At 64.9% G+C, this 54165-nt stretch carries 62 protein-coding genes and 1 riboswitch (2 of these 63 cut by a window edge); of the genes, 32 read left to right on the forward strand and 30 right to left on the reverse strand.

Annotation, left to right across the window (positions count from 1 at the left end; all coding sequences use genetic code 11):
- Positions 1-4 carry the beginning of a response regulator gene (locus K410_RS0108100; protein ID WP_028134384.1) on the reverse strand. It extends 728 nt beyond the left edge of the window, so only the first 4 of its 732 coding nucleotides appear in the window; its start codon is at positions 2-4; its stop codon lies beyond the left edge, outside the window.
- The gene (locus K410_RS0108105; protein WP_028134385.1) at positions 1-543 is read right to left on the reverse strand and encodes a MarR family winged helix-turn-helix transcriptional regulator; all 543 of its coding nucleotides are present in this window, start codon (positions 541-543) and stop codon (positions 1-3) included. The genes K410_RS0108100 and K410_RS0108105 overlap by 4 nt, the downstream gene beginning before the upstream one ends.
- A 339-nt stretch (positions 544-882) precedes the next feature.
- On the opposite strand from K410_RS0108105, the gene K410_RS0108110 reads away from it, so the two are divergent.
- The 5 genes from K410_RS0108110 (at position 883) to K410_RS0108135 (ending at position 4987) form a co-directional block, all read left to right on the forward strand.
- Positions 883-1965, forward strand: a complete 1083-nt coding sequence (locus K410_RS0108110; protein ID WP_028134386.1) for a branched-chain amino acid aminotransferase — start codon at positions 883-885, stop codon at positions 1963-1965.
- Between the two features lie 112 nt (positions 1966-2077).
- A complete protein-coding gene (locus tag K410_RS0108115) occupies positions 2078-2602 on the forward strand; it encodes a YegJ family protein (RefSeq protein WP_028134387.1) in 525 nt (174 codons plus the stop codon).
- A 40-nt stretch (positions 2603-2642) separates the two neighbouring features.
- Positions 2643-4163 (forward strand): histidine--tRNA ligase, encoded by a 1521-nt coding sequence (gene hisS / locus K410_RS0108120; RefSeq protein WP_028134388.1) that lies wholly within the window; start codon positions 2643-2645, stop codon positions 4161-4163.
- A gap of 119 nt (positions 4164-4282) precedes the next feature.
- A complete protein-coding gene (locus K410_RS0108130; protein WP_028134389.1) occupies positions 4283-4483 on the forward strand; it encodes a tautomerase family protein in 201 nt (66 codons plus the stop codon).
- 111 nt (positions 4484-4594) lie between these two features.
- Complete coding sequence (locus K410_RS0108135) at positions 4595-4987, forward strand: thioesterase family protein (protein WP_028134390.1); 393 nt, start codon at positions 4595-4597, stop codon at positions 4985-4987.
- A gap of 18 nt (positions 4988-5005) precedes the next feature.
- On the opposite strand, the gene K410_RS0108140 is transcribed toward K410_RS0108135, so the two are convergent.
- The 3 genes from K410_RS0108140 to K410_RS0108150 all read right to left on the reverse strand — a co-directional run bounded on the left by K410_RS0108140 (position 5006) and on the right by K410_RS0108150 (position 7959).
- A complete protein-coding gene (locus tag K410_RS0108140; protein WP_028134391.1) occupies positions 5006-6367 on the reverse strand; it encodes an NAD(P)H-dependent oxidoreductase in 1362 nt (453 codons plus the stop codon).
- Positions 6368-6447: 80 nt separating this feature from the next.
- Positions 6448-7272, reverse strand: a complete 825-nt coding sequence (gene proC, locus K410_RS0108145) for a pyrroline-5-carboxylate reductase (protein ID WP_028134392.1) — start codon at positions 7270-7272, stop codon at positions 6448-6450.
- 186 nt (positions 7273-7458) lie between these two features.
- Complete coding sequence (locus K410_RS0108150) at positions 7459-7959, reverse strand: type III secretion system chaperone family protein (protein WP_028134393.1); 501 nt, start codon at positions 7957-7959, stop codon at positions 7459-7461.
- Between the two features lie 462 nt (positions 7960-8421).
- Positions 8422-8581: riboswitch (FMN riboswitch) on the forward strand.
- A 77-nt stretch (positions 8582-8658) separates the two neighbouring features.
- Here K410_RS0108150 and K410_RS0108155 point away from each other — a divergent pair.
- Positions 8659-9219, forward strand: a complete 561-nt coding sequence (locus K410_RS0108155; RefSeq protein WP_028134394.1) for a 6,7-dimethyl-8-ribityllumazine synthase — start codon at positions 8659-8661, stop codon at positions 9217-9219.
- A gap of 118 nt (positions 9220-9337) precedes the next feature.
- Here the strand turns inward: K410_RS0108155 and K410_RS0108160 are convergent, their stop codons facing one another.
- From K410_RS0108160 to lgt, 5 genes are all read right to left on the reverse strand, one after another.
- Positions 9338-10291 carry a ribose-phosphate pyrophosphokinase gene (locus K410_RS0108160; protein WP_028134395.1) on the reverse strand — a complete coding sequence of 318 codons (954 nt, stop codon included), beginning with the start codon at positions 10289-10291 and terminating at the stop codon, positions 9338-9340.
- Between the two features lie 192 nt (positions 10292-10483).
- Positions 10484-11110, reverse strand: coding sequence for a hypothetical protein (locus K410_RS0108165; protein WP_028134396.1), 627 nt, complete (start codon positions 11108-11110; stop codon positions 10484-10486).
- 162 nt (positions 11111-11272) lie between these two features.
- Entirely contained in the window at positions 11273-12040 is a 768-nt protein-coding gene (gene pgeF / locus K410_RS0108170) for a peptidoglycan editing factor PgeF (protein ID WP_028134397.1), read from the reverse strand.
- On the reverse strand, positions 12040-13155 hold the full coding sequence (locus K410_RS0108175) for a class I SAM-dependent methyltransferase (RefSeq protein ID WP_028134398.1): 1116 nt from the start codon (positions 13153-13155) through the stop codon (positions 12040-12042). Before K410_RS0108175 ends, pgeF begins: the two co-directional genes overlap by 1 nt.
- A 21-nt stretch (positions 13156-13176) precedes the next feature.
- On the reverse strand, positions 13177-14022 hold the full coding sequence (gene lgt / locus K410_RS0108180; RefSeq protein WP_028134399.1) for a prolipoprotein diacylglyceryl transferase: 846 nt from the start codon (positions 14020-14022) through the stop codon (positions 13177-13179).
- Positions 14023-14220: 198 nt separating this feature from the next.
- On the opposite strand from lgt, the gene K410_RS0108185 reads away from it, so the two are divergent.
- The 4 genes from K410_RS0108185 (at position 14221) to ychF (ending at position 17398) form a co-directional block, all read left to right on the forward strand.
- Entirely contained in the window at positions 14221-14472 is a 252-nt protein-coding gene (locus K410_RS0108185) for an accessory factor UbiK family protein (protein WP_007596812.1), read from the forward strand.
- Positions 14473-14739: 267 nt separating this feature from the next.
- On the forward strand, positions 14740-15456 hold the full coding sequence (locus K410_RS0108190) for a 50S ribosomal protein L25/general stress protein Ctc (protein WP_028134400.1): 717 nt from the start codon (positions 14740-14742) through the stop codon (positions 15454-15456).
- A 61-nt stretch (positions 15457-15517) separates the two neighbouring features.
- Positions 15518-16129 (forward strand): aminoacyl-tRNA hydrolase, encoded by a 612-nt coding sequence (pth, locus tag K410_RS0108195; protein WP_028134401.1) that lies wholly within the window; start codon positions 15518-15520, stop codon positions 16127-16129.
- A gap of 171 nt (positions 16130-16300) precedes the next feature.
- Complete coding sequence (gene ychF / locus K410_RS0108200; RefSeq protein WP_028134402.1) at positions 16301-17398, forward strand: redox-regulated ATPase YchF; 1098 nt, start codon at positions 16301-16303, stop codon at positions 17396-17398.
- A gap of 167 nt (positions 17399-17565) precedes the next feature.
- On the opposite strand, the gene K410_RS0108205 is transcribed toward ychF, so the two are convergent.
- On the reverse strand, positions 17566-17862 hold the full coding sequence (locus K410_RS0108205; protein WP_028134403.1) for a DUF4282 domain-containing protein: 297 nt from the start codon (positions 17860-17862) through the stop codon (positions 17566-17568).
- Positions 17863-18028: 166 nt separating this feature from the next.
- Between K410_RS0108205 and K410_RS0108210 the strand changes: the two genes are divergently transcribed.
- From K410_RS0108210 to K410_RS40275, 3 genes are all read left to right on the forward strand, one after another.
- Complete coding sequence (locus K410_RS0108210) at positions 18029-18481, forward strand: MaoC family dehydratase (protein ID WP_028134404.1); 453 nt, start codon at positions 18029-18031, stop codon at positions 18479-18481.
- A complete protein-coding gene (locus K410_RS0108215) occupies positions 18481-18960 on the forward strand; it encodes a MaoC family dehydratase (protein WP_028134405.1) in 480 nt (159 codons plus the stop codon). Before K410_RS0108210 ends, K410_RS0108215 begins: the two co-directional genes overlap by 1 nt.
- Positions 18961-19150: 190 nt before the next feature.
- Positions 19151-19297, forward strand: coding sequence for a hypothetical protein (locus K410_RS40275; protein ID WP_028134406.1), 147 nt, complete (start codon positions 19151-19153; stop codon positions 19295-19297).
- Between the two features lie 39 nt (positions 19298-19336).
- On the opposite strand, the gene K410_RS40280 is transcribed toward K410_RS40275, so the two are convergent.
- From K410_RS40280 to K410_RS0108245, 5 genes are all read right to left on the reverse strand, one after another.
- Positions 19337-19474 carry a hypothetical protein gene (locus K410_RS40280; protein WP_007614812.1) on the reverse strand — a complete coding sequence of 46 codons (138 nt, stop codon included), beginning with the start codon at positions 19472-19474 and terminating at the stop codon, positions 19337-19339.
- 289 nt (positions 19475-19763) lie between these two features.
- Positions 19764-20189 (reverse strand): hypothetical protein, encoded by a 426-nt coding sequence (locus K410_RS0108230; RefSeq protein ID WP_028134407.1) that lies wholly within the window; start codon positions 20187-20189, stop codon positions 19764-19766.
- 321 nt (positions 20190-20510) lie between these two features.
- Positions 20511-21434 (reverse strand): hypothetical protein, encoded by a 924-nt coding sequence (locus tag K410_RS0108235; RefSeq protein ID WP_028134408.1) that lies wholly within the window; start codon positions 21432-21434, stop codon positions 20511-20513.
- Positions 21435-21802: 368 nt separating this feature from the next.
- Positions 21803-22243 (reverse strand): nuclear transport factor 2 family protein, encoded by a 441-nt coding sequence (locus tag K410_RS0108240; protein WP_028134409.1) that lies wholly within the window; start codon positions 22241-22243, stop codon positions 21803-21805.
- A gap of 220 nt (positions 22244-22463) precedes the next feature.
- Entirely contained in the window at positions 22464-22910 is a 447-nt protein-coding gene (locus K410_RS0108245; RefSeq protein WP_028134410.1) for a nuclear transport factor 2 family protein, read from the reverse strand.
- 390 nt (positions 22911-23300) lie between these two features.
- On the opposite strand from K410_RS0108245, the gene K410_RS0108250 reads away from it, so the two are divergent.
- Positions 23301-23687: a hypothetical protein gene (locus tag K410_RS0108250; RefSeq protein WP_028134411.1), complete on the forward strand. Its 387-nt coding sequence runs from the start codon at positions 23301-23303 to the stop codon at positions 23685-23687.
- Positions 23688-24682: 995 nt separating this feature from the next.
- Here K410_RS0108250 and K410_RS0108260 read toward each other — a convergent pair.
- Both K410_RS0108260 and K410_RS36610 read right to left on the reverse strand, forming a co-directional pair.
- Positions 24683-25795, reverse strand: coding sequence for a beta family protein (locus K410_RS0108260; protein ID WP_155253289.1), 1113 nt, complete (start codon positions 25793-25795; stop codon positions 24683-24685).
- Positions 25796-25809: 14 nt separating this feature from the next.
- Entirely contained in the window at positions 25810-27084 is a 1275-nt protein-coding gene (locus K410_RS36610; RefSeq protein ID WP_049819962.1) for an XRE family transcriptional regulator, read from the reverse strand.
- Between the two features lie 211 nt (positions 27085-27295).
- On the opposite strand from K410_RS36610, the gene K410_RS39325 reads away from it, so the two are divergent.
- Both K410_RS39325 and dcd read left to right on the forward strand, forming a co-directional pair.
- On the forward strand, positions 27296-27559 hold the full coding sequence (locus K410_RS39325; RefSeq protein ID WP_155253290.1) for a holo-ACP synthase: 264 nt from the start codon (positions 27296-27298) through the stop codon (positions 27557-27559).
- Positions 27556-28110, forward strand: a complete 555-nt coding sequence (gene dcd / locus K410_RS0108270; RefSeq protein WP_028134414.1) for a dCTP deaminase — start codon at positions 27556-27558, stop codon at positions 28108-28110. Before K410_RS39325 ends, dcd begins: the two co-directional genes overlap by 4 nt.
- A gap of 9 nt (positions 28111-28119) precedes the next feature.
- Here dcd and uvrB read toward each other — a convergent pair whose 3' ends face one another.
- The 4 genes from uvrB to K410_RS0108290 form a co-directional block, all read right to left on the reverse strand.
- Complete coding sequence (gene uvrB, locus K410_RS0108275) at positions 28120-31077, reverse strand: excinuclease ABC subunit UvrB (RefSeq protein WP_028134415.1); 2958 nt, start codon at positions 31075-31077, stop codon at positions 28120-28122.
- Between the two features lie 93 nt (positions 31078-31170).
- On the reverse strand, positions 31171-31401 hold the full coding sequence (locus tag K410_RS0108280; protein WP_028134416.1) for a hypothetical protein: 231 nt from the start codon (positions 31399-31401) through the stop codon (positions 31171-31173).
- Between the two features lie 56 nt (positions 31402-31457).
- Positions 31458-31682, reverse strand: a complete 225-nt coding sequence (locus K410_RS0108285; RefSeq protein WP_028134417.1) for a hypothetical protein — start codon at positions 31680-31682, stop codon at positions 31458-31460.
- Between the two features lie 127 nt (positions 31683-31809).
- Entirely contained in the window at positions 31810-32727 is a 918-nt protein-coding gene (locus K410_RS0108290; protein WP_028134418.1) for a LysR substrate-binding domain-containing protein, read from the reverse strand.
- Between the two features lie 207 nt (positions 32728-32934).
- Between K410_RS0108290 and K410_RS0108295 the strand changes: the two genes are divergently transcribed.
- From K410_RS0108295 to K410_RS0108305, 3 genes are all read left to right on the forward strand, one after another.
- Positions 32935-33714: a sulfite exporter TauE/SafE family protein gene (locus K410_RS0108295; RefSeq protein ID WP_028134419.1), complete on the forward strand. Its 780-nt coding sequence runs from the start codon at positions 32935-32937 to the stop codon at positions 33712-33714.
- Positions 33711-33941 carry a hypothetical protein gene (locus K410_RS0108300; RefSeq protein WP_028134420.1) on the forward strand — a complete coding sequence of 77 codons (231 nt, stop codon included), beginning with the start codon at positions 33711-33713 and terminating at the stop codon, positions 33939-33941. Before K410_RS0108295 ends, K410_RS0108300 begins: the two co-directional genes overlap by 4 nt.
- Before the next feature lie 175 nt (positions 33942-34116).
- Positions 34117-34815: a glutathione S-transferase family protein gene (locus tag K410_RS0108305; RefSeq protein ID WP_028134421.1), complete on the forward strand. Its 699-nt coding sequence runs from the start codon at positions 34117-34119 to the stop codon at positions 34813-34815.
- 63 nt (positions 34816-34878) lie between these two features.
- Here K410_RS0108305 and K410_RS40975 read toward each other — a convergent pair whose 3' ends face one another.
- A complete protein-coding gene (locus K410_RS40975) occupies positions 34879-35097 on the reverse strand; it encodes a hypothetical protein (RefSeq protein ID WP_063831411.1) in 219 nt (72 codons plus the stop codon).
- A gap of 114 nt (positions 35098-35211) precedes the next feature.
- Between K410_RS40975 and K410_RS0108310 the strand changes: the two genes are divergently transcribed.
- From K410_RS0108310 to hmuQ, 4 genes are all read left to right on the forward strand, one after another.
- Positions 35212-36624 carry a DUF1800 domain-containing protein gene (locus K410_RS0108310; RefSeq protein ID WP_028134422.1) on the forward strand — a complete coding sequence of 471 codons (1413 nt, stop codon included), beginning with the start codon at positions 35212-35214 and terminating at the stop codon, positions 36622-36624.
- A 2-nt stretch (positions 36625-36626) separates the two neighbouring features.
- Positions 36627-37844, forward strand: coding sequence for a DUF1501 domain-containing protein (locus K410_RS0108315; RefSeq protein ID WP_049820232.1), 1218 nt, complete (start codon positions 36627-36629; stop codon positions 37842-37844).
- Positions 37845-37908: 64 nt separating this feature from the next.
- Positions 37909-38280, forward strand: coding sequence for an endonuclease domain-containing protein (locus tag K410_RS0108320; RefSeq protein WP_028134424.1), 372 nt, complete (start codon positions 37909-37911; stop codon positions 38278-38280).
- A gap of 64 nt (positions 38281-38344) precedes the next feature.
- Positions 38345-38665 (forward strand): heme-degrading protein HmuQ, encoded by a 321-nt coding sequence (hmuQ, locus tag K410_RS0108325; protein ID WP_028134425.1) that lies wholly within the window; start codon positions 38345-38347, stop codon positions 38663-38665.
- 12 nt (positions 38666-38677) lie between these two features.
- Here hmuQ and K410_RS0108330 read toward each other — a convergent pair whose 3' ends face one another.
- The 6 genes from K410_RS0108330 to K410_RS0108355 form a co-directional block, all read right to left on the reverse strand.
- Positions 38678-39619, reverse strand: coding sequence for an aldo/keto reductase (locus tag K410_RS0108330; protein WP_028134426.1), 942 nt, complete (start codon positions 39617-39619; stop codon positions 38678-38680).
- 244 nt (positions 39620-39863) lie between these two features.
- Entirely contained in the window at positions 39864-40319 is a 456-nt protein-coding gene (locus tag K410_RS0108335) for a GNAT family N-acetyltransferase (protein ID WP_028134427.1), read from the reverse strand.
- A 70-nt stretch (positions 40320-40389) separates the two neighbouring features.
- A complete protein-coding gene (locus K410_RS0108340) occupies positions 40390-41199 on the reverse strand; it encodes a PAS-domain containing protein (protein ID WP_028134428.1) in 810 nt (269 codons plus the stop codon).
- Positions 41200-41325: 126 nt separating this feature from the next.
- Positions 41326-41472 (reverse strand): hypothetical protein, encoded by a 147-nt coding sequence (locus K410_RS39330; protein ID WP_196236061.1) that lies wholly within the window; start codon positions 41470-41472, stop codon positions 41326-41328.
- An 85-nt stretch (positions 41473-41557) separates the two neighbouring features.
- Positions 41558-41734 (reverse strand): hypothetical protein, encoded by a 177-nt coding sequence (locus K410_RS40285; protein ID WP_196235999.1) that lies wholly within the window; start codon positions 41732-41734, stop codon positions 41558-41560.
- A gap of 161 nt (positions 41735-41895) precedes the next feature.
- Positions 41896-42546: a glutathione S-transferase family protein gene (locus tag K410_RS0108355; RefSeq protein WP_028134429.1), complete on the reverse strand. Its 651-nt coding sequence runs from the start codon at positions 42544-42546 to the stop codon at positions 41896-41898.
- A gap of 603 nt (positions 42547-43149) precedes the next feature.
- Here K410_RS0108355 and K410_RS0108360 point away from each other — a divergent pair.
- The 7 genes from K410_RS0108360 to K410_RS0108390 all read left to right on the forward strand — a co-directional run bounded on the left by K410_RS0108360 (position 43150) and on the right by K410_RS0108390 (position 51551).
- Positions 43150-44352, forward strand: a complete 1203-nt coding sequence (locus tag K410_RS0108360) for a pyridoxal phosphate-dependent aminotransferase (protein WP_028134430.1) — start codon at positions 43150-43152, stop codon at positions 44350-44352.
- A gap of 311 nt (positions 44353-44663) precedes the next feature.
- Entirely contained in the window at positions 44664-45146 is a 483-nt protein-coding gene (locus K410_RS0108365) for a DUF992 domain-containing protein (protein WP_028134431.1), read from the forward strand.
- A gap of 199 nt (positions 45147-45345) precedes the next feature.
- Positions 45346-47409, forward strand: a complete 2064-nt coding sequence (locus K410_RS0108370; RefSeq protein WP_028134432.1) for an elongation factor G — start codon at positions 45346-45348, stop codon at positions 47407-47409.
- 388 nt (positions 47410-47797) lie between these two features.
- The gene (locus tag K410_RS0108375) at positions 47798-48070 is read left to right on the forward strand and encodes a helix-turn-helix domain-containing protein (protein ID WP_028134433.1); all 273 of its coding nucleotides are present in this window, start codon (positions 47798-47800) and stop codon (positions 48068-48070) included.
- A 108-nt stretch (positions 48071-48178) separates the two neighbouring features.
- Positions 48179-49918 (forward strand): SulP family inorganic anion transporter, encoded by a 1740-nt coding sequence (locus tag K410_RS0108380; protein WP_028134434.1) that lies wholly within the window; start codon positions 48179-48181, stop codon positions 49916-49918.
- Between the two features lie 110 nt (positions 49919-50028).
- Positions 50029-50868 carry a shikimate dehydrogenase gene (locus K410_RS0108385; RefSeq protein ID WP_028134435.1) on the forward strand — a complete coding sequence of 280 codons (840 nt, stop codon included), beginning with the start codon at positions 50029-50031 and terminating at the stop codon, positions 50866-50868.
- Positions 50869-50924: 56 nt separating this feature from the next.
- Positions 50925-51551 (forward strand): hypothetical protein, encoded by a 627-nt coding sequence (locus K410_RS0108390; protein WP_028134436.1) that lies wholly within the window; start codon positions 50925-50927, stop codon positions 51549-51551.
- 114 nt (positions 51552-51665) lie between these two features.
- Here the strand turns inward: K410_RS0108390 and K410_RS0108395 are convergent, their stop codons facing one another.
- On the reverse strand, positions 51666-52802 hold the full coding sequence (locus K410_RS0108395) for an alpha-hydroxy acid oxidase (protein WP_028134437.1): 1137 nt from the start codon (positions 52800-52802) through the stop codon (positions 51666-51668).
- Between the two features lie 108 nt (positions 52803-52910).
- On the opposite strand from K410_RS0108395, the gene K410_RS40290 reads away from it, so the two are divergent.
- Both K410_RS40290 and glmM read left to right on the forward strand, forming a co-directional pair.
- Positions 52911-53078: a hypothetical protein gene (locus tag K410_RS40290; RefSeq protein WP_196236000.1), complete on the forward strand. Its 168-nt coding sequence runs from the start codon at positions 52911-52913 to the stop codon at positions 53076-53078.
- A gap of 221 nt (positions 53079-53299) precedes the next feature.
- Positions 53300-54165: the 5' portion of a phosphoglucosamine mutase gene (gene glmM, locus K410_RS0108405; RefSeq protein ID WP_028134438.1), read on the forward strand. The gene runs 478 nt beyond the window's last position; only the first 866 of its 1344 coding nucleotides appear in the window; the start codon lies at positions 53300-53302; its stop codon lies beyond the right edge, outside the window.

Below are 54165 nucleotides of genomic sequence, written 5' to 3' on the forward strand. Positions count from 1 at the left end.
TCACTCCTTGGTGGTTTGATTGACGGAAGCGAAGATGGTCTCGAGCACCTTGTCCGGATCGTCCCGATCAATCATCGCGCGCAGGAAGCGCTTGACCGTCTCGGCGTCCTGCGGACCGATCTCGGCGAGCGCCTTGGTGATGCGCGTGGTCTGCAGCCCCGCGAGCTTCTGCACCAGCGCCTCGCCCTTCGGCGTCGCATAGAGCAGGCGCTGGCGGCGATCGTTGTCACCGGTCTTCTGCACGATGTAACCCTCGTCCAGGAGTTGCTTGAGCACGCGGCCGAGCGATTGCTTGGTGATGCGCAGGACGTCGAGCAGATCGGCGACCTTGAGGCCGGGATAGCGGTAGACGAAGTGCATGACCCGGTGATGGGCCCGGCCGAAGCCGAAAGCCTCCAGCTCCTGGTCGGGATCGCCGACGAAATCGCGATAAGCGAAGAACAGCAGCTCGATGATATCCCAGCGCAAATTGCCTCCATCGCCTGCCGCCGGCCGAGGCTCGGCGGCGTCTTCAGCGGGACTCGCGAAATTTATGTCAGGCATATTGACGTATCTTGGGTTCAATGTTACAAAACGATCAGCCCGCACGAAATTTTAGGTCGTTTCGCGGCGGACGGCATCGAAGCGGGACGGCGGAAGGAGCCGGACAGGCGACGACGGCCGGATCAGATCTACCGTGCGATTGTCGAGCGGCATTTCGGCAAAACATACTGGACTTCCGCCTCCCGCAAAAGCATGTCCTCAGCGACATGCTGGCCACGGGAAACCGGCCGTAACAAGGCTGGCGACGGGGTCCAGCCAGAAACCAGTCAAGCCGGCCGGCCCCGACGGGGCGGGCGGGCGCGAGAAACAGCGCCGTTACCGGCAGCGGGAGCCAAGGACATGAGCATGACATTCGACATCCAGCCCGCAACCCATCCGACGCCCGAGAAGGACCGCGTCGCCAAGCTGGTCGACCCCGGCTTCGGGCGGGTCTTCACCGATCACATGGCGATCGTCCGCTACAACCAGGCCAAGGGCGGCTGGTACGAGGCGAAGATCGAAGCGCGCGCCAATTTCCAGCTCGATCCGGCCGGCGCCGTCCTGCACTACGCGCAGGAGATCTTCGAAGGCCTGAAGGCTTACAAGCGCGACGATGGCGGCGTGAACCTGTTCCGGCCCGACGCCAATGCGCGGCGCTTCAGGGACTCGGCCGACCGCATGGCGATGGCCCAGCTTCCGGAAGACGTCTTCATCGAGGCGGTCGAGCAGGTCGTGCGCATTGATCGCGCCTGGATGCCGGGCGGCGAGGGCAGCCTTTACCTGCGGCCCTTCATGATCGCGAGCGAGACCTTCCTCGGCGTCAAGCCGTCGTCCGAATACATCTTCTCGGTCATCGCCTCGCCGGTCGGCTCCTATTTCAAGGGCGGCCCTGCGCCGGTCTCGATCTGGGTGTCGGAGAACTACACGCGCGCCGCGGTCGGCGGCACCGGCGCGGTCAAATGCGGCGGCAATTATGCCGCCAGCCTGCGCGCGCAGGCCGAGGCGATGCAGCACGGCTGCGATCAGGTCGTCTTCCTCGATGCGATCGAACGCCGCTACGTCGAGGAGCTCGGCGGCATGAACGTGTTCTTCGTGTTCGACGACGGCTCGCTATCGACGCCGCCGCTCGGCACCATCCTGCCCGGCATCACCCGCGATTCCATCATCACGCTGGCCCGCGATGCCGGCAAGACCGTGCGCGAGGAGCCGTATTCGCTCGAGCAGTGGCGCAAGGATGCCGCCAGCGGCCGCCTGAAGGAAGCCTTTGCCTGCGGCACCGCCGCCGTGATCTCGCCGATCGGCAAGGTGCGCTCGGTCAGCGGCGATTTCGAGATCTCGGGCGGCGCCGCCGGCCCCGTCGCCATGGGCCTGCGCAAGCAGCTCGTCGACATCCAGTACGGCCGCACCAACGATCCGCACAATTGGATCCGCAAGGTGTTCTGAGTGTCTCCCTCTCCCCGCTTGCGGGGAGAGGCGAAGGGCTGACACCATGAACGCCCCGCCATGATCTCGCGACAAAGCCAGGACGCATCAAGGCATCCTGGGTATCGCGATCATGGCAGCAAGACTCTCCCAACCCGTGAAATGGGTCGTTCTCGCCGCAATCACCGGCATCTCGGTTTTCGGCATCCTGACCATCGGTCCGACCCACGAGGTCGTCGCGCAAGACCGTTCGCCGATCGTCGACGTGCGCACCAGCGATCCCGAGATGAATGCGGCGATGGCGCGGGCCCGCGGCACGCTGCCGGCCTTCTGGGCCTCCTACGAGGCGCAGAAGCGGTCGGAGACCGGGCACGCCTTGAAGGTGCGTTTTTCGACCCGCAAGGGCGGCGAGCACATCTGGATCGGCGAGGTGAAGAAAGAGCCCGACGGGACCTTTACCGGTCTGTTTGCCAACCAGCCGCGCGATCTGCCGGGCAAGCATGCCGGCGACAAGGTTTCGTTCACGGAGGCCGACATCTCGGACTGGATGTTCATGCGCAACGGCAAGATCGTCGGTGGCGAAACCATCAAGCCGACGCTGAAATCGCTGCCGAAGGCGGACGCCGATGCGCTGCGGGCGCGGATGGAGCAGCCGTAGAGCAGTTGCCGCCTCGCGCCCCGGCTGGTAAACGCCGCGCATGGCCGAGAAACCCAAAAAACCCCAGAAACTGAAGGCGCGCCTGCCGCGCGGGCTCGAAGATCGCGATCCCTCAGCGATCCGGGCGACCCGCGAGATGGTCGAGACAATCCGTGCCGTCTACGAGCTCTACGGTTTCGAGCCGGTGGAGACGCCGGCGATGGAATATACCGACGCGCTCGGCAAGTTCCTGCCTGACCAGGACCGTCCGAACGAGGGCGTGTTCTCGTTCCAGGACGACGACGAGCAGTGGATCAGCCTGCGCTACGATTTGACCGCGCCGCTGGCGCGCTATGTCGGCGAGCGCTACGGCACCGACGCGCTGGTCCTGCCCTACCGCAGCTATCGCGTCGGCTATGTCTTCCGCAACGAGAAGCCCGGCCCCGGCCGCTTCCGCCAGTTCATGCAGTTCGATGCCGATACGGTCGGTTCGGCGACGCCGGCGGCGGACGCCGAGATCTGCATGATGGCGGCCGACACGATGGAGGCGCTCGGCATCGCGCGCGGCCAGTACGTGGTGAAGGTGAACAACCGCAAGGTGCTCGATGGCGTTCTGGAAGCCATCGGGCTCGCGGGTGAGGAGAACGCGGCGCGCCGGCTGACGGTGCTGCGCGGGATCGACAAGCTCGACAAGTTTTCCGCCGACGAGGTGCGCAAGCTGCTCGGTCCCGGACGCTGGGACGGCGGCGAAGAAGGCAAGGGCGACTTCACCAAGGGCGCCAATCTGAGCGAACCCGAAGCCGACGTCGTGCTCGCCATCACCAAGCCGCGCGACGACTGGAAAGAGGCCGTTGCCGCTGCGGAAGCCTACCTCGCCAAGAGCCCGGTCGGTCAGGCCGGCGTGAGCGAGCTGGAAGAGATTGCCAAGTTGGTCACTGCGTCGGGCTACGGTGCGGACCGCATCAAGATCGATCCCTCCGTCGTGCGCGGCCTAGAATATTACACCGGCCCCGTCTACGAGGTCGAACTGCTGCTCGAGACCAAGGACGACAAGGGCCGCCCGGTGCGCTTCGGCTCGGTCGGCGGCGGCGGGCGCTATGACGGCCTCGTCTCGCGCTTCCGCGGCGAGCCGGTGCCGGCAACCGGCTTCTCGATCGGCGTGTCGCGCCTGCAGGCCGCGCTGACGCTGCTCGGCAAGCTCGACACCAAGCCGGACTTCGGCCCCGTCGTCGTCACCGTGTTCGACCGCGACCGCGTCGCCGACTATCAGAAGATGGTTGCGTCCTTGCGCAGCGCCGGCATCCGTGCCGAGCTCTATCTCGGCAATCCCAAGAACATGGGCAACCAGCTCAAATATGCCGATCGCCGCAACTCGCCCTGCGTCATCATCCAGGGCTCCGACGAGAAGGCGCGCGGCGAGCTGCAGATCAAGGACCTGATCGAAGGCGCCAAGGCGGCGGCTGCGATCGCCTCCAACCAGGAATGGCGCGAGAGCCGCCCGGCGCAGTTCTCGTGCAGCGAAGCCGATCTCGTCGCGAAAGTGCGCGAGGTCCTGGCCCGCCATGACGTGAGCTGGGGCTAGCCATTCGCCCCATTCGTCATGCGCGGGCTTGACCCGCGCATCCATCTTCAAAATGATGGATTGCCGGGTCAAGCCCGGCAATGACGAGTGGAAGATGAACGCGCAGCAGGGAGACAACGATGCCTGAGATCACCATCAGCATGGCCGAAGGCCGCACCGACGAGCAGAAGGCCGGCATGATGCGCGACATCACGCAGGCGCTGGTGAAGAATCTCGGCGTCGATGCCGATGCCGTCGTCATTCAGATCAACGAAGCCCCGCTCCGCCACAAGATGAAGGGCGGCAAGACCTTCGTGGAACGCGCGGCGGCGGCGAAGTGACGCGTTAGCGTCATTCCGGGGAGCGCGAGCGCGAACCCGGAATCTCGCGCCGCCAATTTCTGGATTCCGGGTTCGGCGCTACGCGCCGCCCCGGAATGACGAGCAAGACCCATGGACGCACGCGATTCCATCACGATCGGCATGAGCGCCGAGCGCACGCTGGTGGTGCCGGCCGAGCGCACGGTCGGGCATTTCGTGCCCGGCATGCCCTTTGTTTATGCGACTCCGATGATGATCCTGGAGATGGAGATGACCTCGGGCGATGCGATCCGCTCAGCGTTGCAGCCGGGCTGGGTCACCGTCGGCACCGAGGTCGACATCCGCCATCTCGCGGCCGCCCTCGTCGGCGCGACGGTGCGGACCGCCGCAAGGGTGATCGCGGTCGAGCGCCGCGTCATCCGCTTCGAGGTCGAAGCTTTCGAGGGTACGCGCAAGCTCGGCGAAGGCCGCCACGCGCGCGGGCTTGTCAATGTCGAGATGTTCAACAAGCGGCTCGGAGCTTAACGCGGCCGTGGACTTCGCCTAATCCACCTTCCGCGCTTTCGGAGACGAATACGACGTTTCCTGCTCCCTGCGGAGACGCACGGCAGGCAGCCTCTCGTCGATTGCCACATCCGCCCAGGTGATGCAGGCGTCTTTGGCGACCGCCTTGGTCAATCGCACATTATGTGCAAGCCCAAGCGGCAAATAGCCCTTTTCAAGCGAGGTGCTGGCAGGCGTCAGCTTGCCGAAGACGGTATAGCCGCCTTCTCCGTCGAGCGTGTCTCCCTCGCGCAAGTCCTTCTTGGCCGTGGCGGCAACATCGGCGTTGAACGTCGTTGCAACGCCTGTCGCCTCGTTGCGCAGAGCGATCGAGGCTACTGAAATTCCAAGCTCCAGACCTATGAGATGCCACTTCTTGTAGGAGCACATGTAACGACCGCTCGGGTCGGTAACGACGCTGTATTCCTGGAAGCAGTTGCGGATGTAATCGCTGTCGCCTTCGAAACAGACCCAGACGCCCTTGCGGATGTCGTTGGGGATCGGTTTGCCTTCGGCCGTCAGGCAGGACACGACTTCGACCTGGCCCTTGGATTCCAGGATGCCGCCCTCGGAACGGGGGCGCATCAGCGTCGGAATGTCGTCGACCGATCCCGGCGGGAATGCGAGGCCTTGCGATGGCGCTTCCAGGCCGGTTGCGTTCGCGATCGCGGCGGATTCGATCGCAGGCTTGGAGCCGTCGAGAAACGCGTTGAACATTTTTGGATTCATGCCGCCGCGCGCAGCTTGTTCGGCAGACAATCCCCAGTGATCCCAGACTGTTTCGGGCGTCGATTCCCGGTAGTGCGGCAGCCATTTGTGCCCGCGGCCCGCCGCCACAACGGGAAACCCGCAGGCCCTTGCCCAATCGACGAGGTCGCAGGCGAGGGCCGGCTGATCGCCATAGGCGAGGCTATAGATCACGCCGGCCTGCCGGGCTCTTTGCGCGAGGATCGGTCCGCAGAAGGCGTCGGCCTCGACGGTGACGTTGATGACGGCCTTGCCCGCACCAAAGGCGCCAAGGCAATGCTCGACCGCCGCGACGGGATTGCCGGTGCATTCGGCGATCAGCTCGATGCCTTCGCACTTCACCAGGGCTTCCCAGTCGTCGGTCAGGAAGGTCGTCCCGCTCTTGAGCGCATCGTCGAGCGAGGTCGCGGCGAATTGCTCCGGATGCCAGCCAACCCGGTTCAGATTTTCCCGGGCGCGCGACGGAGACAGGTCTGCAATTCCGACCAGATGGACGCCCGGCGTGCGCAGAATCTGATGCAGGTACATTGCGCCGAACTTGCCTGCTCCGATCAGCCCGATCTTGATCGGACGCCGCTCGGCCTGTCGCTCGAGAAGTTTCGCGTAGAGGTTCACGATCGCTCTCCCTGCCGGCAACAGCCCGGACCGCCTCGCATTCGGCCGCTGGATCGGTGGCCGAAGCGCTCTTGATCTTCCTACTTCGCCAGTTCCTTCGATCGCTTGGTCGCCGCCGCAATCGCGCGGATCATCAGCTCACGCAGGCCAGGCTGGCCCATGAGAACGCCGAGCGCCGCAGCCGTGGTGCCGCCGGGCGAGGTGACGTTCTGGCGCAGCGTGCTCGAGGGCAGCTCCGACTGGTGCAGCAACTCGCCGGAGCCCGCGACCGTCTCGCGCGCGAGCTTCGTCGCGAGCGCCTCGGGCAAACCGGCTTCGACGCCGGCGCGTGCCAGTTCCTCGGCGAGCAGGAACACATAGGCCGGCCCGGAGCCGGAGACGGCAGTCACCGCGTCCATCAGGCCTTCGTCCTCGACCCATTCGACCGCGCCGGTGGCGCGCAGCAGCGCGTCGGCCAGTGCGCGCTGCGCGGTGCTGACGTCGTTGGCCGCGACGGCCACGGTAATGCCGCGGCCGATCGCGGCCGGCGTGTTCGGCATCGCGCGCACCACGGCGCCGCCGCAGACCTCCTGGAGCGAGGCGATCGTGGTTCCCGCCATGATCGAGACCACCGAGGTCTTGTCCGAGACGAACGCTTTCAATCTGACGCCGGCCTCGCGGAACATCTGCGGCTTCACCGCGACGACCAGCGTCTCGACGGGGCCTGCCGTCGTCGCATCGGGATTGAGCGCGACACCCTTGGCGGCGAGCGCGGTGATCTCGGGCGAGAGATTCGGATCGATCACGGCGACACGGCGCGGGTCGATCCCGCCCGAGAGCCATCCAGTCAGCAGCGCGCCGCCCATCTTGCCGGCGCCGGCGAGCAGGATGGTGCCGGTGATGTTTTGGAGAGGATTGTTTGCCATCGCCGTTGCCACACACTCAGGCGTCATCCCCGCGAAGGCGGGGATCCATAACCACAGGCGGTTCTAGTGGATCGAGGTGTTGGCAACAAGCCGCGGGCCACGAGGGGCATCACGCGGTATGGATCCCGGATCGGCGCGCGCCTAGGGCGCGCTTGTCCGGGACGACAGCGGAGGGCGAGGAGCGCCCTACGCCTCTCCGACCGTGTCGAACATCGCGGCGTCCATGGCCTCGGTCGTGGTCTTGCCCGCCCACACCACGAACTGAAACGCCGGGAAGTAGCGCTCGCAGGCATGGATGGCGCCGGCGAGCATGGCCTCGCATTGCGCGGTCGAGGCGGTAAGGCCGCCCGGCAGCACCAGGGCCTGGCGGTGCATCACCATGCCGGTGTTAGTCCACAGATCGAAATGACCGACCCACAGCTGCTCGTTGACGGCGGCGACGAGCCGCTGCACCTCGCCGCGGCGCGCGAGCGGAATCTTCATGTCGAAGGCGCAGGCCAGATGCAGCGCCTCGATCTCGCCCATCCAGGTGAAGGAGAGCTGGTAGTCGGTCCATTGTCCCTTCGAGACAATCGTGAGTTCGTCTTCGCCGGAGCGTTCGAACGGCCAGTTGTTGCTGGCAGCGATATCCTCGACCACCGCGAGCGGATGGCTTCTGGAATCGATAGTGCCTTCGAGCAGGGACATGCCGTCTCGACCTCTTGCCTTCTTGTTGTCCTTGATACGCACGCGGTCGGCCCGGCACGCTCTCCCTCAACGTCGCTGCTGCGATCCCTCAGGGTCGCTCATGCGATCCCCAGGTCGCTGTTGCGATCCCCTCGGATCAGCGCGGGCCTGTCGCGGATCAAGTGATGTGATTTGCGGAATCTGCGCAACGGGGTCCGGAGTCCGTCCACAAGCCAGGACTCGTTCGTCCACAGCTCATCTCCGCCACAATTCTTAACGTCGAACGTCCCGGATCCCGATCGAGGAGAACAAACCGGAATCGGATTCGGGGGTGCCAATCGTTAATTCCGTCCCGCGAGGGCCGGACCGCCAACAAGGACCTCTACGCCGGCATGGGACCATGCGATTTGCCCATGCGGAACGCGCTTGCCGCGCCGGCGCGCCGGCGGCATATTTCCGCCCAGGCCGTTCATCCCGAGCGGCCGATGTTCTCAGGGCGGGGTGAAAGTCCCCACCGGCGGTAAGGGCCGAAAGGCCCAAGCCCGCGAGCGCCTTCCCCAAGGGGGTAACCCGACGGGAAGGGTCAGCAGATTCGGTGCAACTCCGAAGCCGACGGTCAAAGTCCGGATGAAAGAGAACGGTCGGTAGCAGACGCATCGCAAGGTGCGGCTGCTTGTCGTTCCGTGTGCCCTGATTCTGGTCCTTAAACCGAGGAAAGCCATGAATCAGATGTTGCAAGACCCCCAAGTCCAAAACTCAGAAGTCCAACCGCCGCCGGTTCCGCAAGGACCCGCGACCGAGCATCCACGCTTCGCCAAGCCGCAGCGGGTGGCCTTCGTGCAGGCCCGCTGGCACCGCGACGTGGTCGAGGAGGCCCGCATCGCCTTCATGAAGGAGGCCGCGGCGCGGCACCTCAACCATGTCGACGTGTTCGAGGTGCCGGGCTCGTTCGAGATCCCGCTGCATGCGCAGGTCCTCGCCAAGACGCGCCGCTACACCGCGATCGTCGCGGCCGGCCTCGTCGTCGACGGTGGCATCTATCGCCACGAATTCGTCGCCGACACCGTGATCAAGGCCTTGATGGACGTGCAGCTGCGCACCGAGGTGCCGGTGTTCTCAGCGGTGTTGACGCCGCAGCAATTCCACGAGACCGAGGTGCACTATGACTTCTTCCGCAAGCACTTTGCCATCAAGGGCGTGGAAGTCGCCGAGGCCTGTGCCGAGACGTTGCTCGGCCTGGAGCGCCTGCGCGGTCAGGTCGCCGCGGGGATCGTGGGATAGGCCTGGTCATTCCGGGGCGCGCGGAGCGCGAGCCCGGAATCCATATGGCCGCATGAATGGTAAGAAATGGATTCCGGGTTCGCCTCTGCGAGGCGCCCCGGAATGACTGCCGTGAAAATCAGTCGAACAGGCTCGACACCGATTCTTCCGCGGCCGTGCGCGCGATCGCATCCGAGATCAGGCTGCCGATCGGCAGCGTGCGGATGTTCGGCGCCTTGGTCACGGCCTCCGTCGGCAGGATCGAGTCGGTGATCACCAGCTCCTTCAGCTTGGAGCCGGAGATGCGGGCGGCCGCGCCGCCGGAGAGCACGCCGTGGGTGATGTAGGCGTAGACGTCCTTGGCGCCCTTGGCGAGCAGTGCGTCGGCGGCATTCACCAGCGTGCCGCCGGAATCGACGATGTCGTCGACGAGGATACAGGTGTAGCCGGCGACATCGCCGATCACGTTCATGACCTCGGATTCGCCCGGGCGCTCACGACGCTTGTCGACGATCGCGAGCGGGGTGTTGATGCGCTTGGCAAGGCCGCGCGCGCGGGCCACGCCGCCGACGTCGGGCGAGATCACCATCACCTTGGAGAGGTCGAACTTGTCCTTGATGTCGCGCACCATCAGCGGCGCCGCGTAGAGGTTGTCGGTCGGGATGTCGAAGAAGCCCTGGATCTGGCCGGCATGCAGGTCGAGCGTCATGACGCGGTCGACACCGGCCTGCGTGATCAGATTGGCGACGAGCTTGGCCGAGATCGGCGTGCGCGAGCCCGATTTGCGGTCCTGCCGGGCGTAGCCGAAATAGGGCAGCACCGCGGTGATGCGGCGCGCCGAGGAGCGGCGCAGCGCGTCGGTGATGATGAGGAGCTCCATCAGATGGTCGTTCGCGGGAAACGAGGTCGACTGGATGACGAAGGCATCCGAGCCGCGGACGTTCTCCTGCATCTCGACGAAGATTTCCATGTCGGCGAAGCGCCGGACCACCGCCTTGGTCAGCGGCAGGTCGAGGCCTTGCGCGATCGCCTGCGCGAGGGCCGGATTGGAGTTGCCGGCGACGAGCTTGATGGAGCCGTTTTTGGCCGACATAGACGCTTCCTCCCGCGCTTTGCTGGATACGACGTTCAACATCTCAGATCCCACTGGAAGCACGGTTACGACGGGCGAGGAAATATCAGGCGGGAGGCTGCAATGGCAACCCGGAAGGCTACGTTTTCCCTTCGAAAATCCTGAGTCGGGCCAACGGTTTGGCCGCAACTTGAGGCCGTGGTTTAGCGGGGGTTATCGCTCGGCATAGCCGAGCGCGGAGGACGGCATGTCCGACGTCGGCGCCTCGGGAATCACGCTCGCCACCGCCGGTCCCCGCAAGCCAGGCGCTGCGCCAGGTGAGTCCGGCGTGCCGTTGATCATGTTGGAAAGTCCGCTGAATCCGGCTTGGGCGATCTTCCGCAGCACCAGATCGTCGGCGGCCGCCCAACCATCACGTGTCGCGTCGCGGCCACCCTTGACCGAGGTCGGTTCCTCGCCAGACAGGCGCAGCGCGCGCTGCTGATTGGCGTCGTAGACGTCCCAGACCCAGGCGATCACGGTCTTGCCGCGGACGATCTGGGCGGAGAGGTAGCTGCGCACGCGGTAGGCGGCCGAGCCTTCGCGGGAGACCACGGACAGGCTGCGCAGCTTGGATTCGCTGTCGAGCACGCCGACCATGCGGTCGAACACCTGCGGCGGCGGCCCGTCGATCGATTCGAACGCCACCGTCGCGCCCGAGCCGGCGCTCGGCGCCATCGCGTAGGAATTGGCGGCGCCGCCACCGCCGGCACAGCCGCCAAGCGCGGTCGCCGCCGCCAGCAGCATGACCGCCAGCACGCGCGAACCCGCACGGCCCAGGATGAATGACGCGTCCCTCATTATGGAGGGCAGCGATATCGTTAAAATCGATTAAGGTCTAGGGCGGCGGCGACACGGATACACAGTGTCATTCCGGGGCGTCCGAAGGACGAGCCCGGAATCTCGAGATTCCGGGTTCGATGCTTCGCATCGCCCCGGAATGACACGGTGTTGCCCTTGTGTTCACGCTTCGAGCGCGATGGCGTGGACGTGGCGGCCGTAATCCGGCTCCTTGCGATGCACCGAGCGGCGATAGCTGAAGAAGCGCTCGTCGGCATAGGTGTCGAGACCGAGATCGTCGATCATCAGGATGCCGGCGGCCTCGAGCCGCTGGCGGATGAAGCCGGCGAGATCGAACATCGCGTGTCCCTCGCGCACCGACGGGATGAAGAACATGGCGTTGTCCGCATCCGCCTCGATGAAGCGCGCCACGAACTCGTTGCCGACCTCGTAGCTGTCCTGGCGGATCAGCGGCCCGATCGCGGCGATGATGCCGCCTCGCGTGGCGCCGAGATCCTCCATCGCCGAGATCGTCGCCTCCAAGACGCCGGTGAGCGCGCCTTTCCAGCCGGCATGTGCACCGCCGATCACGCGTGCATGGGGATCGACGAACAGCACCGGTCCGCAATCGGCGGTGGAGACGCCGAGCGCGATGCCGGGCGTTTTCGTCACCAGCGCATCACCCTTCGGCCGCGGCCCGCTCGGCCATGGTGTCTCGGCAACCACCACGTCGGGCGAGTGGATCTGGTGCAGGCTGAGGAAGCGGTCCGCGCCGACACCGACATGTTCGGCCATGCGGCGGCGGTTCTCCGCAACGAGGCCCTGATCGTCGTTGGAGCCGAGCCCGCCGTTGAGTGCGGAATAGATTCCGCCGGAGACGCCGCCTTCACGCGTGAAGAAGGCATGGCGCAGGCCGGGCACAGCTGCCAGCAGCGAGGAGGTGAGCGTCATCAATTGCCTCCGGCCTGTTCGAAATCGCTGAGGCCGGCGATGCCCGTCAGCCGCGGCTCGGAGATGCCGAGCACCTTGAACATCGAGCCCATGCCGCTGCGCCCGGTGTCCGTCAGGCGCTTGAGCGCGATCGAAATGTCGGTGGCGACTTCCGGCGTCGCCTTCTGCATCAAAGCGGCGGCCCTCGTATCGATGCCGATGCGCTTGAGGAAGTCGCCTTGCGTCACCGGCCCGTGCACGCGCGCGCCGACGTCCTCGGCCGCGCGCGCCAGCGCCTGGAAGTCGACATGGGCGGTGACGTCGGCCTGGCCGGGTGCCTTCAGGGGATCGACGAAGGTGTGGCGGGCAATCGCCTGGAAGGTGTCGCCGGCGTCGCTGCGCAGATGGCCGTAGTCGATGATCAGGGCCGCGCCGTCCTGGTCGCGCACGCGGGTGGCGAGCTTCATGATCTCGCCGTCGGGCCGCCATTCGAACACGGCGCCGACAGGTGCGGCGCGCACCAGGGGCGGCAGCAGCACGTCGAAACGCGGGGTCGGCTCCGGCGCTGCGCCGAACTGAAGCCTGCCGTTGCCGTCGATCTCGATCACGCGCTCATGCCAGCCGTTCTCGAGTCTGACCATCTGGTGAATCGGCAGCACGTCGAAATATTCGTTGGCGAGGATGATGCTCGGGCCATCAGGCACGTCGTCGATGCTGTCGTGCCAGGAGATGTTGCGCACGGCGGACAGCGTCGCGCCCTGCCGCTCGCGCAGGACCGGATTGACCTCGACCATGTGGATATGGAGAGCCTGGTACAGCGGCGGCAGCACGCGAAGCGCGCGCAGCGCATCCGCCATCATGGTGCCGCGGCCGGGGCCGAGCTCGATCAGCCGCAGGAATTGCGGCGAGCCCATCTGCTTCCACACCGAGGCGGTCCACAGGCCCAGCAGCTCGCCGAACATCTGGCTGACCTCGGGCGCGGTGGTGAAGTCGCCCTCACGGCCGAGCGGATCGCGCGAGACGTAGTAGCCATGGCGCGGATGCATCAGGCACAGTTCCATGTAGCGCCAGACCGGCATGGGGCCCGACGCCTTGATCAGCGCCTTGATCTCGTCGAGTAGCGGCTGGTCGGTCACGGCGTACTTTCTCGAAATGAATTAACGAATGGCCTGGGCGGGCTGCGGCGCACCGCGCCTGACTGCCAATACAATAAGGATGAGGCCGACGATAAGCATCGGGATCGACAGCAGCATCCCCATGGTTAAGCCGCCCCAGAGGTAACCAAGCTGTGCGTCCGGTTCGCGGAAATGCTCGCCGGCGATGCGGGCCAGGCCGTAGACCAGGATGAAGGCGCCGAGGATCATGCCGGGGCGCCTCAGCGCGCCGAAGCGGATCATGACCGCGAGCACGGTGAACAGCAGGATGCCTTCCATGCCGGCCTGGTAGAGCTGGCTCGGATGGCGCGGCAGCTGCGTCGGATCGTTCGGGAAGATCATGGCCCAGGGCAGGCTCGCATCGGCGACGCGGCCCCACAATTCGCCGTTGATGAAATTGGCGATGCGGCCGAGCAGCAGCCCGACCGGGGCGACCGCGGTGGTGATGTCGCCGAGCGACAGGATCGGGATCTTGTTGCGATGGGCAAACCACATCACCGCGACGACGCAGCCGAGGAAGCCGCCATGGAAGGACATGCCGCCCTCCCATAGCCTGAAGATCGCGGCGGGATGATCGATGAAGAAGGGCAGGTTGTAGAACAGCACGTAACCGGTGCGGCCGCCGAGGATGATGCCGAGCGTCACCCAGAGGATGAAGTCGTCGATCTGGAGCAGCGAGATCGGCGCCGGGCCGCCCCACAGACGCTTGCTCTTCAGCAGCGAGCGCGCATAGAGCCAGCCGAACACGATGCCGCAGATATAGGCCAGCGCATACCAGCGGATCGCGAACGGGCCGATCTCGAGCGCGATCGGCTTGAAGGCGGGGAAGTCGATCAGAAGAAGCTGCATCGCGCCTTCTATGTCCAAGCGAAATCGCGGCGGTCGGCGCCTTCAGGCGCCCTGTGATTCTTCTTATGCAGGGACGTCGAGGACGATTGCAAGGACACCGGGGCATGACAAGGTTACCACCCCGCGGCTCTTGAACCGCTCCGTTCGGATTGCCATTGTGTTTCGGAGAGTTCGCGCAAAGTTTATCGGAGGCCCGCCATGACCCAGACCAACAACCGGTTTTTCGACGAGATCGGCCGCCTGATGAACGACGCCGCCGGGGCCGCCCAGGGCGTCAAGCGCGAGTTCGACACGGTGATGCGGACCCAGGCGGAGAAATTCCTGCGCGACATGGATCTGGTCAAGCGCGAGGAGTTCGAGGCGGTCAAGGATATGGCGCGCCTGGCGCGCGAGGAGAACGAGGCGCTGAAGGCGCGCATCGCGGCGCTGGAAGCCAAGCTCGGCGGGTAACCCACTCGGCGTCATTCCGGGGCGCGACGAAGTCGCGAACCCGGAATCTCGAGGTTCCGGGTTCGATGCTTCGCATCGCCCCGGAACGACGGGTACGGGACAACACCGGCGCCCGCAAAAAATCCCCGCATTTCCTTGTCATTTCCGCAGCTTCCGGGTAAAAGCCCGCCACGTTCGTGGCCCCCGCACCCCTGGAGGCTTGCTGCGAGCTATGCCATGGGCCGCGATGCGGCCCATTAACTTTTGCAAAAACAAGGACTTAACGACATGGCGACGACCGTCAAGGAATTGAAGGCGACCGCACGTCCGAAGAGCGGCAAGGGGGCCGCCCGGGCTGAGCGTCGCGCCGGGCGCGTGCCCGGAGTGATCTATGGCAACAACCAGCCCCCGGTGACGATCTCGATCGAAGATCGCGAACTGCGCCAGCGCATCCTCGCCGGCCGGTTCCTGACCACGCTGGTGGACATCGATCTCGAGGGCAAGAAGCACCGCGTGATTCCGCGCGACTATCACCTCGACCCGGTCAAGGACTTCCCGATCCATGTCGACTTCATGCGGCTCGGCGAAGGCGCCACCATCCGCATCAGCGTGCCCTTGCACGTCGTGAAGGCGGAAACCTCCCCGGGCGTGAAGCGCGGCGGCACCGTCAACATCGTCGCCCACGCAATCGAGCTCGAATGCGGCGTCGAGAGCATTCCGCAGTACATCGAGGCCGACGTCGGCGCGCTCGAAATCGGTCACTCGCTGCATCTGTCCGACGTCAAGCTGCCGGCCGGCGTGAAGGCGCTGACCCGCGAGGACGCCACCCTCGTCACCATCGTGCCGCCGTCCGGCTACGCCGAAGAGCAGAAGGCCGCGGCTGCGGCTGCGGCTCCGGGCGCTGCTGCGGCGGCTCCGGCCGCTGGCGCCGCGGCTCCGGCTGCGGGCGCTGCTGCGCCTGCCGCCGCTGCCAAGGCTCCCGCCGGCGGCGACAAGAAGAAGTAATCTCTCGAGAGAGCTGGCGCGCGGTTCCTGATCGCGCGCTGGCTGAGGGGCGCGCCGCGTCATGCGACTCTTTGTTGGGCTCGGCAATCCCGGCGCGAAATACGCACGTAACCGGCACAATATCGGCTTCATGGCCGTCGACGAGATCGCGCGACGCCATGGCTTTGCGCCATGGCGTCGTCGTTTTCAGGGCGAGACGTCGGAAGGCACGCTCGGATCCGAGCGCGTGATCCTGCTCAAGCCGACGACCTACATGAACGAGTCCGGCCGCAGCGTTCAGGAGGCGGCGAACTTCTTCAAGATCGCGCCCGGCGACGTCACGGTGTTCCATGACGAGCTCGAGCTGCCGCCGGGCAAGGTGCGGGTGAAGATCGGCGGCGGTATCGCCGGCCACAACGGCCTGCGGTCGATCTCGGCGCATATCGGCAACGACTATCGCCGCGTGCGCCTCGGCATCGGTCATCCCGGCGTCAAGGAGCTGGTGCACGGCCACGTGCTGTCGGACTTCGCCAAGGCCGACAACGAGTGGGTGGCGACGCTGTGCGAGGCCGTGGCCGAGCACGCAGGCCTGGTTGCCAAGGGCACGGACGCGACCTTCGCCAACAGGGTGCATCTGGCCATGCAGGCGAAGGGATTTTTGACCAAGGACGACAACGGAGAGAAATCGAGCTGATCTCTCTCCGTCATGGCCGGGCACAAGCGCGAAGCGCGTCTTTGCGTCAGATACCCGGCCATCCACGCCTTTCTTTCTCCGCGGAGCGAAGGACGTGGATACCCGGCACAAGGCCGGGCATGACGACTTCAACGTACGCACGCGCCCGCGGCGCGAAGACTGGAAGAGACCATGGGATTCAAATGCGGGATCGTCGGATTGCCCAATGTCGGCAAGTCGACCTTGTTCAACGCGCTGACCGAGACGGCCGCGGCGCAGGCCGCGAACTATCCGTTCTGCACCATCGAGCCGAATGTCGGTGAGGTCGCCGTGCCGGATCCACGGCTCGACAAGCTCGCGGCCATCGCCAAGTCCGGACAGATCATTCCGACCCGGCTGACCTTCGTCGATATCGCAGGCCTCGTCCGCGGCGCCTCCAAGGGCGAAGGCCTCGGCAACCAGTTCCTCGCCAATATCCGCGAGGTCGACGCCGTCGCGCATGTGGTGCGCTGCTTCGAGGATTCCGACATCACCCATGTCGAGGGCAAGATCGCCCCGCTCGCCGACATCGAGACTATCGAGACCGAGCTGATGCTCGCCGACCTCGACAGCCTCGAGAAGCGCGTCGACAACCTCACCAAGAAGGCCAAGGGCAACGACAAGGACGCCAAGGAGCAACTCGACCTCGTGGGCCGCACCCTGGTGCTGCTGCGTGAGGGCAAGCCCGCGCGTCTCGTCGAGCGCAAGCCGGAGGAGGAGCGCGCCTTTGCCATGCTCGGCCTGCTGTCCTCCAAGCCGGTGCTCTATGTCTGCAACGTCGAGGAAGGCTCGGCTGCGACCGGCAATGCGTTCTCCAGGGCCGTGGAGGAGCAGGCCGCCAAGGAAGGCGCGGTCGCCGTCGTCATCTCCGCCAAGATCGAATCCGAGATCGCCACCATCTCGCGCGAGGAGCGCGCCGAGTTCCTGGAGACGTTGGGCCTCGAAGAGGCCGGCCTCGATCGCCTGATCCGCGCCGGCTACCGGCTGCTCGACCTCATCACTTATTTCACCGTGGGCCCGAAGGAAGCGCGCGCCTGGACCATCCATCGCGGCACGAAGGCCCCGGCGGCGGCCGGTGTGATTCACACCGACTTCGAGAAAGGCTTCATCCGCGCCGAGACCATCGCGTATGACGACTACGTCGCGCTCGGCGGCGAAGCCGGCGCGCGCGATGCCGGCAAGCTCCGCCTCGAGGGCAAGGACTACGTCGTCGCCGATGGCGACGTGATGCATTTCAGGTTCAATACGTAAGCGGGGTCTCGTGCCCCGGACGCAGCGCAGCGCTTCCCTGGCGATGCGAAGCATCGTCCAGTGCGGTGCGCTGCAGAGCCGGGGCCCAGAGTTTTGAGTGTGGACGCATGGGTCCCGGCTCTGCGTCGCGTCATTTCATGCCGCGCCGCGTCCGGGACACGAGGCCCTTACCGCATCCCGCTGCCCTGGTCGCGGATCGCGCCGAGATGTTCGTTGATGCGGAAGACAATCAGGATCAGCTCCGCGACGATGCGCGAGAACACGATTCCGACGACGACGCTGGCAATCGAGGACAGCAGCACCAGGAAGCCGCCGAACGGGCTGATCGCCATCGCGGCGAGCCCGGAGAAGATGCCGGAGAGGCCGAACAGGCAGATCAGCGCGATCACCAGCCAATAGAAGGTCTTGATGATCGTCGGCGTGATGAAGCGGTCCCATTGGAAAAGGTCGCTGAATGAAAACATTGCTCTCCCCAGGGCACTGGGCCTTGATAAACCGATCGCGGCCCTCGGTCGATCCGACTCGGATCAACGCCGCCAGCCGGTATGTAGCACGAGCCATGCGGGCCGGCGGGTTGAGATTGCCGCAAAGTGCGGCCACAATCTGTCATTCCCGCAAAGCTTTCCCCAGATGACCCTGACCTTCGAAGATTTCCCGCCCGGCCGGTTCGGCACGTTCGGCCCGCGCCATGTCACCCGCGACGAGATTTTGGCCTTTGCCGCCGAATTCGATCCGCAGCCCATGCACCTGGACGAGGAGGCTGCCAGCAAAAGCATGCTGCGCGGCCTGTCCGGCTCGGGTTGGCATCTCTGCTCGCTGATGATGCGGATGATGGCCGACGGCTTCATCACCCGCGCGGCATCGCTGGGATCGCCCGGCGTCGACGAGGTGCGTTGGCTCTCGCCGCTGCGGCCCGGCGACGACCTCATGCTCGAGGTCGATGTGCTGGAGGCGCGCACCTCGAAGAGCCGGCCCGAGCTCGGCATCGTCAAGTTCAAATGCACCGTGCGCAACGCCAGGGGTGAGGCGCTCGCCGAGATGACGTCGCCGATCCTGATCAAGCGGCGCGAGGGAGCGGTCTGATGCGGTTCTTCGACGACATCGAGATCGGCCAGCGCCGCGAGATCGGCAGCTATACGTTCACGGCCGAGGCCATCAAGACATTCGCCGCCAAGTTCGATCCGCAGCGTTTCCATCTCGACGAGGAGGAGGGCAAGAACTCGCTGTTCGGCGGGCTTGCCGCGTCGGGCTGGCATGTCGGCTCGGCCTGCATGAGCCTGCTCGTCGCCGACGGCCAGCGTCTGGCGCGCGAGGCCGCCTCGCGCGGCGAGGAGGTCGCGGTATGGGGCCCGTCGCCGGGCTTTCGCGACCTGCGCTGGATCAGGCCGGTGCTCGCCGGCGACACCGTCGCGTATGTCAACGTCGTCACCGATAAGCGCATCTCGGCCTCGCGCCCCGGCTGGGGCATCCTGACCGCCCGCACCACGGGCACCAACCAGCGCGGCGAAGACGTCTATTCCATCACCGCTTCAGCCTTCGTGCCCAAGCGGAAGGGCGGTTAGATCTGTTCCAAGATGAACGGTCCAAATGATGCGCGAGTGTTGCCCGCGCGCTATGGACGCGATTCGGGCCGGCTGCCATAAGCCTGCGCAACATGGTTACCGCGAAGCGTTTTTGCGGAACCAGTGAGTTGCTAACTAATTATGAACCTGTCGCTGTCTATTTGAAACGAATTGGCAGGGGACGAGGACCATGGCAGATCGCGGCGCACTCAAGTTTGTTGGATTTATCTTCGCGACCGCGACGCTCGCAGTGATGCTGGTCGCCGGCATGGTGGTGAAGGGCTATGCCGATGGCGCCTACACCCTGGAAGCCTCGGTCGCCGAGGCGAGCCGGTAACACTTCGTTCATCTTTCGCGGCCGGCATCCGGCCGCGCCTCAGCGGCTATAGACGAACGCCAGGATGGCGATCGCAACCGCCAGCAGCCCGACAAAGCGCAGCATGATCGTGCCGAATTGATTCGGCGCGGGCCGCAACGGTATCGGGTCCGTGGTGTCGGGCCGAATGCTTTCCATCTGAAATGTCCCCCAGGGCCCGGCCGCAAGGCTGCCGGCGCTGGCATTAGTCGTTGGGGATGAGCGGAGGGTTCAAGCCATCCTCTCGTGTTCCGGACGCGCTGCAGCGCTCTTGCGCTGCTGCGCAGAGCCGGGACCCATCGCGCCGCGCATGCATCCGGGCCATTGGCCCCGGCTCTGCGGCGCGTCACTGCGTGCCGCACCGCGTCCGGGGCACGAAACCTCCCGGAATCGAAACCGCCGCGCTCTCTTCCGAGAACGCGGCGGCCGGTGATGCGGTGCTTGGCGATCAGCTGTTGCGCAGGCCGTCGGCGGCGCGCTTCCACTGTGCGACGTTGTCGGCGATCATGCGGGTCGACTTCATCGCGGCCTGGCTGAGCTGGGCATAGCCGGAGATCTCGCGCTGGACGCGCTGGCCTTCGGCATGGAGCAGGTCGCGCAGGCTCTCGAGCTCGGAAATCAGGTTCTCGATCTCGGCGAGCGAGGTGCCGGCGACGCGCTGGATCAGCGAGTTGACGTTGTTGACGGTGGCCTCCGCGCTCGGGTCGAGCGGCGGCGCGTCGGTGGTGGTGGTCGACGCCGGGCGGCGCAGATAGGCGATATCGTTGCGGACGAAGTCGCGGATGCCGGCCTCGACCTCGGTCACGGCGGCGAGGTTGGTGTCGACCGTCTCGGTCTCGGTGGCTTCGATCTTTTCCGGACGCATGGCGTTCATCGTTGTTCCCCTGTTCGCGTTGAGCGCAGCGCGAGTGTCCCCCGCACGACGACGTCTGTGAGGCTTCCTTATCAGGGCGTCCGATTTTGACCGCAAATGGGCCGAGATGCGGCAAGGGCGGACCATTCGGGGGTTTTGCCGTGGCGCATGGTTAGGAGAGTGTGAACGGCCAACCGCTGATTGACCCATGCCCTCATGGTGAGGGGCGCGCCCTTCGCGCGTCGCGAACCATGCAGGCCCCGCTGCGGCGGCGCGGGCCTCGATCCTTCGAGACGCGCTCCTTCGGAGCGCCCTCAGGATGCGGGAAAGCGTGGAGTTTTGCTACCAGCTCTTCTTGAAGCCGGCCGTCACGCTCTTGTTGATCGCGCCTTGCGAGGTCTCGCCGACCGAGCCGGAGACAGTGACGTTGTCGAACAGCTTCTGCTCGGCGCCGACCTTGCGCAGCCATTTGTCGTCGGTGGTCGATAGCGTCTGGCCGGCGGTGATGCTGGTGCCGGTGTCGGTGAGGGTGACCCTGGCGGACTGGTCGGTTTCGTAATTGCGGATGATGTGGCCGCCGATGCCGGGCACGGCACGGGTGCCCTGCTGGTTGACGCTGTAGCCGTTCTGCAGCGTCAGCTGTGTGTCGCCCGACAGCGGCACCGCTTTGGTCAGCGAGGCCCCGATCTTGCTCTGCTCGGCGCCGGGATCGACGCGGGCCTCCACCGCGGTCTTGTCCCAGATCGCGCCCGCGCCGGGCGCGGTTGCCGTCGCCCAGGCGCTGCCGGAGGATTGCGGCAGGTTGCCGCCGTTGCTGGCCTTCTGCGCCAGCAGCTCGGACATCGTCCGCGGCTCGCTCGCCACCGTCATGTCGGCGCCGATCCGCGTGTCCCAGAAAGGGGATACGGACTGCTTCACCGTCACCGCCGAGGAGCCGTTCGCGTTGGCGTTGGACGACCAGTCCGGCCCGTCCCTGGCGGCGGCCTGGGCGCGCTTCCTGGCGGCCATGGGATCGATGCCGGTGCCGGCATCGATCGCGAGCTGGCTCCAGTCGAGCTTGTCGACGTCGATGTCCTTCATCACGTCGGGGTCGCTGACGTCGGGGGCCTCCGCCACGGCCTCTGGCTCGGCCTCGTCGTCAGCTGCGTTCGCTGGAGGGGAGAAAGGCGGAATGATCTGCGCCTGTAACGTCAGAACCGAGCCCAAAATAAATGCGGCCGCCAGCAAAGGCAGCCTGGTCCAGCCAAACCCTGTCGAGAATTCCATCGTCCTGCCCGCAAACCCCAGCGCATGCTCCGATAGCATATATCGGCCCCAGGCCATGCGCCATTCCGCACCCGGACATGATGGTTCATCGTCGCGAAATTGTGACGAATATTCGAGGCGGCGAACCAACGGGCCGCGCGAGAGGCGCGCGCCCGATGACGAGCTTCTGGCGCGACGGCATCCGGCGGGGCTGGAGGCCAGGACGTCGCAGCCGGCATCGTCATCGGTCCCGAACGGCGGGGCCCGTTGGTGTCCCCCCTGAGGCGCGATGATCATCATCGCGCTTCAGGTTCTCGTTTGCGCATGATCTTTTCGGAAAGCCGCTGCGCACTTTGCGTTAACGCGGCCCTTCGGGTCCGGATCATGCGTCAGCCGACGCGGGTCATCTTCGGCAGATGAATGGCGCGGCCGAGCGCCTGCTCGACCAGGTCGAACGTGTCGATCAGGACGCGCATGCTGGCGAGCTTGCCTGCCCTGAACTGGGCGAACTGCGCGACCCGCAGGCTGATCGGCTTGTTGGAATCCAGGGCCGTGAGCGAATAGCGCACCATCGAGGCGGCGGAATCGACGCCGAGCATGATGCTCTCGCGGTCGAAGCGGCGGACTTGGAAATTGTCGGCGAGCTGGCGGATGACCTCGAGCACGGCCGCCTTGCCCCGGCGTGCGCCGAGGAACGGAAACATGTCGATCGGGCCGTAGAGCGCCCACTCGACGTCCTCGTCGATCAGGGCCTCGATATCCTCGAAATGCCGGTCGTTGATCGCGCGGTGCAACGCGCGCGAGAAACGCCAGAGGCTGTGCTCTGTCATTTTGGGCAGTCCTGAAGCTGGCTTGCGAAAGGAAACGAAAACATCCCCACGCGCAGTCAGGCGCCGGGGATCAACTCATTTGTATACGAACAATCTAGCGGGCTTCGGCCAAAACGCAATTCACGTTTTTGCAATGCACCATTGAACGGATTTTGTGAAATTTACAATAGAACCCCGTAGTCTTCCGGGTTCGGATCCGGGTTCCAGGCAAGCAGGGCGATCAATCCGCCTGCATGCCCGTGATCAACGGCCCGATCTCGCGCTCCAGCACCTGCTGCACCAGATCGTAGGAATCGATGATCTCGCGGATCTCGGCCACCAGCCCGCCGCGGAAGGTATAGAACACCGCCATGTCGAACTGCACGATGCGGTCGTTGCTGCGCTTCCTGAAATAGGTCTGCATGTAGGTGGCGACCGCCTCGCCCTCGGCGACGATGTGCGGCGCCTTGTAGCGGATTTCCGAATAGCGCGACCAGATCGTCTCCCACAGCTCGCGCAATTCGGCCTTGCCGTGGCGCGGCACCATGTGCGGCAGCACGTCGATCGGCGCGTGGGTGAGGAAGTCGACGTCGTCGGTGCAGCATGCCAGCGCCGTCTCGATGTCGCCGCGGGCGAAGGCGTCGAGCAGATGCACGACCCGCTGGCGATTGAGCTTCTCGATCGACATTCCGCCCCTCCTTTTTCTTGGCCGTTGTGCAACGCTAGCGCGTGGTCCCGCGCACCGGCAATCCGCGAAATCACAGGGATGTTCCAGACCTTATGACGCGCCGGCGCAATGCCAGGTTCATGGCGTGCAATTAAAAGCTGAGCGATGGGCCGGCTGCACGGATTCATGCCAGATCAGCTGCGTGGCGCGCCACGGCCCAGGGCACAATGCGCAACTCGGCTCCGCGCACCCGCCTGGAACCGCAAGTTGTCGTCTGTCATTCCGGGGCGCCGCGGAGCGGCGAGCCCGGAATCCATCGCGCGACAGGCCGGCTATGGGGCGTGACCAGCCTCACATCACCCCAGGGACGGCAGGGGTAGCGTCATCCGCATGTCATCAGGGAGACGTGCCATGGCTGCCATCGCCAGAGTCCGAAAGTCCCGCCTGCACAACGCGCTCGAAGGCCTCGCGCTGACCACGATCCTGCAGAGCTTCCCGACCTTCGCCCTGGCCGCCGTCCTGCTCAAGCTCTGCGGCGACCACGACCTCGCCGGCGACCCCGGCGTCGCCATCTTCGTTGCATTCGCCTCGCTCGCCCACGCGCTGCTGGCCGTGACGCTGGGCCCGAGCCTCCCGCATTTGTTCAAGACCGTCTACGAGCCGAAATTCTTCGAGGCCCACCTGTCGCTGTCCGACAAGATCACCGCTTGGCGCACCCAGCCGGTCGCCTCGCTGCAACTGGTGACGATCGTGCTGCTGCTTTCGGTGATGGCGGTGGTGACGGCGAGCGTGGGGTGAGGGCTGCGCTCGCAATAACGATTGTGTCGTGAGGACATCGCTCGATCCCTTGCGTCTTTCATGGCACGCACACGTCCGCATTCCCGCGGCGCGTTTCGCCCGAGCTTTGCCTGGTCGCGCGCCCCCATTTGGAAGAGAAGGCGCAGGGAAGGCCGGGAGCCGGTTAGCTCCCGTGGCCGCCTGTGCAGAAGGTAATCTGCGTGTGCAAGCACAGGCGGAAAGACCACAGGGCAACCGGGACATCCCGGCCTTCCCTGCGCGATGGTTGGAACGGCTTATGTCGCGCTCTCCCCGGGGAGCGTTGCACTATTGCCCCCGTCACCTCGCGGACCACCGACATGCCGGCCCGGTTGGGCCGCTCATGTCACCGCAAGACTTGGCGCCAGAACCCCGGGCGCCAGGACCACACGATTTTGCCGTACACGCATCCCACCTGTCGAAAGCGCGCCGTCCTGCTCACGGTTGCCCGCCCTGCAAAACCTCTCGCGCCAATGGGACCCGTGTCCACCGCCGCCCGGCCCCATGTCGTGACGATCGCGATACGCCCTCTCCGTGGGCCGGAGTGAGCGAGACATACGATAATTCCGAATTTCGGTAAAGTGGAATATTTTTGCGTGGCGGTGTTGACGCGTCGGGCAAAACAGGGCGAGGGGAGGGGCGGGCCCGGATCACGCCGCGCCGTCATTGCGAAGAGCCCAGCGACAAAATTGCGTAGCAATTTTGCGCAGATGCGACGAAGCAATCCAGGCTGCGTCCGGGAAGGACTCCGGATTGCTGCAGAGCCGGCCGAGCTTCCCGCACCTGTTCAAGACCGTCGAGGAGCCGAAGTGCTGCGAGGCCCAGCTGTCGCTGTCCGACAAGATCGCGGTTTGGCGCACCCAGCAGGTTGCCTCGCTGCAGCTCGTGACGATCGTGCTGCTGTCGGTGATGGCGGTGGTGACGGCGAGTGGGGGGAGAGGACAACTACGCTCAACACCCTCCATCCGAATGCAACCCTATTTATGTTCAAACAGTGTTAGCTGCCTTGCACGGCGCATAGCGCGCGTTGGCAGTCTCATGCCATATAGCTCGGCAAGCTGCGCCAATGTTGCCGCCATGTGATGGTTCATGTTCGCTGAGCGCCATAGCCATGGTTCGCCAACCTTGATCCGCTCCGCGGCGCAATCGGCGATATATTCATCGCCGTCGGAGAACTCCCTTCCACTAAAGAAGGCTGATGCCGCAATGCGTTTAGTTACGCTTCGCATCGATCCATACGATGCACGATCCCCGCGCACCGTCACGCATTCTTCGGCGATCGCATATCGGATGTGAGGAATAGGACGACCTCCACCGTCGAATCGAAAGTATGCATTGTCGGCACCGTGATCTCCGAACATCACGAACTCGAGGAGTCTGGAGTCAAGCCCTACCATCCATTTCCAGAGCTGCCATTCGAGCCGAGGAGATCGCACGTCACCATTTTCAGGTGCTGGATTCTTGAGCGGGTAACTGCACCCCGACAGAATGATCCTTGCCCAATTGCGATGATTCTTGAGCGCATAAAGCCAACCGATCAGAGCCGCTGCTAACTGCTCGTGCTCCGACATGTCCACGTCAGTTATGTCGACGATTAGCAAGCAGTCTTCGGCCTGCAGTCTGAGATTTCGTAGTGCGCCCTCCAAGAGTTGGTATTCCTGGATGTCATCGAGATCAATTCTGATCGCCGCTCCGCTATCGGCTCTGCGGGCATAGCTCGATATTGCGAGTGTGCGGTGAATTTCTTCGCGCAATCCGACAACTGGAATGGCGTGGGCATGATATCGCTGGAATTGAGTGGCGAGCCTTTCCAATCCGATACCGTCCTCGACCACATCTTCCGCGCTAAATCGTAGAAACCTCGGGTCCCAGAGGCATGTATTATTGCCCCAACTGGTGAGGATTTTGCCGACCTCCCGCTTGACGATGCTGTCCAAACTCCTTGCGGACTCTTTTTCAGGTAGAGGCAGCGCAATCAGATTTGGTAACAGAAACGCCTTAGAGCTTCTGTCTAGACTTCGCAGGGCCTTTAGTTCTCCAGCTTTTCCCCGAAGAGTGGCGGAGTAAAACTGTTTCTGCAGCGAGTACATGCCAGTCAACCCTTCTACAGTGTGTAACCCACGAATAGATTTCTAACTTGTCCTGTTCCCACCAAATCTGAGTAGAGATTATAACCTCTCTCGTTACGCAAACGTCCTGCGACAATAGCAGGATGAATTTTTAGATTGCCCGCAAATTTTAACACGGCACTCTCGGATCGCGTAAAGCGGACCACCGAGTTTGCCCAGATTTCGTCTGGAATAAGTTTGTTTCTAGCAAAATCGTCGGCCTCCCGCTCAATATCGGATACGCGGGGTTCTCCTAGATCGTCGTCTATGAAGCCTTCATCAAGCCCTCGATTGAAATGCATAAAGACATGACCGAGTTCGTGAAAGAGAGTGAACCAGAAATTGTCGATGCGGTCGTATCGCAGCGTCAGCGCTACGATTGGGATTCCCCCAGAAAGGATAAATGCCGCCCCGTCAAGCAGGGTTTTTGGTAGGTGTGGCTCAATGACTAGAATGATGCCGTGCTCGCGAAGCATTTCGGCTGCGCGCCTTGGGCCATCAGGATAAATACTAAGTTGGGCGAGCGGCTGTAGCCAGCTTGTGTCGGCGATATTGAATTTTCCCTTCATCCGATTCCGATGCACGCCCGCCGAATGCAGAACTCTTGCGGTCCAGAGTTCTAAAACGCCATCCGCTGGAGGAGCGCTGACCCGTCTACGATGGAGCGCCTTCGTTTGTGCAAGCTTCTGTGCTTCTTGGACGTACTGACTGATTCTAGCGATCATCTCACTTGGGGGGAGCGAGCGAGGTAGATCAATCCACGCTCGCTTTCGGAGATCGCTGAGCAGATCCGGGGAAAGACTAATGTTAAATTCAGATGTATTGGGAATCTTCGGCGCAGCGCGCTTCGAGAGTCGAGGATGAACTTCTACCTCTAGAGCCGCTAGTATTCTCTGATAGCGCTCCAAGCTGACATTGGCATAGCGAACACGCTCGTACCTTTGGATCTGTTGCTCCTTCATTCCTAGTAGATCCGCGAACTCCTTTTGAGAGAGTTTCCGTGCAATCCTCCCGAGAATAGGGAGCAGACCGAGTTCGTCGGCTTCGATAGCCTCAAGTGAATTGGGGGCGCGCTTCCGAAGTTCGTCGTATGCTTCGATCTCTGTATTGATGCGGTCTAGCTCGGTGCGCAACGTATCGATCCGAGCGGCAGAGAGCTGCGCCGGAAGTTCAACGATGCCGTCTATGATCGCCTTCTTGCTTGTGGCCTTTTCGAGCTGAGCGCGGCGAGCCTTCGCAAGCCGATAGTCGCGTTGATTGAGAATCGCCATTGAATAATACTACACAACAAATGTGTTGGGTCAATTTCTGCGGAGGAAACTCGCGAAATTTGTTGTGACGATTCCAGTATCCCCCTTGTTCTCGAGCGTGTTCTCTATATGTTCTAATTGCGAATTGTTGGGATAACTACCGGTTGTTCGTCGATGATCCCGGACGACTCAGGCAATCTTCGATTCGCGCAATCGGAGATGAATAATGCGAATGAGAGTTCAAGAGATTGGTCCCGGATTGCACCCGAGCGAAGTGGTGGTGGAAGTGCAAACTACCAGCGGCGCCGAGCGGTTGGTCATAGATCGTGCAGCTGTTTCGGATAACAGCGTGTTTGTGGGGTGGCGATCATTGGCCCAAAAAAATGGTGAATTGCTGGTGGAACTTCCTAATGAGACAATGAGCGGGACTTGGCGGATTTGGGTGAGGAGCGACGCTATTATTTCTGATCAAGGAACAGCGGTAGGTGTGGCGTGATCCTCACGGATCGCGAAATACAAATCTCATTAGATCGCGGGATATTTTCAATATCCCCGTCACCCGAGGGTGTTGCTTACACATCTACTGCGGTCGATCTCACCCTCGATCCGATCTTGCATCTCGTCAGAGACCCGACGAGTGCGCTTGAGACGACCATTAATCCGCAAGCCCAGGGGTTTAACGCAGAAGAAGTAATGGGCCAGCTGTCGGATCAAATTACGATCGACCCCCAGAATGGTTATCCTTTCGTTCCTAAAAAACTGGCCCTTGGCTGGACGAAAGAACGTCTTGAGATGGATGTCGAAGCCCGAGTCGCGGCGCGAGTCGAAGGAAAAAGTTCGCTGGCCCGACTTGGGTTAGTCGTTCATATGACCGCGCCTACCATCCACGCAGGTTTCAAGGGACGGATTCGTCTAGAGATGATGAATCACGGAGCCGTACCGATCCGTCTTTGGCCGGGAATGCGTATTTGCCAGTTGATATTCGAGACGACGTTTGGGACTGCCGAGAAGGGCTACAAAGGTCAGTTTGCCGGGCAGGGAAGCTAATTCCGCCCCCTACCTCTTTTTCCACCCCCCGCGCCGCCCTGGCATCCCGCCGCTGCTCTTCGGCGCCGGCCCGAACTCCGGCCCCGACTGCCTTGAATCCGTCGGCTGGATGATGCGGCTGGTGCTACCAAACGGCTTTGACGGCAGCGTCGGCTTCTCGCGATAGGGCAACGACTCCGGCCCGTGCATCTCGTCGAGATGCGGCTTGTGCACCTTCGAGCCAGAGCCGCCGCCGCCGCTCGCCTTCAGCGCGGAGCTGAAGGTTTTCTTCTTCATGGCGCTGACGGGGAGGTTGGCGGCGTCGCCGTATTTCCTTGTACCCGCATAGGCGCCGGCCTTGCCGGCGACGGTGCGCTGCTTGGCGGTGGGGTCGTCGACCACAGCGAGCTCGGTGGCGCGCAGGCGCTTGACCTCGTCGCGCAGGCGCGCGGCTTCCTCGAAGTTCAAATCGGCGGCGGCCTCGCGCATCCGCGTTTCCAGATCGGCGAGCACGGCCTCAAAGTTGTGGCCGATCGAGATGACGTCGTCGGTCATGTCGTGGCCGCCGACCTCGACCAGCACGTGGTCGCGCTCGTAGACCGAGTTGAGGATGTCGCCGATCTGCTTCTTCACGCTCTCCGGCGTGATGCCGTTGGCGTTGTTGTACTCGACCTGCTTCTCGCGGCGGCGGTTGGTCTCGGCGATGGCGCGCTCCATCGACCCCGTCATCTGGTCGGCGTAGAGGATCACCTTGCCGTCGACGTTGCGCGCGGCGCGGCCGATGGTCTGGATCAGCGAGGTCTCGCTGCGCAAAAAACCCTCCTTGTCGGCGTCGAGGATCGCGACCAGCGCGCATTCGGGAATGTCGAGGCCTTCGCGCAAGAGGTTGATGCCGACCAGCGCGTCGAAGGCGCCGAGGCGCAGATCCCTGATGATCTCGATGCGCTCGATGGTGTCGATGTCGCTGTGCATGTAGCGGACGCGGATGCCCTGCTCGTGCAGATACTCGGTGAGGTCCTCCGCCATGCGTTTTGTGAGAACCGTGATCAGCGAGCGATAGCCGGCTTGCGCAGTGGCGCGGACCTCGCCGACGAGATCGTCGACCTGGGTGCGGGCCGGGCGGATGTCGACCGGCGGGTCGATCAGCCCGGTCGGGCGAATGACCTGCTCGACGAACACGCCGCCGCTCTCGTTCAGCTCCCAGCCGCTCGGCGTCGCCGACACCGCGATGGTCTGCGGCCGCATCATGTCCCATTCCTCGAAGCGGAGCGGGCGGTTGTCCATGCAGGAAGGCAGGCGGAAGCCGTATTCGGCCAGCGTCGCCTTGCGGCGGAAGTCGCCGCGGAACATGGCGCCGATCTGCGGGATGGTGACGTGGCTCTCGTCGGCGAAGATCAGCGCGTTGTCGGGCACGTATTCGAACAGCGTCGGCGGCGGCTCGCCGGGGCGGCGCCCGGTGAGATAGCGCGAATAGTTCTCGATGCCGGCGCAGCTTCCGGTCGCCTCCATCATCTCCAAGTCGAAGGTGGTGCGCTGCTCCAGCCGCTGCGCCTCCAGCAGGCGCCCCTGGTTGTGGAGCTGGTCGAGCCGCTGCTTCAGCTCCGACTTGATCGACTTGATCGCCTGCACCAGCGTCGGCCGCGGCGTCACATAGTGCGAGTTGGCGTACATCTTGATGAATTCGAGCTCGTCCTGCTTGTGGCCGGTGAGCGGGTCGAACTCCTCGATATTCTCGATGGTGTCGCCGAACAGGTTCACGCGCCAGGCGCGGTCTTCATAGTGCGCCGGGAAGATGTCGATGACGTCGCCGCGCACCCGGAACGTGCCGCGGGTGAAATCGGCCTGGGTGCGCTTGTATTGCAGCGCGACGAGGTCGGCGATCAGCTGGCGCTGGTCGATGCGCTCGCCCTTCTTCAGCGCGAAGGTCATCGCGGTGTAGGTCTCGACCGAGCCGATACCGTAGATGCAGGACACCGACGCCACGATGATGACGTCGTCGCGTTCGAGCAGCGCGCGCGTCGCCGAGTGACGCATGCGGTCGATCTGCTCGTTGATCGAGGAATCCTTCTCGATATAGGTGTCGGTGCGCGGGACGTAGGCTTCCGGCTGGTAGTAGTCGTAATAGGAGACGAAATACTCGACCGCGTTGTCAGGGAAGAAGTTCTTGAACTCGCCGTAGAGCTGGGCGGCGAGCGTCTTGTTCGGCGCCAGGATCAGGGCCGGACGCTGCGTCTTCTCGATGACCTGCGCCATGGTGTAGGTCTTGCCCGAGCCGGTGACGCCGAGCAGCACCTGGGTGCGGTCGTTGCGATTGATGCCCTCGACCAGCTCGGCGATCGCGGTCGGCTGGTCGCCGCGCGGCTCGTAGGACGACTTGATCTCGAAGCGCACGCCGCCTTCGGACTTTTCCGGGCGCGGCGGCCGGTGCGGGGTCCACACCTTGGTGGAGCCGTCGTCCTTGCGGAACTCCGGCCGGCCCTCGCGGATCAGCGATTCCAGGGCATCGGCAGTGGCCTTGACGCCGAGCGCTTCCATCTTGCTGCGCGGTGGCCGCGCCAGTGCCTCGGCATCGTCCTCCTCGGTCGGCAGTCCGAGCTGCCGCGCCAGTTCCGGATCGAGCGTCGGGATGGTGGCCGCCGTGCCGTAATTGGCCTGCGGCGCCTCGTCGAAGCCTTCGGCCGACGCGCGGGCGCCCGCTGGCTGCGGATTTGGGCGCAGCGGCATCGGGCGTGCGGTATCTTGCGGAAACTCCTTCGGTGTCGAGGCGCGCGCGCGATGTGCGGCGGCCTCGCCGCCGGAGCGGCGGTCGCGCGAATTGTCCGGCGGCGGCTGCAGGCCGGTGCCCGACCCCAGGCCCGCATCGCCGCGATTGATCGCAGGATTGAGCAATTCGGCCAGCGCCGGCCCGATCGGCTGCACGTCAGGCCGGTGAGCTTTGGATTTCGGGGATTTGCCGGATTTTTCGGAGGATGCAGGTTTCTTCGCCATCAGGCGAATATGGGACGAGTCCGCCTCCCGATAAAGGGCGAATGGCCGTTGCCGTGCAGGCTGCTGACAGCAGGTTGGCAGCAGGAAGGAACCTTACGCCGCCGGCAGCGGACCCTCGCCGTCCTCGCTCGCCTGATAGGGTTCGAGGATGTCGAGATGGAGGCCGCCGCAATCGGTGCAGCGCATGGCCCAGTACTCGCATCCGGCGCGCCCGCCGATGACGCGGAGCACGGTGAGATCGCCGTCGCATTCCGGGCAGTTGGACTGCACAGCGCGGGCGTAGATCCTCGGCCGCGACGGGTCTTGGAATTCGATGACTGACATGGCCGATTGCCCCTTCTTAACCTGCGCTGTCCCTGGCTGGCTGCCGCCCGGCCCGCTCATTCGTCGTCGCTGTCGGTCCGCCGGCGGAAGCGGTCGATGTGGTGCTTGGCGTCGGCGATCGCGGCGTTCTGATCCGGCCAGGCGAAACCGACTTCCATGGCCGGAAACAGCACGCCGTCGATGGCGAGGGGGCTGAGATCGGCGCGGCGGATGCGGGCGTGCCAGAGGCCTTTGCCAGCCTCGAAGGATTCGATGTCAAAGCCGTCGTAGAGGGTCGTCATGGTCGTCCCCGAAGTGTTCCGTACGTGTCTTGTTGGAGGGTCAGGGGACCACGATTGCGAAATTCGGGATGTGAAGCCGTTCACAAGCGGGCGGCTTTTTTGCCGCTGGACGTCAGTTTTTGGGGCGTCAGTTCCGCGCCGCCGTACGGCCGCTCCGCTTGCCCGGGCGGGCCGCGGGTTCCGCCGCCGCCCGCATGATCCAGCGGCGGAACGCGGCGAAGTCGCGCTGCTCGGTCTGGAAGCTGCGATAGAGCAGATACCAGCGCATGCCCTTGGGCACCGAGAGGTCGAACGGCGCCACCAGCCGGCCAGCGGCGAGGTCGTCGTCGATATAGGGGCGGATGCCCATGGCGATGCCGAGCCCGTCGGCGGCGGCCTGCAGCGCCTGGCCGTAGAACTGAAACTCCGGCCCGCGCGCGTTGATGCGGGGGACCCCCGCGGCCTTCAGCCAGATCGGCCAGTCCTCGGGCGAGTGCGCGACGCGGATCAGGCTCGGTCCCTTCAAATCGGCCGGGCGCTTCAGGCCGCTCGCGAGACGGGGCACGCAGACCGGCGTGAGGTCGCCGGCGAACAGCGGCTCGGCGACGAGGCCGGGCCAGTCGCCGGTGCCGAGCTTGATGCCGCAGTTCCAATCCTCGCCGAACGGCACCGAGGCGCCGCCGGTGGTGAAGCGCACCTCGATATCCGGCTCCTCGCTGCGAAACTCCGACAGGCGCGGGATCAGCCAGCGCATCGCAAAGGTGTGGCCGACGCCGATGGTGAGCACGCGGACGCTCGCGGGCGCCGTCACCTGCGCGGTGAGGCTGGCCAGCGCATCGAAGATCGGCGTCAGCCCGCTCTGATAGGCGCGGCCGGCCTGCGTCAGCACCAGGCGGTTGGCCTTGCGCTCGAACAGGGCGACGCCGAGCCGCTCTTCCAGCAGATGCACCATGCGGCTGACCGCGGCTGCGGACACGCTCAGCTCGAGCCCGGCTGCGGCAAAGCTGCCGGTCCGCGCCGCCGCCTCGAATGCCTTGATGCCGTTGAGAAACAGCAGCCGCCGCAAATGCAGGACCCTTGTGCACGACCCTCAGGAAAGCTGAGGCCAGGGCAAGATAACTCAGTTTGCGGCGAAGGAGCAAGCGAGGCACGTTCGGAGTGCAGATTTGTGCTGATTTGTTGAAGCGGGCGCGGTTCTTCGCCTCTCCCCGCAGGCGGGGCGAGGGAGTGCACGCGGGATGGGTCCCTTACGGTTCTAACAGGAGTCCTCTACGTGACGCCCCTCATGATCGCTGCCCTCGGATTGCTGATGGTCGCCACCGCGTTCCTGTCGGGGCTGTTCGGCATGGCGGGCGGGCTGATCCTGATCGGCGTGCTGCTGGCCCTGATGCCGCTGCCGACCGCGATGGTGCTGCACGCGATCACGCAGATGGCTTCGAACGGCTGGCGCGCGTTGCTGTGGCGGGCGCATATCCGCTGGCGGCCGGTCGCGAACTACATGGTCGGCGCTGCCGTCGCACTCGCGGCGTGGTCGCTCACGCGCTACGTGCCGGACAAGCCGATGGCGCTGCTGCTGCTCGGCATCACCCCGTTCATGGCGCGGCTGTTGCCGGCGAGCATCAAGCCGGACCCTGATCGCCTCTGGCAGGGCACGGTCTACGGCACGATCTGCATGGGCCTGATGCTGATGACCGGCGTCTCCGGCCCGCTGCTCGACACCTTCTTCCTCGGCGGCGATTTCGGCCGGCGCGAGAAGGTGGCGACCAAAGCGATGTGCCAGGTGGTCAGCCATTTCACCAAGCTGATCTATTTCGGTGGCATCATCGATCAGGCCGCAAGCCTCGATCCCGTGCTCGCCGGCGTCGCGATCGCAGCCTCGATGCTCGGCACCACGCTGGCGCGGCGCATCCTGGAGGCCATGACCGACCAGCAGTTCATCGCCTGGTCGAACAGGCTGATCACCACCATTGCCTGCTATTACATCGCCTATGGCGGCTGGCTGTTGCTTCGCGCGCCGGTGCTGGCCGCCTTCGACAAGGGAGGTTTGCAATGAGCGAGACTGCCGATCCGCTGGTGCTGGACTTCGTCGAATGGGTCGCGCGCGAGCCACGCGCCTATGCCGAGGTGATCTCGACCTGGAAGACCTCGTGCCCGCGCCTCACCATCTGGGAAGACGCCGCTGAGCGCGGCTATGTCGCGCGCGAGACGATTGCAGGTCTCGGGCTGGTGATCGCGGTGACGGAGGATGGCGAGAGGCTGCTGCGCGCGAACGGGCGGTGATGCCTCCACGTCGTCATTGCGAGCGCCAGCGAAGCAATCCAGAATGGGAGACCCTCACCCTGAGGAGTGCGCATCTTGCGCGCGTCTCGAAGGGCGAGGCCGAGCTCAGACCTTCATCCTTCGAGACGCGCGTTCCGCGCTCCTCAGGATGAGGAGCTGGCAGGAAAGGCCTTTCATGTCACTCAAGCTCTACGAACTCGTCGGCACCGATCCCTCGCGCCCGTTCAGCCCGTATTGCTGGCGCACGCGGATGGCGCTGGCGCACAAGGGGTTGTCGGCGGAATCGCTGCCCTGGCGCTTCACCGAGAAGAGCACGCTTGTGCCGCACGGCTCGGAGAAGGTGCCGGTGCTGCTGCACGATGACAGGCCGATCGTCGATTCCTGGACCATCGCGACCTATCTCGAAGACAAGTTTCCGGACCGTCCGTCGCTGTTCGGCGGCGAGGGCGGCCGCGCCATGGCGCGCATGATCAATGCATGGGGCGATATCGCCATCGTCGGCGGCATCTTCCCGCTGATCGTCGCCGACATTCCGAACAATCTCGGCGAGACCGACGCGGCCTATTTCCGGCAGTCGCGCGAGGCGCGCTTCGCAGGCAAGAGCCTGGAAGATGTCATGTCGAGCCGCGACACCGGCGTGGTCGCCTTCCGCAAATCGCTCGAGGTGATGCGCCAGACGCTGAAGAAGCAGCCTTATCTCGGCGGCGGCGCGCCGAACTATGCCGACTACATCGTGTTCGGCGGCTTCCAATGGGCGCGCGTGGTGAGCCCGTTCAAGCTGCTGGAGGCGGACGATCCGATCCATGCCTGGCGCGAAAAACTGCTCGACGCGTTCGACGGCATGGCGCGGACGTCGCCGGGATATGAGGTGTAAACTTCGTAGCCCGGATGAAGCGCAGCGAAATCCGGGGCCAGTGCTAGCGGAACGTATCCCGGATTACGCTTGCGCTCCATCCGGGCTACGGGCTGCCTCCGCCGCCGCCTTGCGCAAGCATTCGCGGCACAGGCAATCCTCGCCCTCGACCGGCATCGGTAGTTTCGCAACCTCTTCTGCGCACCAGCATGTGCCCGACAGATCGCAACCAAACTCGGTGCCGCAGCGCGCGCAGGCGAGGCGGCGCGGTTCCGGCGGTGAGGATTCTTTCGGATTTGTCATGATCTACGTCGAAGCTTCGCCGTGATTTTCATGTCGGGTTCATCGGTCGTTGCGGTATATTAGGCCTCGCACGCGGACTCGGAAAGCGGCTCCCGGCACGCGAAGGACAAATCGATGGCCCGCGATTCGCAAGCCGCGCTCGTTGCGCTCAACCGTTTCGGCTTCGGTGCCCGCGGCGGCGCCTCGGGCGATCTGATCAACGCAAGCTCCGATCCGCGCGGCTTCGTGAAGGCGGAGCTCGCGCGGCCGAGCGGCGTGCTGCTGGAGGCGCCCGGTCTGCAATCGACGCAGCAGCTGGGGCAGGCCGTCTTCGCCTATCAGGATCAGGTCAGGCAGGCGCGCGAGGCGGCAAAGACCGCCGCGCCCGCCGACATGCCGGCGCCGGCCGAACTGAAGCCTGCGCCGCAGCCGCTCAACGTCATCCAAAAGACCTTCCGCGCTGAAGCGCTGGCGCGGTTGCAGCGCGCGACGCTGGCGGAGTGCGGCTTCACCGAACGGCTCGTCGTGTTCTGGTCCAACCATTTCTGCATCTCCGCGAGCAAGGGCGAGCTGGCCCGGATCTGGGCCGGCGCGTTCGAGCGCGAGGCGATCAGGCCGCACGTGCTCGGGCGCTTCGCCGACATGCTGAGAGCGGTCGAGCAGCATCCGGCCATGCTGTTCTTCCTCGACAACCAGCAATCGCTCGGCCCGGACTCGCGCGCCGGCCAGAATCGCAAGCGCGGGCTGAACGAAAATCTCGCGCGCGAGATCATGGAGCTGCATACGCTCGGCGTCGGCGGCGGCTATACGCAGGACGACGTCACTTCGCTCGCACGCATCATCACCGGCTGGACCTTCGCCGGACGAAAGGGTCAGCTCGGGCCCCCCGGCGCCTTCGTGTTCAACGCTAATGCGCACCAGCCGGGACCGCAGATGCTGCTCGGCAAGACCTACGAGGCGGCGGGGCTCGCGCGGGGCGAGGCCGCGCTCGCCGACATCGCACGGCATCCCTCGACCGCGAACTTCATCGCCAGCAAATTCGCTCGTCACTTCGTTGCCGACGATCCGCCGCCGGCGCTGGTCGCGCGGCTGCGCGACGTCTTCGTCAAGACCGACGGCGATCTCAAGGCGCTTGCGGCCGCGCTGGTCGATGCCGACGAAGCCTGGAAAGCGCCGTTGACCAAGATGCGCAGTCCCTACGATTTCCTTGTCGCAAGCGGACGGCTGCTCGCGCGCGTGCCGGAGGATCCCGGCGCCTATCTCAACAATCTCAATCTGCTGGGTCAGCCGCTGTGGTCGCCGGCGGGGCCGAACGGTTTCCCGGATACCAGCGCCGCCTGGGCCGCGCCCGAAGGGATCAAGCTCAGGCTCGATATCGCCGCGCAGATCGGCGCGCGGCTCGGCAACAATATCGACCCGCTCGACCTTCTCGAATTCGCGGCGGCCGATGCGGCCTCGATCGAAACGCGAAGAACCGTCGAACGGGCGGAGTCGCGGCAGCAGGCGCTGGCGCTGCTCCTGATGTCGCCGGAAATGCAGAGGAGATGATCATGATCGACTGCGTCGAGAACCGGCTCCTCACCTCGCGCCGCGGTCTATTGCTCGGCGGCGCCGCGTTCGCGGCCTGGGCTTACCTGCCGAAATTCGCACGCGCGGCCGACGGGCGCGATCCCCGGCTGATCGTGGTGATCCTGCGCGGGGCGCTCGACGGGCTTTCGACCGTCGCGCCGGTCGGCGATCCCGATTATGCCGGCCTGCACGGCTCAATCGCGCTCGCCGCGGACGGCGCCCATCCGGCGATTCCGCTCGATTCCTTCTTCGCGCTGCATCCGGCCATGCCGGAATTTTCGCGCATGTATCGCGACAAGCACGCCGCGGTGATTCATGCAGTGGCGACGCCCTATCGCGATCGCTCGCATTTCGACGGCCAGGACGTGCTCGAAAGCGGCTATGCCGGGCCGGGTCGCGTGCAGTCCGGCTGGCTCAACCGCGCGCTGGAGGCGCTGCCGCGCGGCGAGCGCGTATCGAGCGGTCTTGCGGTCGGACCCACGACGCCGCTGGTGCTGCGCGGCAACGCACCGACCGTCGGATGGGCGCCGGTGGCGCTGCCGCAGGCGGATGACGACACCGCAATGCGCCTCGTCGATCTCTACCGCCACCGCGATCCCGCGCTGGCGGCGGCGCTGTCGCAGGGCCTCCAGCTCGACAAGGCCGCGAGCGGCGACGACATGAAACGCAGGCCCGGCAACGCGGTGGCGCAGATGCGCCAGGTCGCGCGCGGCGCGGCCAAGCTGATGGCGGCGGACGACGGCCCGCGCATCGCAGCGCTCGCCTTCGACGGTTGGGACACCCATGCCAATGAAGGCGGCCCTGTGGGGCGTCTCGCCTTCCTGCTCGGCGGGCTCGACGGCGCGCTCGCCGAATTCGAGAACGGCCTGGGAGAGCGTTGGCGCGACAGCGTCGTCGTCGTCGCCACCGAATTCGGCCGCACCGCGCGCATCAACGGCACCGACGGCACCGATCACGGCACCGGCACGATCGCGCTGCTCGCCGGCGGTGCGGTGAAGGGCGGCCGCGTCATTGCGGACTGGCCGGGTCTGAAGCTTGCGAATTTGTACGAAGGCCGCGATCTCAAGCCGACCACGGATTTGCGCTCCGTGATCAAAGGCGTGCTGCAAGGACAGTTCGGCCTGTCCGACCGCGTGCTGGCCGAGACGGTGTTTCCGGACAGCGCAAGCGCAAGGCCGATGAAGGGATTGGTGGCTTAACCTCTCCCCGCGCTTTTGCGGGGAGAGGTCGGATCGCGCAGCGATCCGGGTGAGGGGCAGGGCAATGCGTGGCCACAACGAAAAGTCTATCCGACTCGCACGGCGTCTCCGCCTTAATCAAACAGACGCGGAGACAGTCCTCTGGAATCGCATTCGCAATCGGAGGGTCGATGGATACAAGTTCGTCAGGCAGGAGCCAATCATCGGCTATATCTGCGACTTCGTGTGCCGGGAGAAGCGGCTCGTGATTGAAGTTGATGGCGGACAACACAACGGATCCACGACAGATGCGATCCGAGACCAGCGCTTGAAAGAGGAGGGGTACAAGGTTCTTCGTTTCTGGAACAACGATGTCCTTGGCAATATTGAGGGCGTTCTGACTATAATTCAGAGCGCGCTCGCGGAGGGAGCCCCTCACCCCACCCTCTCCCCGTAAGAACGGGGAGAGGGAGCGAGAGAGGGTGCTTCCCTTACGATTCCCCTGAAGGAGAACCACACCCATGTACATCGCCATGAACCGCTTCCGCGTCGCCAAGGGCTCCGAGGCCGCCTTCGAGCAGGTCTGGCTTTCGCGCGACACGCACCTGGACAAGGTGCCGGGCTTCGTCGAATTCCATCTGCTGCGCGGGCCGGAAGCCGAGGACCATACGCTCTACGCCTCGCACACGGTCTGGGCGAACCACGCGGCGTTCGAGGCCTGGACCAAGTCGGAGGCGTTTCGCGCCGCGCATGCGCGGGCCGGCGACACCAAGCCGGCCTACCTCGGTCATCCCCAGTTCGAGGGCTTCGAGGTGATACAGACGGTGGGCGGCGCGAAGTAATAGGTCGCGGGTTCAACCCAGCGTGATCCTGTCGATCTCGGCCATCTCGTCCGCGCCGAGCTTCCAGGCGATCGCCTTGACGTTCTCCTCGATCTGCTCGACGCGGGTCGCGCCGGCGATCACGCTCGACACCTGCGGGCGCGCGGCGAGCCAGGAGAAGGCGAGCTCGAGCATGCTGCGGCCGCGCGCCTTGGCGAAGGCCTGGAGCTTCTCGACCATGTCCTCGTTGCGCGGCGTGACGTAGCGGTCGCGCAGTGCCGGTGCCTTGGCAAAGCGCGTGTCGGCGGGGGCCGCGGCGCCGCGCTGGTACTTGCCGGTGAGCAGGCCGCTGGCGAGCGGGAAGAACGGCAATAGGCCGAGCCTGTACTCCTGCGCCGCCGGCAGCAGGTCCTTCTCGATGTCGCGCACCAGGAGGCTGTATTCGTCCTGGCACGAGACGAAGCGGCTGACATTCATCGCGCGTGCGGTGAACTCGGCTTCCGCGATCCGCCAAGCCGGGAAGTTGGAATTGCCGATGTAGCGGACCTTGCCCTGCCGGATCAAATCGTCGAGCGCGCGCAACGTCTCCTCCATCGGCGTCAGCGGATCGTAATCGTGCTGCTGGTAGAGGTCGATGTAGTCGGTCTTCAGCCGTTTCAGGCTCGCTTCCACGGCCTCCATGATGTAGCGGCGCGAGGCGCCCTGCCTGGTGCCGTCGGTCGCCATCGGCTTGGCATATTTGGTGGCGAGCACGATGTCCTTGCGGCGGTCGCCGAGCACGGTGCCGAGCACCGTCTCCGAGCCGCCCATGCCGGCATAGATGTCGGCGGTGTCAAACAGCGTGATGCCGAGATCGAGGGCGCGATGGATCACCTTGCGCGAGGTCTCCAGATCGGTGCGCTGGCCGAAATTGTTGCAGCCAAGCCCGACCGCAGACACGCGAAGGCCGGAGGCGCCGAGATTGCGAATTTCCATTGAGATGATCCTGTCAGAAGAGGGCGCTCATTCTGGCCGCGGTGCGCTGCACCAGCAAGAAGTCCGCCCGCGCTGCTGCCATGCGGACAAAAAAATGCGGCCCCGGTCAGACGCGGCGACTGACGGGGACCGCTTTGGGGCGCTTGATCGGTGACGGGGGGCCAGATCAGACGCAGCTGCACCGTAGCCCCGCTATGTTACGCGCGGGTGACAGCGGCACTTATCCACAGGGTGCGCGCAGGGGTCAGAAAACCTTGCGATAGACGATGAAGCCGGAACGCTCCGCGACCTTGTCGTACAGGCGCTGTGCCGTGAGATTGGTCTCGTGCGTCTGCCAATAGACGCGTGGCGATCCCGCCAACTTTGCCCGTTCGTAGACGCCGTGGATCAGGGCCGAGGCGACGCCCTTGCCGCGCGCGGCTTCGAGCGTGAACAGATCTTGCAGATAGCAGGACGGCTCGATCGCCGTGGTGCTGCGATGGAACAGGTAGTTTGTCATGCCGAGCAGCTTGCCGTCGCTCTCGGCGACGAGGCCATGCACGGGCTCATAGGCATCGAAGAAGCGCTGCCACGTCATGCGCGTGATCTCGGGAGCGAGCGCGGTCGGGCCGGAGCGGCCGTAGAAGGCGTTGTAGCCGTCCCACAGCGGCAGCCATTGATCATAGTCCTGCCTGGTGACGGAGCGAACGGTGAGCGACATCTGGATTCCCGCGATCGATGAAGCGTCTTTCATACGGATGATGGGTGCTGCGATCAATCGCGCAGTTGCATCACTCCGCAACGCGCAGATACCGGATCAGGCCGCGGCCGGTGGGATCGCGCAGCGAGCGGTAATAGTCGGCGCGTGACGGCGCATCGGTGTGACGCACGAGATCGGTCACCGGGGTGTAGCTGAGCATTCGTCCGCCGTCCGGCAGCGCCGTGCAGACGAAGCGCAGCACGTCGCCGCTGCGCAGGGCGATGTTGATCGGCGTGGCATCGCCGGTCCGCACCATCTCCATGCGCTGCGCGATGAAGGTGCCGAGCTCGTCTTCGGGTAGCTCGAACGCACCGGTGTCGCGGCCGTGATACATCAGCGCGATGAAGGGTGGCTTGCCGTCGGCGATCTGGTCCGGCACGGCGAAATAATCGCGGAACGCGCGGTTGATGAACTCGGCGCGTGTCTCGGCATCGAGCAGCACGATGCCGATATCGACCTGGTCGAGCGCGGCCGACAGCCGCGCGGCGGTGGCGTGGCTGCGACGCTCGGCCGCGAACGTGCCGAGCAGCCGCCGGCGCATCAGGCCGGTGATGCCAGCGGTGCCGGCAGCAGTGACGGCCAGGAGGCCGAGTTGGACCAGATCGGCGATGGAGGCGGATACGCCGTGGCGGCCGAGCACGAGCAGCGTTGCACCGATCACCGCGATGGCTGCGCTGGTGACGGCGGAGGCGAGACCCGACAATGCACCGGCGAGCGCCACGATGCCGACGAGCAGCGGAGCCGGCGTGGGCGTGGGGATCAAGCGATCGAACAGTATCGCCAGCAGCAGGGTTGCTGCCGTCAGCACCGGACCGGAGATCGCACGCCATCCGAACCGCATGGACAGTCTCGCCCTCACGACGGAGGTAAGACCGCAAGTCTGACTGATCGTTGCGCTGCTGTGATGCGGATTCGTGCGGTGTGCTTAGGGCGCGCTTGCTCGCAAGCCTAAGGCTTTTGGATGATTTTAAGCCAAGTGCGTGTGCTTGAGCGGCTGTTGCAGCGCAGGCGCATTCAGTGTCGACGTCCCCGGCGCCTTGCGCGTACCGACGACGATCAACAATGACGCCGCGACCAGGATGGCCGCAGTCAAGGTGATTGCAACGACTACCACGGGTGATTTCATCGAGGTCCTGTCGCGATGCCGGCCGGCGCGGGGCATGCGGCGCCTTGAAGACAGGACCGGGATGAAACGGGAATCAGGCCGGCAGGCCCATCGCCATGGTCGCCTTGGTCGACAGCACCGTCAGGGCGACGATCAGGCACAGCGAGAGTGCGGCGACGGCGAGCGAGGCCGCAACCGCGTTGGTCAGCCGGGAAGACGCGACGGTAGCGGGATGGCCCTTAAAGCCGGCCGTGCCGGACGCCCGTGTCATGGGTCTAAATCCTTCAACGCGCGAGCGAATCACCCGCGACCTTCCACAATTTCCCAGCTTCTGCCGGCAACATTGCGGCGGCCATCCTGTTGAAAATGGCCAGATTGCGGCAAATAATACCTTTATGCCCGCTATTCCCCCGATCGGCGGGAGGGGGCCGGTCATGCGTTGGCCGCGATGCTGGCGGGGTCGTCGACGTCGGCCGGCCGCCAGTCCATCGACACGAAGCCGGGCGCGGCTTCCACCCGCTTCAGCCAGTCCCGGATCGCCGGGAAGGTCGAAAGATCGAAGTCGCAGCGGTCGGCCAGGTGGGTGTAGCCGTAAAGCGCGATGTCGGCGACGGTGAGCTGGCGCGCGGCGAAATAGGCGTTGGTCTTCAAGTGATTTTCCATCACCTGGAGCGCGCCATAGCCGCGCTCCATCCAGTCCTCCAGCGAATGGGTCTGCAGGTCGCGGCCGCCCTTGACCAGCGACAGCCAGAAATAGGCGGCACCGATGTTCGGCTCGAGCGCGTGCTGCTCGAAGAACATCCATTGCAGCGCCTCGGCGCGGTCGATGCGATTCTCGGGCGCAAGCGGGGTGCCGACGGCGACGTACCAGAGGATGGCGTTGGACTCGGCGAGATAACGGTCATCGCCGACCTCGAGCAGCGGCACCTGTCCTGACGGGTTCTTGCTCAGAAAGTCCGGCGTGCGGCTCTCGCCGCGCAGAATGTCCACCTCGATCGCTTCGTAGGGCAGATTGAGCAGCGCCAGCGCAAGGCGGACCTTGTAGCTGTTGCCGGAGCGTTGCATCGAATAGAGCTTGTACATTCTGGAGTTCGATTCCGAAGACGGGAGACGCGGCGCTTGTTGCCCCTGAGCGCGGCTAAACAATGATGCCGATGCGAATCCGCCGCAAGGGTCAGCCAATAGAAAAACTCGAAAACCCTACCGCATTGCAATGCAGCGGAAGATCATTTCCGCGTGGCCATGCAAATCAGTTCACGCTTGCGTCAACGCGTGGACGTATCGTCGCGCGTGCTTGTGTGAATGGCTGAGCAGAAGTGACGAGGCGCTGAAACCTCCACATCGTATTGGCCGGCCCTGACCCGTTACGTCGAGGTTGCACTCGGCACCTTGGTGTCGGGTCAGCCAAGCTCCAGCGAAGATGGCGAGCCCAGGCATGATGCCGTCTGCTCGATCGCGAACGGCCTGAAATTGCTCCGAGGACAAGCCTTGCCGGATATGAGGGGTTTGCACGGCAAGTTTGCGGAAAATTGCGGAAATCCTGCCTCGACCCGCGCCAGATCCGTAAACTTTCTCGGATCGGGCCGAAGTTTCTTGCGGTGCAGCGGCTCACGTTTTAGGGTGGCTGCATTCCCACAATCGGAGTCGTGAGGCGAATGGTTTCACGACGCTTGTCAGGAGATGACGATGTCCTTCCTTGCCGCTGCGCTCGACCGTGTGAAGCCGTCCGCGACCATCGCGGTCACGGATAAAGCACGCGCGCTGAAAGCGGCGGGCCGCAACGTCATCGGCCTGGGGGCCGGCGAGCCCGACTTCGACACGCCTGCCAACATCAAGCTGGCGGCGATCCGCGCCATCGAAGCCGGCAAGACCAAGTACACTGCGGTCGACGGCATTCCCGAGCTGAAGGAGGCGATCATCGCCAAGTTTCAGCGCGAGAACGGCGTCACCTACAAGCCGAACCAGATCATCGTCGGCACCGGCGGCAAGCAGGTGCTCTACAATGCGCTGATGGCCACCATCAATCCGGGCGACGAGGTGATCATTCCCGCGCCGTATTGGGTCAGCTATCCCGAGATGGTTGCGCTCGCCGGCGGCGAGCCGGTGCCGGTGGTCTGCACCGCCGCGACCGGTTTCAAGCTGCAGGCCGAGGCGCTCGAGCGTGCCATCACGCCGAAGACCAAATGGGTGATCCTGTGCTCGCCGTCGAACCCGACGGGAGCCGCCTACACCAGGGCCGAGCTGAAGGCGCTCACCGACGTGCTGCTCAAGCATCCGCATGTGTGGGTGATGACCGACGACATGTACGAGCACCTCGTCTATGACGACTTCCAGTTCACCACGGTCGCGCAGGTCGAGCCGAAACTTTACGACCGCACGCTCACCGTGAACGGCGTGTCGAAGGCCTATTGCATGACCGGCTGGCGCATCGGCTATGCCGGCGGCCCCGCGCAACTGATCAAGGCAATGGCAACGATCCAGTCGCAATCGACCTCGAACCCGTCCTCGATTGCGCAGTGGGCGGCGGTGGAAGCTCTGAACGGTCCGCAGGACTTCATCCCCGCCAACAACAAGGTGTTCAAGGAGCGGCGCGACCTCGTCGTCTCCATGCTCAACCAGGCCAAGGGGATCGAGTGCCCGCGTCCCGAGGGCGCCTTCTACGTCTATCCGTCCTGCGCCGGCACGATCGGCAAGACCGCGCCGTCGGGCAAGGTGATCGGCAATGACGAGGACTTCGTCACCGAGCTGCTCGAGACCGAAGGCGTCGCGGTGGTGCAGGGTTCGGCCTTCGGCCTCGGACCTGCATTCCGCATCTCCTATGCGACCAAGACCTCGGACCTCGAAGACGCCTGCAAGCGCATCCAGCGCTTCTGCGGCAATCTGCGGTAAGCCAATCGCGACAGTGCAAATCGGAAAGGCCCGCTTCGGCGGGCCTTTTTTGTTCTGACGGGTGAAGATTTACTCGGGGCAACAAGTGCAGCTTTATCCCCGTCATTGCGAGCCAACGGGTCCGCGCGAAGCGCGGCCCGATGACAGGCTCCGCGAAGCAATCCGGAATCCCTCCGCGGAAAAACTCTGGATTGCGTTGCTGCGCTCGCAATGACGGAGGATCTGGCACGATCACGGCTCTTGTGGCATAGACGCGCAACGCGGGTGACGCTCCCTCTGCTCGCATCATGTCATTGCCGGAGATATTGTTCATGCGCCGTTCGCTCCTTCTCGCCGGACTCACCGCCGCCAGCCTCGTCGCCTCGGTCGCGAATAGTGGTGCGCAGCAGCAGCGGATGGCGCGGGTCGGCGTGCTCGAATGCCGCGGCGGCGCCAGCGTCGGCTTCATCGTGGGATCGGTGACTCATCTCGGCTGCGTGCTACGCGCCGACGGCTTGCCCGATGACCGCTATGTCGCGACGATCCGCAAGGTCGGCCTCGACATCGGTATCACCCAGGAGACCGCGCTCGCGTGGGGCGTGTTCGCACCGGTCGACCGCCTCGGCCCCGGCGACCTCTCCGGCAATTACGTGGGCGCGCAGGGCAGCGCCTCGGTCGGCGTCGGCTTGGGCGGCAACGTGCTGGTCGGCGGCTCCAACAATTCGATCGCGCTCCAGCCGCTGAGCGTGCAGGGCCAGGTCGGCTTCAACATCGCCGCCGGCCTCGAGAGCCTGGAACTCCGTCCGGGCCGTTGAGCGCCTGGGTCGCTGCTGCTTCACCTCTCCGCGTCGGGAGAGTTGGAACACCGAGCCTAGCCCGTAGAATTATAAGACTTGATCTAACTGACGACGCACCGCAGCGACGTTTGATGCTTGCCAAATCTCGGGGAGGGGCAGAGCATCTGCGTTTGCCGACCCAATCACGGGCCGAGCTCCACACCAAGGAGGCGGCGAAATGGGACAAGACGTCAGAAGTCCCCCGGTCAATAAAACATTGGGTCCACGGTGCATCGCGCTGGTGGGCCCTTTCCAAAGCGGTAAGACCACACTTCTCGAAGCGATCCTGGCGCGAACGGGCGCAATTCCGCGCGCCGGCAGCGTCGATGCCGGAACTTCCGTCGGTGACGCCACGCCGGAGGCCCGTCATCACAAGATGACCGTCGGGCTGACTGCCGCCACCACGAATTTCATGGGCGACAGCTACACCTTTCTCGATTGCCCCGGTTCCATCGAGTTCGCCCACGACATGCGCGCCGCGTTGCCCGCGGTCGACGCGGCGATCGTGGTCTGCGAGGCCGATGAAAAGAAGCTGCCGCAGCTTCAGATCATCCTGCGCGAGCTGGAGGAGCTGAAGATCCCGCGTTTCCTGTTCCTCAACAAGATCGACCGCGCCAGCCAGCGCATCCGCGAGACGCTCGCGATGCTGCAGCCCGCCTCCCGCGTGCCGCTGGTGCTGCGCCAGATCCCGATCTGGAAGGACGAGCTGATCGAGGGCTTCGTCGACCTCGCGCTGGAGCGCGCCTTCATCTATCGCGAGCACAAAGCCTCCGAGGTGGTCGCGCTCGAAGGCGGCGATCTCGATCGCGAGAAGGAAGCCCGCTTCTCGATGCTGGAGAAGCTCGCCGATCACGACGATGCCCTGATGGAGCAATTGCTCGAAGACATCCAGCCGCCGCGCGATGCGGTGTTCGACGATCTCGCCCGCGAATTGCGCGACGGGCTGATCTGTCCGGTGCTGCTGGGCGCCGCCGCGCGCGAGAACGGCGTGCTGCGCCTGATGAAGGCGCTGCGTCACGAGGCGCCCGGCATCGCACAGACCGCAAAACGCCTCGGCGTGCCGGAGGGCAAGGACGCGCTCGGGTACGTCTTCAAGACGCTGCATTCGCAGCATGGCGGAAAGCTGTCGCTGACGCGGCTGCTCGCCGGCCACCTCGACGACGGCGCGACGCTGCAATCGTCCTCCGGCGGTGCGGGGCGCATCTCAGGCATCCTCGCCGTCAACGGTGCCTACGACACCAAGCGCGCCGCGGCAGAGGCCGGCGACACGGTGGCGCTTGCCAAGCTCGATCCGATCAAGACCGGCGACACGATCTCGAACGGCAAGACGCCGCCCGCGGCATTGATCACGATCGAGCCGACGCCGCCGGTGCTCGCGATTTCGATCGCGGCGGCCGATCGCAAGGACGACGTCAAGCTCGGCCAGGCGATGGCGCGGCTGCACGAGGAGGATCCCTCCCTGGTCGTCGTGCAGAATGCCCAGACTCACGACACCGTCTTGTGGGGGCAGGGCGAGATGCATCTGCGCGTCGCCGGCGAGCGGCTGCGCGACCGCTTCGGTGTCAAGGTCACCTCGCATCCGCCGGGGATCGGCTACCAGGAGACCATCCGCAAGCCGATCACCCAGCGCGGGCGTCACAAGAAGCAGTCCGGCGGCCACGGCCAGTTCGGCGACGTCGTGCTCGACATCAAGCCGCTGCCGCGCGGCGATGGCTTCAAGTTCGCCGAGAAGGTGGTGGGCGGCGCGGTGCCGCGCAACTACATCCCGGCGGTCGAAGAAGGCGTCGTCGACGGATTGGCGCGGGGTCCGCTCGGCTTCCCCGTCACCGACGTGGAGGTGACGCTGACCGACGGCTCCTATCACAGCGTCGACAGCTCCGACCTCGCCTTCCGCACTGCGGCGCGGATCGGGCTCAACGAAGGCCTGCCGCAATGCCAGCCGGTGCTGCTGGAGCCGATCCACGTGGTCGAGATCGTCTGCCCGACCGAGGCCACCGCCAGGATCAACGCGATCCTGTCGGCGCGGCGCGGCCAGATCCTCGGCTTCGACACCCGCGAGGGCTGGAGCGGCTGGGACTGCGTCCGTGCCATGATGCCGGAAGCCGAGATCGGCGAGCTGATCGTGGAGCTGCGCTCGGCCACCGCCGGCGCCGGCAGCTTCACGCGACAGTTCGACCACATGGCCGAAGTCACCGGCCGCGCCGCCGACCAGATCATCGCCGCGCATCAGCACGCGGCGTAGGTTTGTCTCTCGCGCGTTGAGGGACGAGCTCCCTCACGCTCTCTCCCCGTCCTTACGGGGAGAGAGCGGGGGGAGGGGCTATCTCCGCGGCCACGCTCGCCCCACATGTCCCGGACGCGCTGCAATGCGTAGCATTGCTGCGCAGAGCCGGGACCCAGTAGGCCACGAGTTCGCTGCATGGGCCCCGGCTCTACAGCGCATCACTTCGTGCTGCGCCGTGTCCGGGGCACGAGAGCGGAGTCTCTCGCGCAAATTCGTCAAACCCGTCATTGCACTCCCCCATGATGGATGGACGGGCAGCCCCCTTGCGCTTGCCGCAAGATGATGTATTTTATATCATTGTATACGTTCTAGATATCATTTATGGGTCCTGGTAAATGAGGCCGAGGTGATCACGTCATTCCAGATGCGGGCAGCCCGCGCGCTGCTCGGCATTGACCAGAAAACCCTGGCCGAGCTTGCCGGTGTGTCATTGCCGACCATCCAGCGGATGGAGGCTTCGACCGGCAATGTGCGCGGCGTGGTCGAGACCCTGATCAAGGTGGTCGAGGCGTTCGAGCGGGCCGGCGTCGAGCTGATCGGCGAGCAGGTCCGCAGCGACGGCGGCGGGCGTGGCGTTCGCCTGAGGGAGCCCGGACCGCCGCGCCGTGTCGGAGCATGATCGGGGCGCGTTGATCGCGCTCGGGATCAGGATGGGCTGGCGCATCGGTCGCAACACGGGACGCACGATGCTTGGGAGCAACGAGGGGCAGCGGAGCAATTTGCCGAGATGAGCATCACGAGCGATCACGCGGAACGGCTGCACCAGCCGCGTCAGCCGACCTTTGCCGAACTGTATCTGCCGAAGCTCGTCACCGTCTGGCGTGAAGGCTACGGCCTCGAGGATTTCCGCGCCGACGTCTTCGCCGGCCTGACGGTTGCGATCGTGGCGCTGCCGCTGTCGATGGCGATCGCGATCGCCTCGGGCGTGACGCCGGACCGCGGCCTCTACACCGCCGTGGTCGGCGGCTTCATCGCCTCGCTGCTCGGCGGCAGCCGGTTCCAGATCGGCGGTCCCGCCGGCGCGTTCATCGTCTTGGTCGCCGCGACCGCGGAGCGCCATGGCGTCGACGGCGTCATCCTCGCTACCATGATGGCAGGCCTGTTCCTGATCGCCGCGGGGCTGTTGCGGATCGGCACCTACATCAAGTTCATTCCCTATCCGGTGACGGTCGGCTTCACCGCCGGCATCGCCGTGATCATCTTCGCCAGCCAGCTCCGCGATCTCGCAGGCATCACGCTCGCGGGCAAAGAGCCCAGCGAATTCGTGCCCAAGCTGCTCGCGCTCGCCGGCGGCCTCGATACCCTCAATCCATCCGCGGTCGCGGTCGCCGTCGTCAGCATCGCCATCATCGCGGCCTTGCGGATCTGGCGGCCGTCCTGGCCCGGTATCCTGATCGCGGTCGTGTTCGCGGCCGTCGCGTGTGCGGTGTTCTCGCTGCCGGTCGAGACCATCGGCTCGCGGTTCGGCGGCATTCCGCGCGAATTGCCCTCGCCGGCCTTGCCCGCGTTCTCGGTTGCGAAGGCGACCGCCGTGCTGCCGGACGCGATCGCGTTCGCGCTGCTGGCCGCGATCGAATCACTGCTGTCTGCGGTGGTCGCCGACGGCATGACCGGGCGCCGTCACCGCTCCAATTGCGAGCTGGTGGCGCAAGGCGCGGCCAATATCGGCTCGGCGCTGTTCGGAGGCATCTGCGTCACCGGCCTGATCGCGCGCACCGCCACCAACATCCGCGCCGGCGCCCGCGGGCCGCTCGCGGGCATGCTGCATGCGGTCTTCCTGCTGCTGTTCATGCTGATTGCGGCGCCGCTCGCGAGCTACATTCCGCTCGCCGCGCTTGCCTCGGTGCTGGTCGTGGTGGCCTGGACCATGGCGGAGAAGCACGAGTTCGGCACCTTGCTGCGCTCGTCATGGGGCGATGCCGTGGTGCTGCTCGCGACCTTCCTGCTGACGATCTTCCGCGACCTGACCGAAGGCATCCTGGTCGGCTTCGCGCTCGGCGCGGTGCTGTTCATCCATCGCATGGCGGAGATGGCTGGCATCGAGGAACGCTCGCCGCTGGCCGTCGCCGATCGTCCCGACGACGGCAATGGCGACCGCGTTCCCTACGATCCCGCGCTTGCGGTCGATCGCGACGTGCTGGTCTATCGCATCACCGGTGCGTTCTTCTTCGGCGCAGCCTCGGCCATCGGAAGCGTGCTCGACGCCGTCGCCGACAAGCGCAAGGCCTTCGTGGTCGACTTCGCCGCAGTGCCGTTCCTGGATTCGACGGCGGCCAATGTGCTCGGCCGCGTCGCTGCCAAGGCGCACCGCGAGGGCATCAGGCTGTTCATCACGGGGGCTTCGCCGGCCGTCCGCCGCGCGCTGCTCACCCATGGCGTGACGCCGCCGCGCGCGCGCTATCGCCAGAGCCTCGAGCGCGCGATTGCCGATATCAAGGGCGCAAGCGAGGAGACTGCCGCGAGCTGACGGCACGCCTTTCCCGCGCCGGGCCGGCCTGACCGGCGCTGTGGCGCCCGCTTGACAGAGCGGGCGCGACGCGAAATGGATCGGCTCGGAAGCACGACCCCGAGGGAAAGATGACCGCGCCCAGAACGCCTGCAGCCTGTCTGATCGGATGGCCGGCCGCGCATTCGCGCTCGCCGCTGATCCATCGCTATTGGCTGCGCACGCTGGGCATCGAAGGCGGCTACGTCATCGAGGCGGTTCCGCCCGAGGACTTGCGCGATTTCGTGCTGCGGCTGTCGCTGCGCGGCTTCGTCGGCGCCAACGTCACCATCCCGCACAAGGAGAGCGTGCTGGCGCTGTCGACGCCCGACGCCCGCGCCAAGGCCGTGGGCGCGGCCAACACGCTGTGGTTTGCCGATGGCGAACTGCACGCGACCAATACCGACGTCGAAGGCTTCATCGGCAATCTCGACGCCAGCGCGCCCGGTTGGGATGCGGCCGAGGAGGCGCTGGTGCTGGGCGCCGGCGGTTCCTCGCGTGCGGTCGTGTTCGGGCTGCTCGAACGCGGCATCAAGCGCGTGCATGTTGCCAATCGCACCGTCGCGCGGGCCGAGGCGCTGGCAGAGCAGTTCGGGCCCAACGTGCATGCTGTGAAATGGGATGGCCTCGACGACGTCCTGCCGCGCGCAAAACTTCTCGTGAACACGACCTCGCTCGGCATGCACGGCCAGCCGTCACTCGATGTCGATGTCGCGCGCCTGCCGCAGGCGGCCGTCGTTGCCGACCTCGTCTATGTCCCGCTGGTGACGCCGTTGCTCGCCGCCGCAGCAGCGCGCGGCCTGCGGACCGCCGACGGACTCGGCATGCTGCTGCATCAGGCGGTGCGCGGCTTCGAACTGTGGTTCGGCCGCCGGCCCGAGGTCACGGCCGAGCTGCGCGCGTTGGTCGAGGCCGATCTCACAAAGACTTGAGAGAATAGCGCAGGTGCTTCGGAGTTCTCCTTCCGTGGGGACAATCGGAGACCGTCATGTCTGTGCAACGTGCAACTTTCACCCGTCCGCTGATCGCCGTCGCGATGGTGGCCATATCGACTTACTGCGCTCTTGCTCAGAGAGCGCCGGTGCCGACGCGCGTGCGCGGCACCATCGAAAGCGTCAGCAACGACATTCTGCAGGTCAAGTCACGCAGCGGCGAGGAGGTGAAGCTCCGCCTTGCTTCCGACGTGAACGTATCGGGGATTACCAGGATTTCACTCGCCGACATCAAGCCGGGTTCGTTCATCGGCGCGACCACCGTGCCGGGGCCCGACGGCAGCCAGAACGCGGTCGAGGTCCACGTGTTTCCGGAGAGCATGCGCGGCACCGGCGAAGGCTCGCGGCCCTGGGACCTCAAGCCGAACTCCAGCATGACCAACGCGACGGTGGCGGAAAGCGTCGTCGGCAATGACGGTCACACGCTGCGGGTCAAGTACAAGGACGGCGAGAAGAAGGTGTTCGTCGCCGACAATACGCCGGTCGTGACCTTCGTGCCGAGCGACAAATCCGAGTTGAAGCCGGGTGCCAAGGTCATCGCCTTCATCAAGCAATTGCCGGATGGCTCGTTCGAGACCAACCGCGTCAGCGTCGGTCGCGACGGCCTGACGCCGCCGATGTGAGGGTGGCAATCGTAGAGTGGGCAAAGGCGCGCCAGCGCCGTGCCCACGTCTTTTCTCGTTCGGCGAAAGGTGGTGGGCACGCTGCGCTTCGCCCACCCTACGGCATCTGCGCGCTCACATCGCGATGATATGATCGTCGATTTCGTCGATCCGGTTGACGCCGCACAGGCCCATGGTGGTGAGCAGCTCCTTCTGGATGATGTCGATCGCCTTGGCGACGCCGGCCTGGCCGCCGGCACCGAGGCCATAAGCATAGGCGCGGCCGATCATGCAGGACTTGGCGCCGATCGCGAGCGCGCGCATCACGTCCTGGCCGGAGCGGATGCCGCCGTCGAACATGATCTCCATCTTCTCGCCGACCGCATCCGCGATCTCGGGCAGCACCTCGATCGAGGACGGCGCGCCGTCGAGCTGACGGCCGCCATGGTTGGACACGACGAGGGCCTGCGCGCCGGTCTTGGCGGCTTCCTCGGCGTCCTCGACGTCGAGGATGCCCTTGATGATCAGCTTGCCCGGCCAGATGCTGCGGACCCACTCGACGTCCTTCCAGCTCAGCGACGTGTCGAACTGCGAGGCGGTCCATTCGGCAAGGCGGTTGAGATCCTCGGTGTTCTTCACGTGGCCTGCGATGTTGCCGAAGGTGCGGCGCTTGCCCTGCAGCACGCCGGAGACCCAGCTGGGCTTGCTGGCGAAATCCAGCAGCTTCGACAGCGACCATTCGGGAGGCACCGTCATGCCATTCTTGATGTCGGCGTGGCGCTGGCCGATCACCTGCAGGTCCACGGTCAGCACCAGCGCGCTGCACTTGGCCGCGATCGCGCGCTGGATCAATTCCTTGATGAAGCCGCGGTCCTTCATGACGTAGAGCTGGAACCAGAACGGCTTCTCGACGCTGGCGGCGATGTCCTCGATCGAGCAGATCGACATGGTCGATTGCGTGAAGGGGATACCGGCGGCCTGCGCGGCACGGCAGGCGTGGATCTCGCCGTCGCCGTGCTGCATGCCGAGCAGGCCCACGGGCGCGAGCATCAGCGGCATGGTCGAGGGCTCGCCGAGGATCGTGGTCGAGGTGTCGCGCCTGGAGACGTCGACCAGGATGCGCTGGCGGAACTTGATCGCCTGCATGTCCTCGCGGTTGGCGCGCAGCGTCTCCTCGGCATAGGAGCCGCGATCGCAATAGTCGAAGAACGCCTTCGGCACGCGGCGCTTATGCAGGGCGCGAAGATCGTCGATACAGGTGATATGCTTCATGCTCGTTTCCCCGGCCCTCAAGCGTCTTGCATCAGAAGATTTCGAGGTCATCTAGCATGGTTGGATGCACAGCCAAATCGTTTGCGCGAGGTTTTGCAGGAGGCCGCCATGACCAAGCCGCACGCCGGACCTTCACCGGAGGAGATCAAGGAAAAGCATGATCTCGAGGAAGCGCTGGAGGAGGGGCTGGAGGAGACCTTTCCGGGCTCCGATCCCGTCAACGTCACCCAGCCGGCGCCGAGCCGGCAGGACGGCCACGTCAAGCGCAGCAGCTAGCGCCGGTTCCGCCCGTTTCCGGCACGATCGCGGGAAATGGAGCGTTAACAAGAGGTTATCGGAATCGCGGCGGGCCTGGTTCCGTAATGATTCATCATATTTTTTGAAGCCAAGTTAGCCGCGCAAGGCTTATAAGACCCCAGCAAATCAGGGATGCGGGGCCTGCTCGGGCAGCCCGTATTTGTCGAGGGGACTCCCTGATCGTTGCGTTGGGGGACGATATGAGCCGCAAATATTTCGGGACGGACGGGATTCGGGGCCGCGCCAACGGACTGATCACGCCGGAGCTCGCCCTCAAGGTCGGCCAGGCCGCAGGCCTTGCGTTTCAGCGCGGTGACCACCGCCACCGTGTCGTGATCGGCAAGGACACCCGCCTGTCCGGTTACATGATCGAATACGCGATGGTTGCCGGCTTCACCTCGGTCGGCATGGACGTGCTGCTGGTCGGCCCGATGCCGACCCCGGCGGTCGCGATGCTGACCAAGTCGATGCGCGCCGATCTCGGCGTCATGATCTCGGCGTCGCACAATCTGTTCGAGGACAATGGCATCAAGCTGTTCGGCCCGCAGGGCTTCAAGCTCTCCGACGACGTCGAGCGGCAGATCGAGCAGCTGCTCGACGAGCCCATCGAGAAGAGGCTTGCGCAGAGCGCAAGCTTGGGCCGCGCCCGCCGTATCGACGGCGTGCACGACCGCTACATCGAATTCGCCAAGCGGACGCTGCCGCGCGACCTCTCGCTCGACGGCCTGCGCGTCGTGATCGATTGCGCCAACGGCGCCGCCTACAAGGTGGTGCCGGAAGCGCTGTGGGAGCTGGGCGCCGACGTCGTGCCGATCGGTGTCGAGCCCGACGGCTTCAACATCAACAAGGATTGCGGCTCGACCTCGCCGGAAGCGCTGTCGAAGAAGGTGCGTGAGATGCGCGCCGACATCGGCATCGCGCTCGACGGCGATGCCGATCGCGTCATCCTGGTCGACGAGCGCGGCCATGTCGTCGACGGCGACCAGCTGCTCGCGGTGATCGCGCAGAGCTGGAAGGAGGACGGCCGGCTGTCGCGGCCGGGCATCGTCGCCACCGTGATGTCCAA

Origin of the sequence: Bradyrhizobium sp. 22 (assembly GCF_000482425.1) — a bacterium.
Taxonomy (GTDB): Bacteria; Pseudomonadota; Alphaproteobacteria; order Rhizobiales; family Xanthobacteraceae; genus Bradyrhizobium; species Bradyrhizobium japonicum_B.

Coding starts and splice junctions, on each gene's coding strand:
- K410_RS0108105 (WP_028134385.1), bottom strand. CDS start 543: ATGCCTGACATAAATTTCGCGAGTCCCGCTGAAGACGCCGCCGAGCCT.
- K410_RS0108110 (WP_028134386.1), top strand. CDS start 883: ATGAGCATGACATTCGACATCCAGCCCGCAACCCATCCGACGCCCGAG.
- K410_RS0108115 (WP_028134387.1), top strand. CDS start 2,078: ATGGCAGCAAGACTCTCCCAACCCGTGAAATGGGTCGTTCTCGCCGCA.
- hisS (WP_028134388.1), top strand. CDS start 2,643: ATGGCCGAGAAACCCAAAAAACCCCAGAAACTGAAGGCGCGCCTGCCG.
- K410_RS0108130 (WP_028134389.1), top strand. CDS start 4,283: ATGCCTGAGATCACCATCAGCATGGCCGAAGGCCGCACCGACGAGCAG.
- K410_RS0108135 (WP_028134390.1), top strand. CDS start 4,595: ATGGACGCACGCGATTCCATCACGATCGGCATGAGCGCCGAGCGCACG.
- proC (WP_028134392.1), bottom strand. CDS start 7,272: ATGGCAAACAATCCTCTCCAAAACATCACCGGCACCATCCTGCTCGCC.
- K410_RS0108150 (WP_028134393.1), bottom strand. CDS start 7,959: ATGTCCCTGCTCGAAGGCACTATCGATTCCAGAAGCCATCCGCTCGCG.
- K410_RS0108155 (WP_028134394.1), top strand. CDS start 8,659: ATGAATCAGATGTTGCAAGACCCCCAAGTCCAAAACTCAGAAGTCCAA.
- K410_RS0108160 (WP_028134395.1), bottom strand. CDS start 10,291: ATGTCGGCCAAAAACGGCTCCATCAAGCTCGTCGCCGGCAACTCCAAT.
- K410_RS0108165 (WP_028134396.1), bottom strand. CDS start 11,110: ATGAGGGACGCGTCATTCATCCTGGGCCGTGCGGGTTCGCGCGTGCTG.
- pgeF (WP_028134397.1), bottom strand. CDS start 12,040: ATGACGCTCACCTCCTCGCTGCTGGCAGCTGTGCCCGGCCTGCGCCAT.
- lgt (WP_028134399.1), bottom strand. CDS start 14,022: ATGCAGCTTCTTCTGATCGACTTCCCCGCCTTCAAGCCGATCGCGCTC.
- K410_RS0108185 (WP_007596812.1), top strand. CDS start 14,221: ATGACCCAGACCAACAACCGGTTTTTCGACGAGATCGGCCGCCTGATG.
- K410_RS0108190 (WP_028134400.1), top strand. CDS start 14,740: ATGGCGACGACCGTCAAGGAATTGAAGGCGACCGCACGTCCGAAGAGC.
- pth (WP_028134401.1), top strand. CDS start 15,518: ATGCGACTCTTTGTTGGGCTCGGCAATCCCGGCGCGAAATACGCACGT.
- ychF (WP_028134402.1), top strand. CDS start 16,301: ATGGGATTCAAATGCGGGATCGTCGGATTGCCCAATGTCGGCAAGTCG.
- K410_RS0108205 (WP_028134403.1), bottom strand. CDS start 17,862: ATGTTTTCATTCAGCGACCTTTTCCAATGGGACCGCTTCATCACGCCG.
- K410_RS0108210 (WP_028134404.1), top strand. CDS start 18,029: ATGACCCTGACCTTCGAAGATTTCCCGCCCGGCCGGTTCGGCACGTTC.
- K410_RS0108215 (WP_028134405.1), top strand. CDS start 18,481: ATGCGGTTCTTCGACGACATCGAGATCGGCCAGCGCCGCGAGATCGGC.
- K410_RS40275 (WP_028134406.1), top strand. CDS start 19,151: ATGGCAGATCGCGGCGCACTCAAGTTTGTTGGATTTATCTTCGCGACC.
- K410_RS40280 (WP_007614812.1), bottom strand. CDS start 19,474: ATGGAAAGCATTCGGCCCGACACCACGGACCCGATACCGTTGCGGCCC.
- K410_RS0108230 (WP_028134407.1), bottom strand. CDS start 20,189: ATGAACGCCATGCGTCCGGAAAAGATCGAAGCCACCGAGACCGAGACG.
- K410_RS0108235 (WP_028134408.1), bottom strand. CDS start 21,434: ATGGAATTCTCGACAGGGTTTGGCTGGACCAGGCTGCCTTTGCTGGCG.
- K410_RS0108240 (WP_028134409.1), bottom strand. CDS start 22,243: ATGACAGAGCACAGCCTCTGGCGTTTCTCGCGCGCGTTGCACCGCGCG.
- K410_RS0108245 (WP_028134410.1), bottom strand. CDS start 22,910: ATGTCGATCGAGAAGCTCAATCGCCAGCGGGTCGTGCATCTGCTCGAC.
- K410_RS0108250 (WP_028134411.1), top strand. CDS start 23,301: ATGGCTGCCATCGCCAGAGTCCGAAAGTCCCGCCTGCACAACGCGCTC.
- K410_RS0108260 (WP_155253289.1), bottom strand. CDS start 25,795: ATGTACTCGCTGCAGAAACAGTTTTACTCCGCCACTCTTCGGGGAAAA.
- K410_RS36610 (WP_049819962.1), bottom strand. CDS start 27,084: ATGGCGATTCTCAATCAACGCGACTATCGGCTTGCGAAGGCTCGCCGC.
- K410_RS39325 (WP_155253290.1), top strand. CDS start 27,296: ATGAGAGTTCAAGAGATTGGTCCCGGATTGCACCCGAGCGAAGTGGTG.
- uvrB (WP_028134415.1), bottom strand. CDS start 31,077: ATGGCGAAGAAACCTGCATCCTCCGAAAAATCCGGCAAATCCCCGAAA.
- K410_RS0108280 (WP_028134416.1), bottom strand. CDS start 31,401: ATGTCAGTCATCGAATTCCAAGACCCGTCGCGGCCGAGGATCTACGCC.
- K410_RS0108285 (WP_028134417.1), bottom strand. CDS start 31,682: ATGACGACCCTCTACGACGGCTTTGACATCGAATCCTTCGAGGCTGGC.
- K410_RS0108300 (WP_028134420.1), top strand. CDS start 33,711: ATGAGCGAGACTGCCGATCCGCTGGTGCTGGACTTCGTCGAATGGGTC.
- K410_RS0108305 (WP_028134421.1), top strand. CDS start 34,117: ATGTCACTCAAGCTCTACGAACTCGTCGGCACCGATCCCTCGCGCCCG.
- K410_RS40975 (WP_063831411.1), bottom strand. CDS start 35,097: ATGACAAATCCGAAAGAATCCTCACCGCCGGAACCGCGCCGCCTCGCC.
- K410_RS0108310 (WP_028134422.1), top strand. CDS start 35,212: ATGGCCCGCGATTCGCAAGCCGCGCTCGTTGCGCTCAACCGTTTCGGC.
- K410_RS0108315 (WP_049820232.1), top strand. CDS start 36,627: ATGATCGACTGCGTCGAGAACCGGCTCCTCACCTCGCGCCGCGGTCTA.
- K410_RS0108320 (WP_028134424.1), top strand. CDS start 37,909: ATGCGTGGCCACAACGAAAAGTCTATCCGACTCGCACGGCGTCTCCGC.
- hmuQ (WP_028134425.1), top strand. CDS start 38,345: ATGTACATCGCCATGAACCGCTTCCGCGTCGCCAAGGGCTCCGAGGCC.
- K410_RS0108330 (WP_028134426.1), bottom strand. CDS start 39,619: ATGGAAATTCGCAATCTCGGCGCCTCCGGCCTTCGCGTGTCTGCGGTC.
- K410_RS0108335 (WP_028134427.1), bottom strand. CDS start 40,319: ATGTCGCTCACCGTTCGCTCCGTCACCAGGCAGGACTATGATCAATGG.
- K410_RS0108340 (WP_028134428.1), bottom strand. CDS start 41,199: ATGCGGTTCGGATGGCGTGCGATCTCCGGTCCGGTGCTGACGGCAGCA.
- K410_RS40285 (WP_196235999.1), bottom strand. CDS start 41,734: ATGACACGGGCGTCCGGCACGGCCGGCTTTAAGGGCCATCCCGCTACC.
- K410_RS0108355 (WP_028134429.1), bottom strand. CDS start 42,546: ATGTACAAGCTCTATTCGATGCAACGCTCCGGCAACAGCTACAAGGTC.
- K410_RS0108360 (WP_028134430.1), top strand. CDS start 43,150: ATGTCCTTCCTTGCCGCTGCGCTCGACCGTGTGAAGCCGTCCGCGACC.
- K410_RS0108365 (WP_028134431.1), top strand. CDS start 44,664: ATGCGCCGTTCGCTCCTTCTCGCCGGACTCACCGCCGCCAGCCTCGTC.
- K410_RS0108370 (WP_028134432.1), top strand. CDS start 45,346: ATGGGACAAGACGTCAGAAGTCCCCCGGTCAATAAAACATTGGGTCCA.
- K410_RS0108380 (WP_028134434.1), top strand. CDS start 48,179: ATGAGCATCACGAGCGATCACGCGGAACGGCTGCACCAGCCGCGTCAG.
- K410_RS0108385 (WP_028134435.1), top strand. CDS start 50,029: ATGACCGCGCCCAGAACGCCTGCAGCCTGTCTGATCGGATGGCCGGCC.
- K410_RS0108390 (WP_028134436.1), top strand. CDS start 50,925: ATGTCTGTGCAACGTGCAACTTTCACCCGTCCGCTGATCGCCGTCGCG.
- K410_RS0108395 (WP_028134437.1), bottom strand. CDS start 52,802: ATGAAGCATATCACCTGTATCGACGATCTTCGCGCCCTGCATAAGCGC.
- K410_RS40290 (WP_196236000.1), top strand. CDS start 52,911: ATGACCAAGCCGCACGCCGGACCTTCACCGGAGGAGATCAAGGAAAAG.